78 protein-coding genes (2 of these 78 only partly in view) are annotated in these 55183 nt (G+C 35.7%); 70 read left to right on the plus strand and 8 right to left on the minus strand.

What is annotated here, in order from left to right; genetic code table 11:
* Nucleotides 1-2240 carry the 3' portion of a pyruvate carboxylase gene (gene pyc / locus CO726_RS02395; protein WP_099683176.1) on the plus strand. The gene continues 1207 nt to the left of window position 1, outside the view, so the window shows 2240 of its 3447 coding nt (coding positions 1208-3447); the start codon falls outside the window, past its left edge; the stop codon is at nt 2238-2240.
* Between the two features lie 81 nt (nt 2241-2321).
* Here pyc and ctaA read toward each other — a convergent pair whose 3' ends face one another.
* Nucleotides 2322-3257 (minus strand): heme A synthase, encoded by a 936-nt coding sequence (gene ctaA / locus CO726_RS02400; protein ID WP_098758203.1) that lies wholly within the window; start codon nt 3255-3257, stop codon nt 2322-2324.
* A gap of 497 nt (nt 3258-3754) precedes the next feature.
* Here ctaA and ctaB point away from each other — a divergent pair, with 497 nt between their 5' ends.
* From ctaB to CO726_RS02435, 7 genes are all read left to right on the plus strand, one after another.
* On the plus strand, nt 3755-4678 hold the full coding sequence (gene ctaB, locus CO726_RS02405; protein ID WP_098758204.1) for a protoheme IX farnesyltransferase: 924 nt from the start codon (nt 3755-3757) through the stop codon (nt 4676-4678).
* Nucleotides 4679-4771: 93 nt separating this feature from the next.
* Nucleotides 4772-5821, plus strand: coding sequence for a cytochrome c oxidase subunit II (gene coxB / locus CO726_RS02410; protein ID WP_098758205.1), 1050 nt, complete (start codon nt 4772-4774; stop codon nt 5819-5821).
* A gap of 60 nt (nt 5822-5881) precedes the next feature.
* Nucleotides 5882-7717, plus strand: a complete 1836-nt coding sequence (gene ctaD, locus CO726_RS02415; protein WP_169513008.1) for a cytochrome c oxidase subunit I — start codon at nt 5882-5884, stop codon at nt 7715-7717.
* Nucleotides 7717-8340, plus strand: coding sequence for a cytochrome c oxidase subunit III (ctaE, locus tag CO726_RS02420; protein WP_000557861.1), 624 nt, complete (start codon nt 7717-7719; stop codon nt 8338-8340). Before ctaD ends, ctaE begins: the two co-directional genes overlap by 1 nt.
* 3 nt (nt 8341-8343) lie before the next feature.
* On the plus strand, nt 8344-8676 hold the full coding sequence (ctaF, locus tag CO726_RS02425) for a cytochrome c oxidase subunit IVB (protein WP_000985699.1): 333 nt from the start codon (nt 8344-8346) through the stop codon (nt 8674-8676).
* Nucleotides 8677-8761: 85 nt separating this feature from the next.
* Nucleotides 8762-9667, plus strand: coding sequence for a cytochrome c oxidase assembly factor CtaG (ctaG, locus tag CO726_RS02430; protein ID WP_099683178.1), 906 nt, complete (start codon nt 8762-8764; stop codon nt 9665-9667).
* A 342-nt stretch (nt 9668-10009) separates the two neighbouring features.
* Complete coding sequence (locus CO726_RS02435) at nt 10010-11008, plus strand: formamidase (protein ID WP_099683179.1); 999 nt, start codon at nt 10010-10012, stop codon at nt 11006-11008.
* 46 nt (nt 11009-11054) lie between these two features.
* Here CO726_RS02435 and CO726_RS02440 read toward each other — a convergent pair whose 3' ends face one another.
* Nucleotides 11055-11420, minus strand: a complete 366-nt coding sequence (locus tag CO726_RS02440; protein ID WP_099683180.1) for a YugN family protein — start codon at nt 11418-11420, stop codon at nt 11055-11057.
* Between the two features lie 206 nt (nt 11421-11626).
* Between CO726_RS02440 and CO726_RS02445 the strand changes: the two genes are divergently transcribed.
* From CO726_RS02445 to CO726_RS02470, 6 genes are all read left to right on the plus strand, one after another.
* Nucleotides 11627-12661 carry a CAP domain-containing protein gene (locus CO726_RS02445; protein ID WP_099683181.1) on the plus strand — a complete coding sequence of 345 codons (1035 nt, stop codon included), beginning with the start codon at nt 11627-11629 and terminating at the stop codon, nt 12659-12661.
* A gap of 145 nt (nt 12662-12806) precedes the next feature.
* A complete protein-coding gene (locus CO726_RS02450) occupies nt 12807-13244 on the plus strand; it encodes a YlbD family protein (protein ID WP_098758211.1) in 438 nt (145 codons plus the stop codon).
* 11 nt (nt 13245-13255) lie between these two features.
* Nucleotides 13256-13501 (plus strand): YlbE-like family protein, encoded by a 246-nt coding sequence (locus tag CO726_RS02455; RefSeq protein WP_001200991.1) that lies wholly within the window; start codon nt 13256-13258, stop codon nt 13499-13501.
* A gap of 82 nt (nt 13502-13583) precedes the next feature.
* Entirely contained in the window at nt 13584-14156 is a 573-nt protein-coding gene (locus tag CO726_RS02460) for a histidine phosphatase family protein (RefSeq protein ID WP_136699332.1), read from the plus strand.
* Between the two features lie 116 nt (nt 14157-14272).
* Nucleotides 14273-14725 carry a YlbF/YmcA family competence regulator gene (locus CO726_RS02465; RefSeq protein WP_098199026.1) on the plus strand — a complete coding sequence of 151 codons (453 nt, stop codon included), beginning with the start codon at nt 14273-14275 and terminating at the stop codon, nt 14723-14725.
* A gap of 126 nt (nt 14726-14851) precedes the next feature.
* Complete coding sequence (locus CO726_RS02470) at nt 14852-15118, plus strand: YlbG family protein (protein WP_002080814.1); 267 nt, start codon at nt 14852-14854, stop codon at nt 15116-15118.
* A 55-nt stretch (nt 15119-15173) separates the two neighbouring features.
* On the opposite strand, the gene CO726_RS02475 is transcribed toward CO726_RS02470, so the two are convergent.
* Nucleotides 15174-15563 carry a DUF7147 family protein gene (locus CO726_RS02475; protein ID WP_000616011.1) on the minus strand — a complete coding sequence of 130 codons (390 nt, stop codon included), beginning with the start codon at nt 15561-15563 and terminating at the stop codon, nt 15174-15176.
* Nucleotides 15564-16149: 586 nt separating this feature from the next.
* On the opposite strand from CO726_RS02475, the gene rsmD reads away from it, so the two are divergent.
* Both rsmD and coaD read left to right on the plus strand, forming a co-directional pair.
* A complete protein-coding gene (gene rsmD, locus CO726_RS02480) occupies nt 16150-16716 on the plus strand; it encodes a 16S rRNA (guanine(966)-N(2))-methyltransferase RsmD (protein WP_099683183.1) in 567 nt (188 codons plus the stop codon).
* The gene (gene coaD / locus CO726_RS02485) at nt 16713-17204 is read left to right on the plus strand and encodes a pantetheine-phosphate adenylyltransferase (RefSeq protein WP_000200598.1); all 492 of its coding nucleotides are present in this window, start codon (nt 16713-16715) and stop codon (nt 17202-17204) included. The genes rsmD and coaD overlap by 4 nt, the downstream gene beginning before the upstream one ends.
* Here the strand turns inward: coaD and ylbJ are convergent.
* Nucleotides 17196-18425 carry a sporulation integral membrane protein YlbJ gene (gene ylbJ / locus CO726_RS02490; RefSeq protein ID WP_099683184.1) on the minus strand — a complete coding sequence of 410 codons (1230 nt, stop codon included), beginning with the start codon at nt 18423-18425 and terminating at the stop codon, nt 17196-17198. The genes coaD and ylbJ overlap by 9 nt on opposite strands.
* 113 nt (nt 18426-18538) lie before the next feature.
* Between ylbJ and CO726_RS02495 the strand changes: the two genes are divergently transcribed.
* Nucleotides 18539-19330: a patatin-like phospholipase family protein gene (locus CO726_RS02495; RefSeq protein ID WP_099683185.1), complete on the plus strand. Its 792-nt coding sequence runs from the start codon at nt 18539-18541 to the stop codon at nt 19328-19330.
* Nucleotides 19323-20348, plus strand: a complete 1026-nt coding sequence (locus tag CO726_RS02500) for a SepM family pheromone-processing serine protease (protein WP_099683186.1) — start codon at nt 19323-19325, stop codon at nt 20346-20348. The genes CO726_RS02495 and CO726_RS02500 overlap by 8 nt, the downstream gene beginning before the upstream one ends.
* A gap of 25 nt (nt 20349-20373) precedes the next feature.
* On the opposite strand, the gene CO726_RS02505 is transcribed toward CO726_RS02500, so the two are convergent.
* Both CO726_RS02505 and CO726_RS02510 read right to left on the minus strand, forming a co-directional pair.
* Nucleotides 20374-21615 (minus strand): nucleotidyltransferase, encoded by a 1242-nt coding sequence (locus CO726_RS02505; protein WP_169513009.1) that lies wholly within the window; start codon nt 21613-21615, stop codon nt 20374-20376.
* A 134-nt stretch (nt 21616-21749) separates the two neighbouring features.
* The gene (locus CO726_RS02510; RefSeq protein ID WP_099683188.1) at nt 21750-22880 is read right to left on the minus strand and encodes a site-specific integrase; all 1131 of its coding nucleotides are present in this window, start codon (nt 22878-22880) and stop codon (nt 21750-21752) included.
* Between the two features lie 161 nt (nt 22881-23041).
* On the opposite strand from CO726_RS02510, the gene CO726_RS31650 reads away from it, so the two are divergent.
* The 4 genes from CO726_RS31650 to CO726_RS31665 are packed head-to-tail and all read left to right on the plus strand — an operon-like array spanning nt 23042 to nt 23696.
* A complete protein-coding gene (locus CO726_RS31650; protein WP_169513005.1) occupies nt 23042-23191 on the plus strand; it encodes a hypothetical protein in 150 nt (49 codons plus the stop codon).
* A 21-nt stretch (nt 23192-23212) separates the two neighbouring features.
* Nucleotides 23213-23377, plus strand: a complete 165-nt coding sequence (locus CO726_RS31655) for a hypothetical protein (RefSeq protein ID WP_099683190.1) — start codon at nt 23213-23215, stop codon at nt 23375-23377.
* 2 nt (nt 23378-23379) lie between these two features.
* Complete coding sequence (locus CO726_RS31660) at nt 23380-23538, plus strand: hypothetical protein (RefSeq protein ID WP_099683191.1); 159 nt, start codon at nt 23380-23382, stop codon at nt 23536-23538.
* Entirely contained in the window at nt 23535-23696 is a 162-nt protein-coding gene (locus CO726_RS31665; protein WP_169513006.1) for a hypothetical protein, read from the plus strand. The genes CO726_RS31660 and CO726_RS31665 overlap by 4 nt, the downstream gene beginning before the upstream one ends.
* A 90-nt stretch (nt 23697-23786) precedes the next feature.
* Here CO726_RS31665 and CO726_RS02530 read toward each other — a convergent pair whose 3' ends face one another.
* A complete protein-coding gene (locus CO726_RS02530; protein ID WP_044821771.1) occupies nt 23787-24131 on the minus strand; it encodes a helix-turn-helix domain-containing protein in 345 nt (114 codons plus the stop codon).
* 437 nt (nt 24132-24568) lie between these two features.
* On the opposite strand from CO726_RS02530, the gene CO726_RS02535 reads away from it, so the two are divergent.
* Entirely contained in the window at nt 24569-25714 is a 1146-nt protein-coding gene (locus CO726_RS02535) for an AimR family lysis-lysogeny pheromone receptor (RefSeq protein WP_099683192.1), read from the plus strand.
* A gap of 278 nt (nt 25715-25992) precedes the next feature.
* Nucleotides 25993-26175, plus strand: coding sequence for a hypothetical protein (locus CO726_RS02545; RefSeq protein WP_000908628.1), 183 nt, complete (start codon nt 25993-25995; stop codon nt 26173-26175).
* Here the strand turns inward: CO726_RS02545 and CO726_RS02550 are convergent.
* Nucleotides 26172-26528 carry a helix-turn-helix domain-containing protein gene (locus tag CO726_RS02550; protein ID WP_001021266.1) on the minus strand — a complete coding sequence of 119 codons (357 nt, stop codon included), beginning with the start codon at nt 26526-26528 and terminating at the stop codon, nt 26172-26174. The two genes, CO726_RS02545 and CO726_RS02550, sit on opposite strands and share 4 nt — an antisense overlap.
* Nucleotides 26529-26696: 168 nt before the next feature.
* Here CO726_RS02550 and CO726_RS02555 point away from each other — a divergent pair, with 168 nt between their 5' ends.
* The 46 genes from CO726_RS02555 to CO726_RS02775 all read left to right on the plus strand — a co-directional run.
* Complete coding sequence (locus CO726_RS02555; RefSeq protein ID WP_000935436.1) at nt 26697-26891, plus strand: helix-turn-helix domain-containing protein; 195 nt, start codon at nt 26697-26699, stop codon at nt 26889-26891.
* Nucleotides 26892-26999: 108 nt separating this feature from the next.
* Nucleotides 27000-27200, plus strand: coding sequence for a helix-turn-helix domain-containing protein (locus tag CO726_RS02560; protein ID WP_000284333.1), 201 nt, complete (start codon nt 27000-27002; stop codon nt 27198-27200).
* A 56-nt stretch (nt 27201-27256) separates the two neighbouring features.
* Nucleotides 27257-27448 carry a hypothetical protein gene (locus CO726_RS02565; RefSeq protein ID WP_099683194.1) on the plus strand — a complete coding sequence of 64 codons (192 nt, stop codon included), beginning with the start codon at nt 27257-27259 and terminating at the stop codon, nt 27446-27448.
* A gap of 31 nt (nt 27449-27479) precedes the next feature.
* A complete protein-coding gene (locus CO726_RS02570) occupies nt 27480-28550 on the plus strand; it encodes a DnaD domain-containing protein (RefSeq protein WP_099683195.1) in 1071 nt (356 codons plus the stop codon).
* A 3-nt stretch (nt 28551-28553) separates the two neighbouring features.
* Nucleotides 28554-29039: a YpiB family protein gene (locus CO726_RS02575; RefSeq protein ID WP_099683196.1), complete on the plus strand. Its 486-nt coding sequence runs from the start codon at nt 28554-28556 to the stop codon at nt 29037-29039.
* Nucleotides 29040-29052: 13 nt separating this feature from the next.
* Nucleotides 29053-29331, plus strand: coding sequence for an AbrB/MazE/SpoVT family DNA-binding domain-containing protein (locus CO726_RS02580; RefSeq protein WP_099683197.1), 279 nt, complete (start codon nt 29053-29055; stop codon nt 29329-29331).
* Nucleotides 29324-29683 (plus strand): cell division protein SepF, encoded by a 360-nt coding sequence (locus CO726_RS02585; protein ID WP_099683198.1) that lies wholly within the window; start codon nt 29324-29326, stop codon nt 29681-29683. The genes CO726_RS02580 and CO726_RS02585 overlap by 8 nt, the downstream gene beginning before the upstream one ends.
* 18 nt (nt 29684-29701) lie before the next feature.
* Complete coding sequence (locus CO726_RS02590) at nt 29702-29866, plus strand: DUF3954 domain-containing protein (protein ID WP_099683199.1); 165 nt, start codon at nt 29702-29704, stop codon at nt 29864-29866.
* 25 nt (nt 29867-29891) lie between these two features.
* Complete coding sequence (locus CO726_RS02595; protein WP_099683200.1) at nt 29892-30365, plus strand: sugar ABC transporter substrate-binding protein; 474 nt, start codon at nt 29892-29894, stop codon at nt 30363-30365.
* A 26-nt stretch (nt 30366-30391) separates the two neighbouring features.
* Nucleotides 30392-30853 carry a nucleoside triphosphate pyrophosphohydrolase family protein gene (locus CO726_RS02600; RefSeq protein ID WP_099683201.1) on the plus strand — a complete coding sequence of 154 codons (462 nt, stop codon included), beginning with the start codon at nt 30392-30394 and terminating at the stop codon, nt 30851-30853.
* A 32-nt stretch (nt 30854-30885) separates the two neighbouring features.
* Nucleotides 30886-31128 carry a hypothetical protein gene (locus tag CO726_RS02605; protein WP_099683202.1) on the plus strand — a complete coding sequence of 81 codons (243 nt, stop codon included), beginning with the start codon at nt 30886-30888 and terminating at the stop codon, nt 31126-31128.
* 63 nt (nt 31129-31191) lie between these two features.
* Complete coding sequence (locus CO726_RS02610; protein ID WP_099683203.1) at nt 31192-31497, plus strand: hypothetical protein; 306 nt, start codon at nt 31192-31194, stop codon at nt 31495-31497.
* Between the two features lie 37 nt (nt 31498-31534).
* Nucleotides 31535-31918, plus strand: a complete 384-nt coding sequence (locus CO726_RS02615; protein WP_099683204.1) for a YopX family protein — start codon at nt 31535-31537, stop codon at nt 31916-31918.
* 27 nt (nt 31919-31945) lie between these two features.
* Entirely contained in the window at nt 31946-32350 is a 405-nt protein-coding gene (locus CO726_RS02620; protein WP_099683205.1) for a hypothetical protein, read from the plus strand.
* 47 nt (nt 32351-32397) lie between these two features.
* Nucleotides 32398-32853: a hypothetical protein gene (locus CO726_RS02625; RefSeq protein ID WP_000533094.1), complete on the plus strand. Its 456-nt coding sequence runs from the start codon at nt 32398-32400 to the stop codon at nt 32851-32853.
* A gap of 31 nt (nt 32854-32884) precedes the next feature.
* Nucleotides 32885-33058 (plus strand): hypothetical protein, encoded by a 174-nt coding sequence (locus CO726_RS31670; protein ID WP_169513007.1) that lies wholly within the window; start codon nt 32885-32887, stop codon nt 33056-33058.
* 193 nt (nt 33059-33251) lie between these two features.
* The gene (locus CO726_RS02630; protein ID WP_099683206.1) at nt 33252-33998 is read left to right on the plus strand and encodes a DNA-methyltransferase; all 747 of its coding nucleotides are present in this window, start codon (nt 33252-33254) and stop codon (nt 33996-33998) included.
* A gap of 37 nt (nt 33999-34035) precedes the next feature.
* Nucleotides 34036-34956 (plus strand): DNA cytosine methyltransferase, encoded by a 921-nt coding sequence (locus CO726_RS02635; protein ID WP_099683207.1) that lies wholly within the window; start codon nt 34036-34038, stop codon nt 34954-34956.
* Between the two features lie 32 nt (nt 34957-34988).
* Nucleotides 34989-35255, plus strand: a complete 267-nt coding sequence (locus CO726_RS02640; RefSeq protein WP_181950576.1) for a hypothetical protein — start codon at nt 34989-34991, stop codon at nt 35253-35255.
* 73 nt (nt 35256-35328) lie between these two features.
* On the plus strand, nt 35329-35691 hold the full coding sequence (locus CO726_RS02645) for a beta barrel domain-containing protein (protein ID WP_099683208.1): 363 nt from the start codon (nt 35329-35331) through the stop codon (nt 35689-35691).
* 42 nt (nt 35692-35733) lie between these two features.
* Nucleotides 35734-36114 (plus strand): hypothetical protein, encoded by a 381-nt coding sequence (locus CO726_RS02650; RefSeq protein WP_245916528.1) that lies wholly within the window; start codon nt 35734-35736, stop codon nt 36112-36114.
* 27 nt (nt 36115-36141) lie between these two features.
* Nucleotides 36142-36264, plus strand: a complete 123-nt coding sequence (locus CO726_RS02655; RefSeq protein WP_000645586.1) for a DUF3983 domain-containing protein — start codon at nt 36142-36144, stop codon at nt 36262-36264.
* Nucleotides 36265-36380: 116 nt separating this feature from the next.
* Nucleotides 36381-36551: a hypothetical protein gene (locus CO726_RS31675; RefSeq protein ID WP_016109818.1), complete on the plus strand. Its 171-nt coding sequence runs from the start codon at nt 36381-36383 to the stop codon at nt 36549-36551.
* Nucleotides 36552-36578: 27 nt separating this feature from the next.
* Nucleotides 36579-37061, plus strand: a complete 483-nt coding sequence (locus tag CO726_RS02665; RefSeq protein WP_099683210.1) for an ArpU family phage packaging/lysis transcriptional regulator — start codon at nt 36579-36581, stop codon at nt 37059-37061.
* Nucleotides 37061-37603 carry a site-specific integrase gene (locus tag CO726_RS02670; protein ID WP_099683211.1) on the plus strand — a complete coding sequence of 181 codons (543 nt, stop codon included), beginning with the start codon at nt 37061-37063 and terminating at the stop codon, nt 37601-37603. The genes CO726_RS02665 and CO726_RS02670 overlap by 1 nt, the downstream gene beginning before the upstream one ends.
* 240 nt (nt 37604-37843) lie before the next feature.
* Nucleotides 37844-38575, plus strand: coding sequence for a nucleotidyltransferase family protein (locus tag CO726_RS02675; RefSeq protein WP_099683212.1), 732 nt, complete (start codon nt 37844-37846; stop codon nt 38573-38575).
* Nucleotides 38576-38577: 2 nt separating this feature from the next.
* A complete protein-coding gene (locus tag CO726_RS02680; RefSeq protein ID WP_099683213.1) occupies nt 38578-39327 on the plus strand; it encodes a Panacea domain-containing protein in 750 nt (249 codons plus the stop codon).
* A gap of 453 nt (nt 39328-39780) precedes the next feature.
* Nucleotides 39781-40041 carry a hypothetical protein gene (locus CO726_RS02690; RefSeq protein ID WP_099683215.1) on the plus strand — a complete coding sequence of 87 codons (261 nt, stop codon included), beginning with the start codon at nt 39781-39783 and terminating at the stop codon, nt 40039-40041.
* A 139-nt stretch (nt 40042-40180) separates the two neighbouring features.
* A complete protein-coding gene (locus CO726_RS02695) occupies nt 40181-40393 on the plus strand; it encodes a hypothetical protein (protein ID WP_000778977.1) in 213 nt (70 codons plus the stop codon).
* Between the two features lie 132 nt (nt 40394-40525).
* A complete protein-coding gene (locus CO726_RS02700; protein WP_099683216.1) occupies nt 40526-40780 on the plus strand; it encodes a hypothetical protein in 255 nt (84 codons plus the stop codon).
* Nucleotides 40770-41147 carry an HNH endonuclease gene (locus CO726_RS02705; protein WP_099683217.1) on the plus strand — a complete coding sequence of 126 codons (378 nt, stop codon included), beginning with the start codon at nt 40770-40772 and terminating at the stop codon, nt 41145-41147. The genes CO726_RS02700 and CO726_RS02705 overlap by 11 nt, the downstream gene beginning before the upstream one ends.
* Before the next feature lie 128 nt (nt 41148-41275).
* On the plus strand, nt 41276-41779 hold the full coding sequence (locus CO726_RS02710) for a phage terminase small subunit P27 family (RefSeq protein WP_080990785.1): 504 nt from the start codon (nt 41276-41278) through the stop codon (nt 41777-41779).
* Nucleotide 41780: 1 nt separating this feature from the next.
* On the plus strand, nt 41781-43475 hold the full coding sequence (locus tag CO726_RS02715; RefSeq protein ID WP_099683218.1) for a terminase large subunit: 1695 nt from the start codon (nt 41781-41783) through the stop codon (nt 43473-43475).
* A gap of 188 nt (nt 43476-43663) precedes the next feature.
* A complete protein-coding gene (locus CO726_RS02720) occupies nt 43664-44917 on the plus strand; it encodes a phage portal protein (RefSeq protein ID WP_099683219.1) in 1254 nt (417 codons plus the stop codon).
* The gene (locus tag CO726_RS02725; protein ID WP_099683220.1) at nt 44904-45614 is read left to right on the plus strand and encodes a head maturation protease, ClpP-related; all 711 of its coding nucleotides are present in this window, start codon (nt 44904-44906) and stop codon (nt 45612-45614) included. The genes CO726_RS02720 and CO726_RS02725 overlap by 14 nt, the downstream gene beginning before the upstream one ends.
* 37 nt (nt 45615-45651) lie before the next feature.
* Nucleotides 45652-46824: a phage major capsid protein gene (locus CO726_RS02730; protein WP_099683221.1), complete on the plus strand. Its 1173-nt coding sequence runs from the start codon at nt 45652-45654 to the stop codon at nt 46822-46824.
* Between the two features lie 20 nt (nt 46825-46844).
* Nucleotides 46845-47132, plus strand: coding sequence for a head-tail connector protein (locus CO726_RS02735; protein WP_099683222.1), 288 nt, complete (start codon nt 46845-46847; stop codon nt 47130-47132).
* On the plus strand, nt 47119-47442 hold the full coding sequence (locus CO726_RS02740) for a phage head closure protein (RefSeq protein WP_099683223.1): 324 nt from the start codon (nt 47119-47121) through the stop codon (nt 47440-47442). Before CO726_RS02735 ends, CO726_RS02740 begins: the two co-directional genes overlap by 14 nt.
* Complete coding sequence (locus CO726_RS02745; protein ID WP_099683224.1) at nt 47435-47872, plus strand: HK97-gp10 family putative phage morphogenesis protein; 438 nt, start codon at nt 47435-47437, stop codon at nt 47870-47872. Before CO726_RS02740 ends, CO726_RS02745 begins: the two co-directional genes overlap by 8 nt.
* A complete protein-coding gene (gene gp17 / locus CO726_RS02750) occupies nt 47869-48228 on the plus strand; it encodes a tail completion protein gp17 (RefSeq protein WP_099683225.1) in 360 nt (119 codons plus the stop codon). The genes CO726_RS02745 and gp17 overlap by 4 nt, the downstream gene beginning before the upstream one ends.
* Complete coding sequence (locus tag CO726_RS02755; protein WP_099683226.1) at nt 48229-48837, plus strand: major tail protein; 609 nt, start codon at nt 48229-48231, stop codon at nt 48835-48837.
* 50 nt (nt 48838-48887) lie between these two features.
* The gene (gpG, locus tag CO726_RS02760) at nt 48888-49202 is read left to right on the plus strand and encodes a phage tail assembly chaperone G (protein ID WP_099683227.1); all 315 of its coding nucleotides are present in this window, start codon (nt 48888-48890) and stop codon (nt 49200-49202) included.
* Between the two features lie 29 nt (nt 49203-49231).
* Nucleotides 49232-49408 (plus strand): hypothetical protein, encoded by a 177-nt coding sequence (locus CO726_RS31680; RefSeq protein ID WP_000344045.1) that lies wholly within the window; start codon nt 49232-49234, stop codon nt 49406-49408.
* A gap of 15 nt (nt 49409-49423) precedes the next feature.
* Nucleotides 49424-53275 (plus strand): phage tail tape measure protein, encoded by a 3852-nt coding sequence (locus CO726_RS02765; RefSeq protein WP_099683228.1) that lies wholly within the window; start codon nt 49424-49426, stop codon nt 53273-53275.
* A gap of 14 nt (nt 53276-53289) precedes the next feature.
* Nucleotides 53290-54780, plus strand: a complete 1491-nt coding sequence (locus tag CO726_RS02770) for a distal tail protein Dit (protein WP_099683229.1) — start codon at nt 53290-53292, stop codon at nt 54778-54780.
* Nucleotides 54777-55183, plus strand: part of the annotated coding region (locus tag CO726_RS02775) for a phage tail spike protein (RefSeq protein ID WP_099683230.1) (this coding region is incomplete at its 3' end). 2278 nt of the annotated region lie beyond the right edge of the window; 407 of its 2685 annotated nt are in view. The genes CO726_RS02770 and CO726_RS02775, both read left to right, overlap by 4 nt.

A 55183-nucleotide genomic window follows, 5' to 3' on the forward strand; every position in this document is an offset into this window, starting at 1 on the left:
CATGGGCGCTTACTTTTGAACAAGCTGCTGCAAAAATGGAACGTAACTTAAAAGAATTCCGTATTCGTGGTATTAAAACAAATATTCCATTCCTAGAGAATGTAGTAAAACATAAAAACTTCTTATCAGGGGAATATGATACTTCATTTATTGATGCGTCACCTGAACTATTCTTGTTCCCGAAACGTAAAGACCGCGGAACGAAAATGTTAAATTACATTGGGACAGTAACAGTAAATGGCTTCCCAGGAGTAGGGAAAAAAGAGAAACCAATTTTCCCAGATGCTCGTATACCGAATGTATTACATTCAGAGCCGATTCAAAATGGAACGAAACAAATTTTGGATGAGCGTGGAGCAGATGGATTAGTAAAATGGGTACAAGATCAAAAACGTGTACTTTTAACGGATACAACATTCCGTGATGCGCATCAGTCATTACTTGCGACGCGTATTCGTACAAAAGATTTGCATCAAATTGCAGAGCCGACAGTGAGAATGTTACCGAACTTATTCTCAGCGGAAATGTGGGGCGGTGCAACGTTTGATGTTGCATATCGTTTCTTAAAAGAAGATCCATGGGAACGATTACTAGATCTTCGTGAAAAAATGCCAAACGTTTTATTCCAAATGTTACTTCGTTCTTCAAACGCAGTTGGTTATAAAAACTATCCCGATAATTTAATTCAAAAGTTTGTGGAATGTTCTGCTCAAGCTGGAATTGATGTGTTCCGTATTTTTGATAGCTTAAACTGGGTAGAAGGTATGAGAGTTGCAATTGATGCTGTACGAGATACTGGTAAAATTGCAGAAGCAACTATGTGCTACACAGGAGATATTCATGATCCGTTACGTAGTAAATATGATTTGAATTACTATAAAAACTTAGCAAAAGAGTTAGAAGCATCAGGTGCTCACATTTTAGGCATTAAAGATATGGCTGGCTTACTAAAACCGAATGCAGCATATGATTTAGTTTCAGCATTAAAAGAGACGGTATCGATTCCGATTCACTTGCACACACATGATACGAGTGGGAATGGTATATTAACGTATACGAAAGCGATTGAAGCAGGTGTTGATATTGTCGATGTAGCAGTAAGCTCTATGGCTGGTCAAACGTCACAACCAAGTGCGAACACGCTATACTATGCGTTAGGTGGAAACGAAAGACAGCCAGACGTTAATATAGATTCATTAGAAAAACTATCTCATTACTGGGAAGATGTACGTAAATACTATGCACCGTTTGAAAGTGGTATGAATGCTCCTCATACAGAGGTATATATGCACGAAATGCCAGGCGGACAATATAGCAATTTACAACAACAAGCGAAAGCGGTTGGTTTAGGAGATCGCTTCGATGAAGTAAAAGTAATGTACCGACGTGTGAATGACATGTTTGGTGACATCGTTAAAGTAACGCCATCATCTAAAGTTGTAGGTGATATGGCATTATTTATGGTTCAAAATCACTTAACAGAACAAGATGTTTTAGAGCGTGGGCATGCTATGGACTTCCCAGGATCTGTTGTTGAAATGTTCTCAGGAGATTTAGGACAACCATATGGTGGTTTCCCGAAAAAGTTACAAGAAATTATTTTAAAAGGGAAAGAACCATTAACAGTAAGACCGGGTGAATTATTAGAGCCGATAGATTTTGACGCGTTAAAAGAAGAGCTATTCCATAAACTTGGACGCGAAGTGACGATTTTTGATGTCGTTGCATATGCATTATATCCAAAAGTATTTATGGATTATGAAAAAGTTGCTGAGCTTTATGGAAATGTATCTGTGCTTGATACACCGACATTCTTCTATGGCATGAGACTTGGTGAAGAAATCGATGTGGAAATTGAACAAGGTAAAACGTTGATGGTTAAACTAGTATCAATTGGAGAGCCTCAGTCAGATGGAAATCGTGTTCTTTACTTGGAGTTTAACGGTCAACCACGTGAGATTGTTGTGAAAGACGAAAGTGTGAAAGCGACAGTTGCACAACGCGTGAAAGGAAACCGTGAAAATCCAAACCACATTAGCGCAACAATGCCAGGAACGGTTATTAAAGTAGTTGTAAAAGAAGGCGATGAAGTGAAAAAAGGCGATTCTATGGCAATTACAGAAGCGATGAAAATGGAAACGACAGTTCAAGCACCGTTCAATGGTAAAGTGAAAAAAGTATATGTTAACGATGGAGATGCAATTCAAACGGGTGACTTACTCATTGAATTAGATCACTAAAATAGAAAAGAGCTGTGTAAATACAGCTCTTTTTCCTTATTGCCAAAAAAATCCCTTGCCAATTCGGTAAGGGATTTTCATTTATTTTGTTTGTTTAGAAGTGGATGCAGCTTCTTTTGCATTCACTTTACTTCTTGTACCTAACATAACTAAATAGCATAGTACAGCAAACAAGCAAGAAATGAATAGTGAATGCAATAATGCCATTGCTAAACTAGCATTTGTAAATACGACTAAAATTCCTACTATAGCTTGAAGTGTAACAAGGATAAATGAAATGATCCATCCCCAGTATACGACAGGCTGCTGCTTGTAATGGCGAATAGCGAGAATCATCGCGTATAATATCCAAGCGAAAATTAACATCGCTGCAACTCTATGTCCCATTTGAACCCATTCATGTAGTTGAGTTGGCATAGGTCTATTTTTGCTACATAAAGGAAAGTCTGGACAGGCTAAGCTAGCTCGTTCGTGACGTACTAAAGCCCCTGTGTAGACGACAATATAACTGTAAATTGTTACACCATAAATATGAAATTTCATTTTTTTGTCCATAATAAGTGAACGTGCATCAAATTTTTGGTCAATTTCAAAGATAAGACACGTTAATAAAATGACAGAAGCAAATGAAATTAAGGAAATACCGAAATGGATAGCAAGTACAGCTGGCATTTGCCCCCAGACAACCGCTGCGGCTCCCATTAATGCTTGTGCAACTAAAAATACGAAGGATAAAATTGCTAACGTTTTTGTTTCGCGCACATGTTTATAATATTTCCAGGACAAAATACAAAGGAGAGTGACAAGAATTCCTGCTGATCCTGATGTAAGGCGATGACTTAGTTCAATAATAGTTTCCATTGATAAATTAGATGGAACAAATTCACCGTTACAAAGTGGCCATGATTTACCGCACCCTTGGCCAGAACCTGTTTTTGTAACTAAGGCGCCTCCTAATAAAACTATTAATAAATCAAGACTCGTAATGACTGCTAACCATTTAATAAAGCGTTGCAATCTCTTTCACCATCTTTCTGCTATGAAGTTATTGCGAAATATTTTCATTCCATTATGTATAGAATAAAACGCGCTAGTTCCTATGATATATAAAAAATAATAAAATAGCAAAGAAATGGCGGGGAAAGACAGGGGAGAGAAAATGGGTGTGGAAATAAGATGTATAAGGAAATTTTCGGGTGAAAAATAGGCTGTTTTGAAAAGAAATGGGGAGAATACGTGTTAAATATGACAAAAAAGTTTATTATAGAAGGTAACATCATGTTATGATATGGATAAGTAAGAATTAAGTTTTTTATATTCGACACAAAAAGTTCATGTTTTCTTCACAAAATGTTCGGGAAATATGATTTAATATATTGGAGTATGGGCGTAGATTAGTAGTAGAATGGGTTAACAATGTTTCTACTGTAATAATATTGCTATATAGAAGCGAAATATTTCATTCGAAATAGGCGCAAAAAGAAAGATGAAAGTTTTAAGAGGGGGTTAAAGTGATGAACCATGCAACAAGTGAGCTGCATGATGAGTCAGCTGTTACAAGTGTACCGGAAACAACTCGGCTACAAGATTTATCAGCGCTCGTTAAAATGGGGATTGTAAACTCAAATACACTTACTGTATTTACAGGATTTTGGTTGGCGTTGCACTTTAATAGACTAAGTGTGATGGATAATCTGGATAAGTTATTTTTTACAATCGTTGGTTCTGGATTAATTATGGCAGGGGTATGTTGTTTAAATAACTACATTGATCGAGACATCGACCCGTTAATGGAAAGAACAAAGAACCGTCCAACGGTTACTGGAAAGTATAAACCAGGATTTGCACTTACATTTGGACTAGTCATATTACTTCTTGGGTTTGTATTTTTATTATTAACAACACCAATGGCAGTGTTAATAGGATTTATTGGTGCTTTCACATATGTTGTCTTATATACTTTATGGACAAAGAGAAAGTATACATTAAATACTGTTGTGGGTAGTATATCAGGAGCAGTTCCACCTTTAATTGGATGGGCAGCAATCGATCCGTCTTTAGGTCATCCAATTGCTTGGATGTTATTTTTAATTATGTTTATTTGGCAAATCCCACATTTCCTCGCATTAGCGATGAAACGTGTTGATGAATACCGAAATGCAGGAATTCCAATGCTTCCTGTAGTTCATGGATTTGAAATTACGAAACGCCAAATTATGATTTGGACAGTATGTTTATTACCACTACCATTTTATATGAGTGGACTAGGGATAACATTTATGGTAATTGCAACATTGCTTAACATCGGATGGATCGTTTTAGGATTTTATGGCTTCCGTAAGCAAGATGACATCAAATGGTCCGTACAAATGTTTGTTTATTCCCTAAATTATTTAACAATCTTATTTGTATCAATGATTGTAGTTACATTCTTCTAAGACAACGACATAATTGGATTTCTTTACGTTGAGATTTACTTTACTTAACTATAAAGTACAATCTAATTCACAAAGAAAGTGGGGGTTGTTTGTATGAAGAAACAGTGGCGACTGCTTTCGTTCGTTTCACTGCTGGCTTTACTGTTAGGGGGATGCGGTAAAGCCTTTCAATCTACTTTAATTCCGCAAGGAGAAGTAGCAAAAATGCAATATGATTTGCTCTTACTAGCAAGTGCGATTATGGTAGGAGTAGTACTAGTAGTTACTATTATTTTCTTATATGTAATTGTGCGTTTCCGACAAAAGAAAGGTCAGGAAGATTATATTCCGGAGCAAGTTGAAGGGAATCACAAACTAGAAATAATATGGACAGTTATTCCGATTATTCTTTTGCTAATCTTAGCTGTTCCGACGGTTACATATACATTCAAACTTGCTGATGTAAGTGCGATGGAGAAAAAGAATATTGATAAAGATACTATCGTTGTTGATGTAACAGCGAATCTTTATTGGTGGGAATTTTCTTATAAATCAGAAAAAATAGTAACTTCTCAAGATTTAGTCATCCCCACAGGTAAGAAAGTGTATTTGAATTTGAAGGGTGCCGATATTAAACATTCATTTTGGGTTCCATCTTTAGCTGGGAAAATGGATACAAATACAGATAATGTAAACAAAATGTGGTTAAAGGCAGATAAATCGGGCACTTATAATGGTTTTTGTACAGAATTTTGCGGCCCATCACATTCTTTAATGCAATTCAAAGTGAAAGCTTTAGATGAAAGCGAGTACAAACAGTGGCTTGCTGATATGAAGAAGATTGATGGGAAGAAAGAAGTAGCTTCAACAAAGGCGCAAGAAGGCCAAGAAATATTTAATAAAAGCTGTATTGGTTGTCACGCAGTTGGATCTAATGATAGTAGACCACCTTCCGCTCGTATCGCACCGAACTTAGCAAACTTTGCTGATCGCGATATGGTTGCCGGTATTGCCGAAAACAATGAAGAGAACTTAAAAAAATGGCTGAAAGATCCTGAAAATATGAAACCAGGAAATAAAATGACTGGTAAATATGGCAACTTAACGGATGATCAAATTGATGCATTAAATGCATACTTACAAACGTTAAAAGTTGAAAAGTAAAGAGGGATTATTCGCGAAGGGGAGGTTGAAAACGTGAGTTCTGTAGCAAAAAAACAGGGGATGGGTGCTGTCATATGGGATTATTTAACGACAGTAGACCATAAAAAGATTGCCATTCTCTATTTAATTGCAGGTGGATTGTTTTTTGTAATAGGCGGAATAGAAGCTCTATTTATTCGCCTTCAATTAGCGATTCCTAACAATGCTTTTCTTGTTGGGGATGCTTATAATCAAGTATTAACGATGCACGGTACAACAATGATTTTCCTCGCAGCTATGCCACTCGTGTTTGCATTTATGAACGCCGCTGTACCACTTCAAATTGGTGCACGTGATGTAGCGTTCCCGTTTTTGAATTCACTTGGATTTTGGTTATTTTTCTTTGGTGGAGTATTTTTAAATTTAAGTTGGTTTTTAGGTGGAGCACCTGATGCAGGATGGACATCTTATGCATCTTTAGCGTTAGCTTCTAAAGGTCATGGTGTTGATTTTTATGTACTTGGCTTGCAAATCTCCGGTATTGGTACATTAATTGGAGGTATTAACTTCCTTGTAACCATTATCAATATGCGTGCGCCAGGGATGACATATATGCGTATGCCGATGTTTACATGGACGACATTTGTAACATCTTCGCTAATATTATTCGCTTTTCCGCCGTTAACTGTAGGATTAGGACTTTTAATGTTAGATCGTTTATTTGGAACAAGTTTCTTTAATCCGGCATTGGGTGGGAATACGATTATATGGGAGCATTTATTCTGGATTTTCGGTCATCCAGAAGTATACATTCTTATACTCCCAGCTTTCGGAATATTCTCAGAAATCTTCGCGACATTTTCGAAAAAACGATTATTTGGTTATTCGTCGATGGTGTTCGCGACAGTATTAATTGGATTCTTAGGATTTATGGTATGGGCGCATCATATGTTTACTGTTGGGCTTGGTCCAGTTGCAAATGCTATTTTCTCAGTTGCAACAATGGCGATTGCAGTACCGACTGGTATTAAAATATTCAACTGGCTCTTTACAATGTGGGGAGGAAGTATTCGTTTTACGACACCGATGATGTGGGCGGTAGCTTTCATTCCATCATTCGTAATGGGGGGAGTTACAGGTGTTATGCTAGCATCTGCACCAGCAGATTATCAATTTCATGATAACTATTTCGTAGTAGCTCACTTTCATTATGTAATCGTCGGTGGTGTTGTATTCGGTTTACTTGCAGGAGCTCATTATTATTGGCCACTGATGTTTAATAAAGTATTGAATGAAACGTTAGGAAAGATAACATTTTGGCTATTCTTTGTCGGTTTCCATTTAACGTTCTTCATACAGCATTTCCTTGGGTTAATTGGTATGCCACGTCGTTACTACACATATCTTGAAGGTCAAGGGTTGGAAATGGGGAATATGATTAGTTCTATTGGAGCGGTATTTATGGCTCTTGGAACGATTGTTCTTCTATTCAATGTAATTAAAACGACAGTTTCAAAAGAAAAGGCTGGTCGTGATCCATGGGATGCTCGTACATTAGAATGGACAATGCCAGCACCTACACCAGAATATAACTTTAAACAATTACCATTTGTTCGCGGGTTAGATCCGTTTTGGATTGAAAAACGTGAAGGGAATAAAGAGATGACAGCGGCGGAACCAGTTGGTGATATTCATATGCCGAATCCATCATTTTCACCATTTATCATTTCTTTAGGACTGTTTATAGCGGCATTCGGTGCAATGTATATGCAGGGTGGAAAAGATAAGTTTTGGTTATTAGTAGCAATTATCGGTTTAATCATTACATTTGGCGCAATGTTCCTACGTTCAGTAATTGATGATCATGGATATCATATTCACAAGGAAGATTTAGAAGATAAGGGGGGCAAGGCATAATGCATGTAGATGAAAAGTTAACAAATGAAACATTTCCAGCAGAGCCTGAAAAAGCAACCCTTGAGGGGAAAAATAAGTTTGTCGGTTTTTGGTTATTTCTTGGAGGCGAAACAGTATTGTTCGCTTCCTTATTTGGCACATATTTAGCGTTAAAGAATTCTACAAATGGTGGACCAACATCTCAAGAGATGTTCCAAATGCCACTCGTTTTCATTATGACGATGCTTTTATTAACGAGTAGTTTAACGAGCGTATATGCAATGTATCATATGAAAAACTTTAACTTTAAAAAAATGCAACTTTGGTTACTAGTAACAGTGCTGTTAGGTTTAGGGTTTTTAGGGTTTGAGATATATGAGTTTTATCATTATACGCATGAATTTAAGCATACTATGAGAAGTAGTGCATTTGGTTCCGCGTTTTATGCTCTTGTTGGTACACATGGACTCCACGTATTGTTTGGGTTATGTTGGATTTTAACATTAATCTTTAGAAATGCGAAGAGAGGCCTAAATTTATATAATGCACCGAAGTTTTATGTTGCATCGATTTATTGGCACTTTATTGACGTAGTTTGGGTGTTTATTTTCACTGTAGTATATTTGATGGGAATGGTGGGATAAACAATGGCGATAAAGCAAACGAATAATCCTAAAGTTGATCTTGTTTATCGGAAAAGAAAAAGTGCGGAGGAAATGAAGCATCAAGTTATTACATTTGCATTAATGATTTTTTTAACATTAGTTGCATTTGCAGCGGTAGCATATCCGAAAACTTTTAGTCCGACTTTTTCAGTACCATTTATTTTACTATTAGCGGTGGTACAAGTAATTTTTCAATTGTATTATTTTATGCATATGAGTCATAAAGGACATGAAGCGGCAAGTTTCTTTCTTTATTCTGGTCTGTTGATCGGATTAATTACAATTTTAGCTTTTATGACAATTGTGTGGATTTGAAAAGTGAAGAATAAGGGAGCTTGTGTTGACACAGCTCCCTCTTCATGTTATGTGAAAGGATAACCTTAAGAAGGTAGGTGTGAAAATGAGTAACTTGTGGATATTTGGTTTTCAAGCTCTATGGAGTCCAATCTTTTTATTATTTATGATTTCAATCCTTATTGGATACTTTTTAATTATTGGGCCATATAGAATGCGATTTGAACATGCGACAAAGGTAAGTAAGAAGCAAGTTTTTTACTTTACGACTGGGATTGTTCTTTTGTATTTTGTAAAGGGAGGGCCTATTGATTTAATTGGTCATATTATATTTAGTGCACATATGTTTGAAATGGCAGTTATGTATATTGCCGTTCCACCGTTATTGTTGCTTGGTATACCAGTTTGGTTATATCGTTATATTACTTCTTTTAAGTTCGTTCAAATTATATTAAAGATATTTGCTAAGCCACTTATTGCATTGTTTGTATTTAATGGCCTGTTTTCTTTTTATCATTTACCAGTTGTTTTCGACACAGTAAAACAAAGTCAAATTGCTCATCCTATTTGTCTCGTTATCTTGTTCTTTACGGCAATCATGATGTGGTGGCCGATGTTAAATCCATTACCAGAATATCAAACGTTAAGTGATATAAAGAAACTTGGTTATATGTTTGCTAACGGTATATTATTAACGCCAGCTTGCGCGTTAATCATTTTTGCGACTGCACCGTTATTTGCAACGTATACGGATCCGGCTGCTTGGATGAAGGCGATGGAACTATGTGTACCAGCGGGAACTTTATCGGATTTAAATATAACTGGACCAGAATTCTTACACTGGATGCCAGTCGTACAAGACCAACAAACAGGCGGCATCATTATGAAAATTGTCCAGGAAATAGTGTATGGTACAATTATCGGCTATGTATTCTTTCGATGGGCGCGTCGAGAGCGTGAAAAGGATAAAGAGCAGTTGCAACAATTGCCCCCGTATTTACAGACTAAGTAGAAAAAAGTGTATGGGAGATTCCATGCGCTTTTTTTCTTTTAAATTGTAGTTAACATGAAAATATTGAATTTTCTAACTTTTTATGTTAACTTAGTGTAGGCATGTACTAAAAGTGGATATAAAATTTACTACTAGCTTTAATACGTAATATTTCCATGTGTAGTGTAAGTTTTTTAGAGATTTACAAATTTATCCCGCTATTTGCGGGAGTCGGGCTGCCCGTAAAAGCCCGATTGGTGAAGGCTAATAATCAGTGTGGGACGGACAAAACCCCTACTGATTAAAGTTTCACTTTATATTGTTTTCTTTAATAAACATAAACTATTTTAAGGGGGAATTTAAATGGGTAGTAGTGGAAGTATGGTAAAACCAATTAGTGGTTTTTTAACAGCATTAATTCAATATCCAGTACCGATAGTAGAGTCACGTGCAGACATTGATAAACAAATTAAACAGATCATAAAAACAATTCATTCAACTAAAGCAGGGTATCCTGGATTAGAATTGATAGTATTTCCAGAATATAGTACACAAGGGCTTAATACAAAAAAATGGACTACAGAAGAGTTTTTATGTACAGTCCCTGGGCCAGAAACAAACTTATTTGCTGAGGCATGTAAAGAATCTAAAGTATATGGTGTTTTTTCTATAATGGAAAGAAATCCTGATGGTGGAGAACCGTATAATACAGCAATTATTATTGATCCACAAGGTGAAATGATTTTGAAGTATCGTAAGCTAAATCCTTGGGTGCCAGTCGAGCCTTGGAAAGCTGGAGATCTAGGCTTACCTGTCTGTGATGGACCTGGAGGAAGTAAATTAGCAGTTTGTATTTGTCATGATGGCATGTTCCCTGAAGTAGCCCGTGAAGCGGCTTATAAAGGTGCAAATGTCTTGATCCGTATTTCTGGATATAGCACACAAGTTAGTGAACAATGGATGTTAACCAATCGTTCAAATGCATGGCAAAATTTAATGTATACATTGTCGGTGAACTTAGCGGGTTATGACGGTGTATTTTATTACTTTGGTGAAGGACAAGTATGTAATTTTGATGGGACTACTTTAGTGCAGGGACATCGAAATCCTTGGGAGATTGTTACTGCTGAAGTATATCCAGAGCTAGCAGATCAGGCTAGATTAGGATGGGGGCTAGAAAATAATATATATAATCTAGGTTCACGAGGATATGTAGCAACTCCTGGTGGGGTGAAAGAAAACCCATATACGTTTGTAAAAGATTTAGCTGAAGGTAAATATAAGGTTCCTTGGGAAGATGAGATTAAAGTAAAAGATGGATCAATTTATGGGTATCCAGTAAAAAAAACGATTCATTCTTAGGACAGAGAAATAAAACAAGCGCATCATATTGATGCGCTTGTTTTTGTTAATCAATAACTTGAAATTCTTTTAACTCTTTTTCGATATTTTGTAGGAGTTGTTCACTTTTTTGAAGTACATTCGTTGGGAAAATTTCACCATCACCATATTCAACGCCGTGAGGATAATAATGTTTACCTAATAAGGGAGGAAGTAGCTTTATTTCAGCGTGTCTGCTACCGATGTCACCTTCAATAGCCAAACCTTGTACGCGCAAATAATAAACATCTTTTAATATTTCAAATTTATAATCGTATGTAACTCGTTCATAATCCCACTGTCCAGCAAGTACGAAATGGTTCTTCTCCATAATCTCGGTTAATAGTGTTAAATCAACGACTGCCCCATTAAATTTCGTATTTGTAAATTGCATATAATACCTCCTCTTTTCATGTTACATCATTATTTTTATAATAGTATGAATAATGAGAAAGTGCAATTCATATTGACAGAAAAGGGATAATCCAGACTTTTTTTGCGAAAATATGATATAGTGAAAAGAGTACGGTACACACAAAAAAGGAAAGAAGAGGATTTGTGTATATCTCAATTTTATGTTTTGTGCAGGAGGTATATCGATTGAAGAAATTATTGCGTATCGTAATAATTACATTTTTAATTTTAGCTGTTGATTTATACGGGAAATTACTCGTTTCACAATATATATTAACCCCATCTCAATCAAAGCAAGAAAATAAAATTGTGAAAAAGAAAAAACAAGTAAATGAAGACTCTTCAAATATAGTTTTAAATATGATTGGTGGGGACCCTGAAAATTTATTAGCAAAATGGGGGGAACCTTCTCGAATAGAGCCATCTGCTTACGGATATGAATGGTGGGTATACAATCAAGATTTAGCTCAGTATGTTCAATTTGGGGTTGCTGAACGTAAAGTTGTAACGGCTTATGTTGCTGGTGACGAAGTTAAGGTGCCACCTTATTATATAAATGAAAAGTATGAAGACGTGTATAAAAAGAATCCACTCTCTCATGAGATTTCGTTAAAAAGAGGGAAGAATAGTTATCAATTTGAGTTATCTGATACGGAAGTGATAGAACAACCGTTAATACCTGTAGAAGATGGCTGGGCACAATTATATTTTGATCATTTTACACATGAGCTTGTTGGTGTTCGTTATATGGATGACGAAACGTTATTACGTCAAAGACCGTATCAGCTTGTTTATTCAGGTGAATTACTGGCAGAACAACCATTGACTCCAGATAAAATGAAACAAATAGAGAATGGAAATATGCAACAAATTTTTGATTTAACAAATATTGTTCGAAGTCGTCATAATTTACCGTTGTTAACTTGGGATCAACAAACAGCGGATGTGGCAATCGGTCATAGTAAAGATATGAAGGATAATAATTACTTTTCACATGATTCACCTACATTAGGTACGTTAGGAGATCGTTTGCAGCGAGGGAAAGTAGGATTTCAACTTGCTGGTGAGAACATAGCGGCGCAACATAGTGATGGAATTGCGGCGTTGCAAGGTTGGTTAAATAGCGAGGGGCATAGAAAGAATTTATTGAATGAACAATTTACAGGATTAGGTGTTGGAGTATACGATAAGTTTTATACGCAAAACTTTATTCGGAAATAAAGTGAAACTGTAAATTGTGGATGGGAATCTTACGCTATGCAAATAGTAGGATAAAAAGGTGCATGAATCGTCTAAAAATAGGCGAACCATGCGCCTTTTTTTTCTTACTATATAGTAGGTAGATATACATGAAGAGGTGAGGATTATGCCAACAACAAAAGGATCGTTACATCCATCGGTTCAACAGTTTAAAGAGTTTGTAAACCATCACCCTAAAATGGTTCATGAAGTTCGAAGTGGTCATAAAACTTGGCAACAGTTTTATGAGGAATGGTACTTACTTGGTGAAGAAGATCCGATATGGGCAACTTTTAGACCTGATGGAGCGCCTGCTTTTTCTTCGGTAAAAGAAAATAAAAAAGAAAAAGATAATCGAACTGAAGAGGAAAAAACTGCCGATGTGATGGGACAAATGCTTTCTTTCTTTAAAAAGATAGATGTAGAACAAATGCAACATCATTTAGCCAATGTGACGAGTGCTATTGGTAGTGTGCAACAAGTTTTTCAGCAATTTCAAGGAAAACGCACGCAGCAAGAAGAGAGTACTTCCGAAAATAATCCATTTTTCTTTCAGAAGGATTAGGGGGGAAGCGGATGAGAGCAGAAATTATGGAATTTATAAAGGCTGATGAGGATTTATCTCGCTATATTAGGGAGCAACCGTACTGGTATAGAAAACTAACGCGAAACCCTGAAGAAAAAGAGGCATTTGAGTTAGCGGCTATGCAACATTTTAAAAAAACGATACCAGATAAAGTTGAGAAATTTCAAAATCAATTGGCGGTTGCTTCCATTATGATCGATATGTTTCAGTATATGAAGCAGCAAAATACAACATAATTGGAAGGGAAAACTATGTCCGTCATGCGGAACTTTTGATACAATAGAAGCGGATTATTTAAAAAGGAGTTGCAGCATGAGCATGACGGAAATTTGTTTAGTACGACATGGACAAACTGATTGGAATTTTCAAGAGATTATTCAGGGACGTGAAGATATTCCACTTAATGAAGTAGGGAAGATGCAAGCGAGCCAAAGTGCGGCTGCTTTGCAAGCGGAAGCATGGGATATAATTATAAGTAGCCCATTAATTAGAGCGCAAGAAACAGCTAAGGAAATTGCAGGGGCTACTGGGTTACAATCGATTTTATTAGATGAACGATTTGTTGAACGTAATTTTGGTGAAGCTTCTGGGAAGCCGGTTGCGACTGTTAGGGAGTTAATTGCTGAAGGTAAAGTAGAAGGTATGGAGCAAGATGAAGAGATTGTAGCTCGTTGTTTTGCTGCTGTAAAAGATGTTGCGGCAACTCATTCTGGCAAACGTATTATCATTGTAGCCCATTCGCATGCGATAAAAGCAATTTTACATGCAATTGCGCCGGAAGATATTTCGTTTAAAACACCGTTAAAAAACGCGTGTATTAGTTATGTGAACGAAAATAGTGGGAAGTGGGATGTTCTTAAATATAATATTGCGGAACATATTAATGTATAAATATGTGCTGACATTATATAAAAAATAGTTAGAATGATATCTTTCTGTTTAGTGAGACACTTGAATTAGTAGTTCTATTCTAAATGTGGTATGATGAATACTCGGAGGTGTCTCTCATGATTGTAGCGACGCTGGAAAGCGTATTAATATTAGATAAGGCAGAGCAGCTTGCAAAAGCGATCATCTGTTCAGATATAGCAGAAGATTATCGTAAGTGTTATAAAGAATTGCATGAAGATATGGAAGTTCAGACGTTAATTCAGCAATTTACAGCGATGAAAGAACGATATGAGGAAGTGCAACGTTTCGGTAAATACCATCCTGACTATACTTTCGTTTCGACGAAAATGAGGGAATTAAAGCGTTCTGTAGACTTACATGATAAGATTGCAGCTTTCAAACGAGTAGAAATGGCTTTGCAAAAGTTGTTAGATGAAGTTAGTGTAGCAATCGGTTCTGAGGTGTCTTCTTCCATCAAAGTTCCAACAGGAAATCCATTTTTCGATGCTGGTGGCTGTGGTGGCGGTTGTGGTACCGGCGGAGGTTGTGGCTGTAAAAAAACGGGGTAAATCACCCCGTTTTTTAGAAGATAGAAGAAAACGTATATAGAGTTTGTCCTGTAATGTCATAAATTTCTGATTGGTTTTCATAAAATATAAAATATATGTTTTTAAAAGGAGAAGATGGAGAAGATTATGTTCGGGCAACGACAAAGTATGATTGTTTATTTACATTCATTGAAACATGCCAAGATTTTAAGGAAATATGGTAACATACATTACATATCAAAACGCTTAAAGTATGCAGTAGTATATTGTGATATGGAGCAAATTGAGCATATGATGCAAAAGTTGAACAAACTTCCTTTTGTAAAAAAGATAGAACAGTCGTACCGCCCGTATTTAAAAACGGAATTTGAAAATTCACGTCCTGATCGGGCAAAAGAATACGATTATAGCTAATAGAAAAAATCCCCTGCTAATTTTAGCGGGGGATTTTTTTACTTGAAATAACAATTTATTTCATTGGAGGAATGAAATTATTCATTCGTAAAATACCAATTAAATGATTGAAAAATAGTTCTTTTTCTGGGAAAGTTGTGGATGGTTTTACTGTAAAGGTAGTTACTTTTTTTCCTAGTTGTTCTGCCGTTTCTTCAAATAAAATGACGCGTTTACTTTTTTTATTTTCTAGTACAGGAATGCCTTCACGACATATGTATAATGGTTGAAAATCACCAGTAGTAGTTGGTTTTAATATTACAACAAGTGAGCACACTTTTTTTTCATTTTTAATTGTTTCAAATTGTAACATATGTGTTATACGTTCTTGATTTGCTTTGGCAATTTCAAGTAATTCATATAAATCAGAGTAGCCTTCTCCGAGTTCTATAAAGCGTTGAATCATATTTTTTCCTCCTCTTTCTTTTACTGTACCATCTCACTTTTTAAATGAAAAGTAGACAAAGAAAAAAAACCCTGCAAAGCAGGGCCCTTCTTATACTAGCATGTACTAGTAAGAAGGCAAAGGGAGAGGAGAAACCGGAGGAAGAACTTATGGGGAAACGTAAGTCTTCTCCGCGGTTGGCAACAACATCGAAGGTGATGTTGTTATAATTATTTATGTCCAATCTAAATGAAGATATACATGATGAAATTAAATTTTATGTTGGGCTTTTTATTTTTCTTTTTTTTATTTTATGATAGGATAAAAAAGATAAAGTGGAACTTTAATCGGTGGGGTATTCTCTGCTGATTATTAGCCTTCACCAATCGGGCGTTAACGCGGGATAAAGTGAAACGAATATACATAATGGGTTTGTGTTAGCGAATGGTGAGATGAATACATAAAAATGCAGAGCGGTTGTTTTAAGCTAAGTTCTCCTAGTGTTCGTTGAAAGATGAATGGAACAGTATAGTTTGGTAGCGGTTACTGAATGGAGAAGGGTTTTCTATAATTGCTCGTTAGATTGAAATAAAGGTAGTGACAACAGATGAGAGTAGTTTCAGGAAAATGTAAAGGGCATCCACTTAAAGCGGTGCCAGGTAATACAACACGTCCAACGACAGATAAAGTAAAAGAATCAATTTTTAATATGATAGGCCCTTATTTTGATGGCGGTATCGCTCTTGATTTATTTGGCGGTAGTGGTGGTCTTGGAATCGAAGCGATAAGTAGAGGGATTGATAAAGCAATTTTTGTTGATCGAGATAATAAAGCGATAAAAGTCATTCATCAAAATTTAGAAAGTTGCAGAATACAGGAACAAGCTGAAGTGTATCGAAATGATGCAGAGCGTGCGATCAAAGCACTCATAAAGCGTGAAATGTCATTCGACCTTATACTAATAGATCCTCCATATAAAGATCAAAAAATTGTATCTTTAATTAGTGTGATGGATCAACATGGATTGCTACATAGAGATGGATTAATTATGTCAGAGCATGGTAATGATGTAGTTTTACCTGATTCTATAGGGGATCTTGTAAAAGTGAGAGCTGAAAATTATGGGATTACAGCAATATCGATTTATAAGTATGAAGGTGAGGAGACAGAATGACAAGTATAGCTATTTCTTCGGGAAGTTTTGATCCAATTACCCTTGGGCATCTGGATATTATTAAAAGGGGAGCGAAAGTATTTGACGAGGTATACGTAGTAGTTTTAAACAACTCGTCAAAAAAACCGTTCTTTTCAGTTGAAGAGCGCTTAGATTTAATTCGTGAAGCAACAAAGGATATCCCAAATGTAAAAGTAGATTCCCATAGTGGACTACTAGTGGAGTATGCGAAAATGCGTAATGCAAACGCGATTTTACGTGGGTTGCGAGCGGTTTCTGATTTTGAGTATGAGATGCAAATTACTTCTATGAATCGAAAATTAGATGAAAACATTGAAACCTTCTTTATTATGACAAACAACCAATATTCATTTTTAAGCTCGAGCATTGTGAAAGAAGTTGCGAGATATGGAGGAAGCGTAGTAGATCTTGTACCTCCTGTTGTAGAACGTGCTTTAAAAGAAAAGTTTCAAACCCCGTTAAAGTGAACGGGGTTTTTCTTTGTTGCTACGAAAAAATAATAAGATAATATATACATATAAACAAAATAATGTAAATATCGGTCCGTAGTGTACAAAAGATGTCCAAATTTCATGCAGTATAGAAGAATGATTCGATAAAAAGACGGGGATATCTTTTTGCATAGGTGAAAAAGAGCTTACTTTTTCATAAAATGGTTTCCAAAATATAAAAGTAAAAATAGGAGCAAGAATACTTTGGATAATTCGTGCGAAAAAATAGGGCTTAAATCGGATGTCTGTTTCAGCTAATATACTAGCAACTTGTGCCTGAATAGAAAGGCCGCTAAATGCTAAAATAAAGCTTGTTACCATAGCTTGCTGCAGAAGGGGCGTTTCATTTATTTGACTAATCATTTGGCTTCCGAGTGTCATTTCAAAAATGCCAGATAATATCGGAATACTAAATTCAGTAGTTAGTTGGAAGAATGATAAAATATGTTGCATAATAAAAGAGAGGGCTGCTGTAATATGAAATACAGTAATCATTTTATTTAAAACAGAGAATAAAATAATAAATCCACCAATCATAAGTAACGTTTGAATAGAAGAAACGATAGCGTCCCCAAGTAATTTTCCTATTGGTCTTTTTTCTTGCATACGTGTCTCATGTAGGATTGAAAAAGGGTTTTGAAAAGGGCGTTTTTTAGTAGTATGTTTATCATGCGTGGAAATGTTGTTATTGCCGTAAAAACGCATCAGTAACCCGACGGCAAAGTTACTTAAATAATGTGCAGCGGCTAATACGATTCCTAATTTCGGATTATTGAAAAAACCGATAGAAACAGCTCCAAAAATAAAAAGTGGATTAGATGAGTTTGTAAAAGATACGAGGCGCTCTGCTTCGATTTGTGTTAGTTGATTACTTTTACGCAGTCTAGCGCTTAATTTGGCGCCAGCAGGGAATCCTGAAGCCATTCCCATCGCCCAAACGAATCCGCCTATCCCTGGAACGCGGAAAAGTGGTCGCATGAGTGGTTCTAATATAACGCCTATAAATTTTACAACACCAATACTAATTAGAAGTTCCGCAATGATGAAAAACGGTAAAAGTGAAGGGAATACAACTTCCCACCATATATTTAACCCTCGAATGGAAGCTTGCAAAGCAGCTTGGGGGTGGAGTACAAGAGAAAAGGTTAAAAATAGTGTTGATATGGTAAGAAAAGCAGTTTTCCATTTTTCATACATGTAAGTAAATCCCCCTTTGTCCCAAAAAACGTTCATTTCAGTATACGTGGATACGTAGTGAATTTAGACCATAAGTATGAAAAAGGAATGAAAAAAATTAAAGGGTGAGAAAAATGAAAGAACCGAAAATCGGATTAGCCCTTGGATCTGGGGGCGCAAAAGGGTTTGCTCATATTGGTGTTATAAAAGTTTTAAGAGAAAATGGTATACCGATTCATATGATTGCAGGAAGTAGTATGGGGGCTTTAGTAGGTACATTTTATGCAGCGAGCTCAAACGTTGAAAGACTGTATAAACTGGCAAATGTTTTTAAGAGGAAATATTATTTAGATTTTACGGTTCCGAAAATGGGATTTATTGCTGGAAAACGTGTCAAAGATATGATTAAAATGTTTACATATAATAAAAAAATAGAAGAGTTAGATATCCCGACGGCTGTTGTGGCTACTGACATCTTGAAGGGGGAAAAAGTAGTTTTTACAAGTGGTCCTGTTGCAGAGGCGGTGAGAGCTAGCATATCTGTACCTGGAGTATTTGTACCAGAGAAAATAGATGGACGGTTATTGGTGGATGGCGGAGTAATTGATCGCATTCCAGTATCGGTTGTGAAAGAGTTAGGTGCCGATATTGTCATTGCTGTTGATGTATCCCCGATTAAAGTGAATGGAGAAGTTACGTCTATTTATGATGTAATTATGCAGAGTATTGAAATTATGCAACATGAGCTTGTGATGAATCGACAAATTGCATCTGATTTAATGATGCGACCAGCTGTAGAACAATTTAGTTCGCGTGCTTTTACAAACATTGAAGACATTATTCGAGTTGGAGAGGTAGAAGCGGAAAAACATGTTGCAAATATTTATTTATTAATTGAGCAGTGGAAGGAGAAACATAATGTTTAAGCGTTTTCGGTTTATATATGCAATTTTAATAGGAGTTATATTGGCGATGTTACTTGTTTACGTACGTTTACCGTATTATGTAACAAAACCAGGAATGGCTGCCAAATTAGAGCCTTACGTTCAAGTTGAAGGGGGAACAAAAGAATCTGGTGATTTTATGCTTGTTACGGTTTCGATGGGACCAGCAAATATGGTGAATTTAATAGCGGCACAGTTTAATAAATATACACATATTTCGAAAGCGGAAGAAATATTGCAAAAAGGTGAGAGTGATGAAGAATATCAATTTCGCCAAAATTATGCGATGAAAGATTCGCAAAATGCAGCAATCTATAATGCTTATAAACGTGCAAACCGTACTGTTTCTTTTGAAAATAAAGGTGTATTGGTTGCTGGTGTTGCGAAAGGGATGCCGTCAGAAGGAAAGCTTAAACTTGGAGATGTCATCATAGCTGTCGATGGAAAAATATTTGAAAAGACGGAGCAATTTATTGAATATATGACAGGGAAAAAAGAAGGAGATACAGTAAATATTGAGTACAAACGAGATGGAAAACAGTTAAAAGAAAATTTAAATGTTAAGACCATTCCGAATGGAAATGGGCGTGTTGGTATAGGTGTTTCTATCGTTACGGAAAGAGAATTAGTGGTAGATCCGAAAGTGAAAATTGATTCTCATGAAATAGGTGGACCATCGGCAGGCCTAATGTTCACATTAGAAATATATAATCAACTTGTAGAAGATGATTTAACAAAAGGACATGAAATAGCTGGAACAGGTACGATTAATGAAAAGGGAGAAATTGGCCCGATTGGTGGTATTCAGCAAAAAGTGGTCGCTGCAAGTGATGCTGGTGCTGAAGTGTTCTTTGCACCAAATGAAAAAGGTGCGGAGAAATCGAATTATAAAGATGCACTTGAGGCTGCGAAAGATATTAAAACAAAAATGAAAGTTGTGCCAGTTGATACGCTGGATGACGCATTAATGTATTTGGAAAAAATGGGTAAGAAAAAATAAACCTCTCTGAAAAAGAGAGGTTTTTTTATAGAAATTTTGCAGTTGTTTCATCATAACGAATTGGATGATGCGTTGCATCTTGTTTTAGTAGTTGTGTTCGTAATGGTTCTTGCATGATGGAGAAATATACAGAATTGGCTTTTCTCTCTATGTGTAAAGTAGGATGGTCAAATGTTTTTGTATGGGTAAGGATTGGAAGCTCTATGTTTTTCTTGTTTTTTGAAAGGTAAGTTTGTCCTTTTTGTGACATGCCTAGTAGACGAATGTATGGTGCATGATGCTCTATATTTGCGCTATGTATTTCTTCTTTTGTTGTATTTGTTAAAATGTGTGTACAAGCTCTTTGTAATCTAGTCCACGTATAACGCTTCGTTTTTAATGCTTCCATGAATGAATGGAAGGAGGAACTGGTTTGTATTTTTGATAAAATACGATGCTCTAAACCTTCCTCTATTTCATATATATGTCGTAAGTCCTCTGGAGACATTGTCATGAGTTTGTATTTGAAAAATGAAAAGTATTGTTCCCAATTATGTAATGTCCTGTAGTTTTGTTTGTAGCTTGCTAAAAGAGAAGCAGTCGCTTTTGGGATAAAGGGCTCAATTTCTGTCAAGGAACTATTTTCGCTAAAAAGTTGTTTGCGAATACTTGTTGCACTTGCAATATGTTGGTCGTTAAATGTTTCATCATGATAATGAGATGCGAATCTTTTTATCGTTTGTGCTTGTATAGAACTATTTTGCGTCAGAATTGCTTTCATGTATTGGAAGCCTAAAATGTTATTTGGTTGTGACATGTCTATGTTTTTTTCAGAAGGTAAAATGTGTAGGAAAGCTTCAGATGTAGCTTTTGCGTAACTACTACCTGCGTTCATAAATTGCTGTACAAAACGATTAAAAGTCTCTTCTTCATTTTGTTGCACAGAGATGGTGTTATAAAAATTTTCGATTTGTCCATCTTCACTACCGAAACAAATTTCAGAAACGTGCAGGGCGTTTAAAATAGAAATAGCGCCATTTGCAAAGGTTTCAGCCTTTTGTGTTGAAAAGGCATATGGAAGCTCTACAACAAGGTCTACACCGCATGCTAAGGCCATTTTGGTGCGATACCATTTGGATATGAGTGCCGGCTCACCACGCTGCAAAAAAGGGCCACTCATAACAGCGATTGTAATATCAGATTGTGTTAACTTTTTTGTTTGTTGCACATGATAATCATGACCGTTATGAAAAGGGTTATATTCAACAACAATACCACTGGCTTTTATGGGAATCTCTCCTTTCGATGTAGCATCTTTTTGGAAAACGTGATACTCTATATATTATTTACTATGATGACTTCATTATAGTGTAAAGAAAAAACTTACACTATAAATGCATTATACCACTTATATTGCGGGGTTTAATCCTCTTGTTTTTCTTCACTGACCACTTTTTGACCACTTCGACCACTTTTCAGTACATTTCCTAGCATTTCAGTTACCTCAATTTGACGTTCTTCATAAACATCAGTATAAATATTTAAAGTTGTAGAAACATTTGTGTGACCAAGTAATTTTGAAACAACCTTTGCATTTGCGCCAGAATCGATTAAAATAGTTGTAAACGTTCTTCGGATATCGTGGAATCTAATATACGGTACGTCAATTGCTTCGCACAAAGCTTTCATTTGGTAGCGTATCGTATATGGATGCACGATTTTTTTATTTCTTGTACAAATTAATAGGTCGAAAGAATTATCTTTTTTATGACTTTGATATTCTAACAGCTCTCCCATTAATTCTTCAGTCATTGGAATCATTCGATTAGATGCTTCGGTTTTTGTTTCACCTAGTTCATACTTACCATCCACAAGCGTTAATGTTCTTTGTACATGAATGGCCTTGCTTTCGAAATTAATATCCTTCCACTGTAAAGCTAATACCTCGCCGATGCGCATACCTGTATGCAAAGCTAAAACGAATGCAATATAATAGCTTCCTTGTATTTTTGCATACTCCATAAACTTCATCGCTTCTTCAACTGTCCAACTAGCCTGCGCTTTCTTTTTAACTTTTGGCCGCTTTGCTTTCTTAGCAGGATTAGAGTTAATCATTTCTAACTCTACGCCTTTATCGAGGATTTGTTTTAACATAACATCAACGGATGAAATGTATTTCGTTGTTAGACCATCTTTAAGTAGCTTCTGATGAAAATTATGCACGGTCAGAGGTTTTATATCTGATAACCTCTTCTCGCCGAATTCAGGCATTACACGTGAGCGTAGAATGCGTTTGTATTGATACAATGTTGATGGTCTACATGATGATTCTTTCTCTTGCATCCAGATTTCTACGAGCTGAGAAAAGCGAATATCACTATTCTCATAATCTCCATTTGCTAAATCATTTGTTACCCTAGCCACTTCTTCTTGAGCAGCTTTCTTTGTTTTAAAACCACCTTTAGTGATTTGTTTCCGTTTACCTGTGATAGGGTCTTTGCCGACATCCATAGTAAAAGACCACTTCTCACCACGTTTACGAAAGTATGCCATGATTTTTCACCTCGTCATAGTCGTTTTCTAGATACAAGCTGTGATATGTGGTAGTGGTATAAGAAATGATAGCATGTAAGCCTAATTTCTGTAAAAGGAAATTTACAGATATAAAAGAAGTGAGCTACAATATTTGTATATTAAATAAAGGAGGGGAAAATATGGAGGAATTGACAAAGGACCCTGGTGGTCACAGAGTAGATGATCCTGGTGTAGGTTGGCATAACGAACCAGGCGGTGGCGGTTGGAAATATGACGAAGATCCAGGAACAGGGTGGAAACCAATTTATGGTCCGGGGACAGGTGTATAAAAGAAAGGGGAGAGTGAGATTATGAAAAGCTACATAAAAGACCCAGGAGGTTCAAAGGTAATTTCTGATCCAGGAGGAGCAGGTGGAAGTCCATTAGTACTTGATCCAGGTAATGGGGGCGCAGGATTAAAAATAGAACCAGGTGGTGGAGGTTTAAAAAATAATACTGATCCAGGAGGATGGTAATTATGTTATTACACTCTAAAGAATCACAGAAACCTGGTACAGGATGGAAGTTATACGATCCGGGGACAGGAGTGGGTATTTTCGATCCAGGATCAGGCGGGGGATATACAACTGATCCAGGTGGTGGATGGCGAAAAGAACAGGGAGGTTTAAGAAAATGAAAATAGATAACTTTGATCCAGGCGGTTTAGGTGGAAGTCAATTGAGGTATGACCCAAATCTGTGTGGAGGGGATTGGAAAGATCCAGGTGGCGGAATGGGTATGTATGATCCTGGGGCAGGTGGAGGATACATAAAAGATCCAGGCACAGGAATATAAAAAAAGAGAGCTAAGTGCTCTCTTTTTTTGTTGATAAAAATTTGTTAATTTTTATCGTTGTGATTGGAAATGTTTTCTACTACAATCGACTCATAACAGCTCGTTATGAGTTTTAAGGAACTTTGCATATAAAACGAGTTGTTTACAGAATTGCTCTCGTTGAGATTCATCCAGGCCTGCGAAAACCGTTTGAATTTCATCGAGGGCATTTGCTATGTTCTTTTCATGTGGTGTGCTCGTTCTACCCATTAACGCATCAACAGAAACACCTAAATATGTTGCAATGCGATCGAGAGTGTCGAGGTCAGGTTGATTATAGTTAATTTCTAAATTGCCAACTTGACTACGACTTAACTGCACTTTTTCACCGAACTCTGATTGAGTAAGGGAACGACTTGATCTAAACTTTTTTAAATTTTCTCCAAATGTATTCATAGTTTTAGTATAAATACATGAGAATTTTTAGACTATACATGTCACTAAATTTGTCTTTATAATAGTAAATATCACGTAAATTGACATTCGAACAAAAAACATATAGAACAAACGTTCTTTTGGTGGTAAAATATTCTTAATGAAAAATAGAATTTTTGAAAAAAACTTTCTCAACATGATTTGACCATAATCAGGACGAACATTCTAAATCTTATGATAAACTGAATTTAGCGAAAGAAGGAATAAAAAAAGACCCACGGTGTTATAGATGTGAGGCCACACAGCTATAACATTTAACCCTAGCCTAGATAGGGAAAGTTTCCATGAGTCAGTACATAGTATAGCATACTTCATAAGTGTAAAGAAAATTATGATTCATTTTCCTATTGAGAAAAAAGGGATATGTTTTGGGTTCTGATTTGGGAGGGAATTTTAGAATGAAGAGCTTTATCAAGAACTTACAGGAGCATATCAATTATCTTAAGTTGGATGTTGGTACATTAGCTAAAAAAGCAGAGATTGATAGAACTAATCTTAATAGGATTTTAAATGGGAAAATTAAAGAAATGAAGTTGGAGTCATTCTTATTAATTGCTCCCGACTTGTATCCAAATTGGAAGGAACGTAGAAAGAAAATTAGAGAATTTATATTGCTTTGCCAGAGTGATTTAAACATAAAAAAGGCACTGTCTTACTGCCAAACAGTCGGTGAGTATCAATTAATGAAAAAATTAATTAAAAAACATATTAGCAGCGATAAAAAAGGGAAAATAAACAAATATCTACATTTGTATGATTTATATAATCAAAGAAATTTGAACAAATTAGAAGGAGAAGAATTGCAAAGGAAATTAGATGAATTACCATACTCTAAAAATGTAGACTATCAAATAATAGTAGACATGTTACATGGGTTTGCGCTGTATGATAGTAGTAATTTCATGGCTATGGTCCCGTATTCTAAAAAGATCGATCAAAACTTACCATTAGTAGAGAATGCATTTATAAAAAAACATTTGGATTTGCAACATGATGATCGTAAGTCTCATATTAATTTGTTTAGTAATAAAATAAAAGAATGCAGGGACATTTGTAATAGTATAATAAAATCCGCTCCGGAAGATTCAGTTATAAAGGCTAAATCGTTGAGTTGCTTAGGGGAGTCTTTTATACTTGAAAATCCTTTTCAAGCGGAAACGTACTTTTTGGAAAGCCTAAAATTAATAAAAAGCTTAGGTATTACTACTTATAGTAGAATGTATCGTGCAGTTCATAGCACATTAGCTTTTTTGCGAATTGAGTATGGAATAAATGTAGATAAAATAGATTGGGATTTTGTAGGAGAAGCGGAAAAAGCTTTCTTTGATGCTAAATTTGGTTCAGGAGTTAAAGCTAGAGCTTATTTTGAAGACTTAAAAAAACAAGGAAAAACTTTGTCCGCATTTAAATTATATTATTTATTTTTTGTAGATAGAAATGATATAATGGTTCTCAAAGAGGCTTTAGAAAAATTCGCTAATAATGGGAATGTATTCTATTCAAATTTGGTAACACGTCTTTTAATTAAAGAGGGAGTGAAGTAGGTTGAAAAAAGTTATTCTTACAATGATATGTGTTTTAGGACTACTAGGAGTAGTTGAACAAAACAAATATACTTCACAAGCACATTCAAGTAAAGTAGAAACTACATATCTAATGGTTGATCCAGGAACTCATTAGAAATTTATAAATTATTTTTCAAGACGCTACTACTAAGTAGCGTCTTGAGTGCTTTTTAAGGGGTATGCATTTTTGAAAAACGTTACAAAAATGCACAGTTTGTTAAAAAAATCACATAATTATTGGGATGGAGGAGTTCGTATTGTTAATAAGTGGCGAAGAAAAAATAAAATCCATGATTAAATATTTATTAGGGGATAAAGTCTCAGAAAATGACACTCTTCATGCTTTGAAAGAAATACATAAACAAGGATTCATTACTGATAATGAATTAAGTGAAGTCATGCAGCAAATGGAACCAAAAAAAGGACTAGCCTCATGCTAATCCTTTTTTTCTTGTTTTAACATTCTTTGGATAGCTACTTCTAAAAGCGCTTTGACGCTTTCGATTTCCTCAGGAGACAGCTTTCTTCCATCCCAATGCAATTCATCACTTTCAAATATTTCTTTTATATTATTGCTACTTTTAATGGAATTATCGCTTTTCCCGAATAAGTAATCAATGGGAACATTGAAGAAATCAGCTAATTTTTCAATGTTCTCACGTGAGGGGATTTTTGTCCCTTTTTCATATTTGGAAATAGTTTGCTTGCTCACACCAATATTTTCGCCTATTTTTTCTTGTGTTAGTTTTCGTTCTTTTCTTAACTCGAATATTCTCTCCCCTATGATATTCATCTATAACATCCTTTCGCGCTACTTGTAAAAAAGTATCTAGTTTAAATGTAACAATGAGTAGCCCTAATGGCAACGTAAAAATAAAAAATAAATTTTTGAAAATAAAAAGTTGCCTTTAGGGCTACTTTTGGTTATACTAAGTTTAGAAGTTGAAGGTGGTGACTTAAAATGCTAAATACACAACGAATTAAATCTCTAAGACAAAAAAATGGTTATTCTTTAGAATACGTTTCAAAGGCTTTAGGTCTGAAATTCAAACGTTCTTATCATAACGTTGAAAAAGGAGAATCAGGATTATCAGTAGAGAAACTAAAAAAACTTTCGGAACTTTATGGTGTATCGATCAGTGATCTAATAAAGTGAGAGAGATTTTTTTTACAACTTAAGTCGCCTTTAAGGCTACAATCGAGACGACGTTATAAGATAGTGTATCCATATTTAAACTTAAAAAAATGATTGGAGTGAAAAAACATGTACCAAATTAAACAACTACCATTTTCACTGAAAGCGGAGGATGTACAGGAATTCTTAAATATTTCTCGATCAGCCGCATACGCACTTATGAAGAGAAAGGACTTCCCAACAATTGTAATTGGAAAAAGCAAACGCGTTAAAGCGGAAGACTTTCTTAAATGGGTAGAAGCACAAAAGGTGGGAACAAATGCTAGTTAAAATAGAATTTCAGGTTTTTAACAAAATTACCGTTTGATAAATAAGGAGGTGATCTAGTGGAAGATACAACATCATTAGTAGCATTCGCAATGTTTATCGCATTTAGTGTGTTGCTACTCTACATTACTTATGAACCGATAAAAAGATGGGCTTGGAGTGACGTAAAACAAAATAAAAAGACCCACGGCAATGGGTCCTTTCAAAAAAAACAAGTTGCTATAAGTATACCACGGAAAACAGGGAAATAGCACATTGGTTTTATGAAAAGGAGTGAAGGCTATGAACAACAAGGTATTACAAATAGGTCAAATAAATTTCCGTGGCAATGTTATAGATCATGGATGGTTTAAAACACTCACGTTAGATAATGGCAAACCTAATATTGTTGCAATTACTATCTTAGGGGAATTCGTTTATTGGTATAAACCTACTGAAGTAAGAAGTGAAGAGTCTAGTCAAGTTCAATACAAGCAAAAGTTCAAGGCAGACATGCTCCAAAAAAGTTATCAACAATTAGCCGATTCATTTGGATTTACAAAAAGGCAAGTAAAAGAAGCGTGTGATTTTTTAAAAGAACGTGGTCTTATAAAAATTGAATTTAGGACGATTGTTGTTAACGGGACAAGGTGCAATAACGTTATGTATGTCGAACCTATACCTGAAATGATTCAAAAAATATCCGTTATGTATTGGGGGAATGACACCCCTCCTACTTTAAAACGTAATAGGGCTGTTACATCAGAGAGTAAGAGGGTCTTACGTTCTAAAGGAACACCCTCTTACAACGAAACGGAAGAGCCTCTTACATTAGAACGTAAGACAAATACAGAGATTACTACAAATATTACTACAGAGATTACTACAAATATAAATGATGATGATAATGCCGCTTCAACTCAGAAATTAATTGATCAAGAATTTAAAATCAGTTACAACTTTTTACTTAAAAAGGGTATTCCGTTAAGTGAAATTGCAATACAAGAATTAGGTGAGTTTTGCGATAGATTCGGTAATGAATTAATTACTCACGCTGTTAATAAAGCAATTGATGAAAATGTACCAAAGTGGAGATATATCCGTAGTATTTTAAGTAGTTGGGAAAAGGCAAAAGTAAAAACATTAGATGATGTTGCTGTTTTAGATACTCGATTTGAAATGAGTAAGCAAAATAAAAAGCGTACTGGCAAAGGCTTTGTTAACCGAACTGAAACTGTACCAGATTGGCTTCATCAGCAGGATAAGCCTGAACCAATGCCACAACCGCAGCAAACTCCAAGCGATGATATCGAAGAAAACAAGAAACGTCTTGATGAGATTTTAAACAAATATAAAAATACTAAGGGGGAGTAAGGTATGAAAAAAGTTCCGGTTGATAAAAAGCGAGCTCTCATAGATTTCCTGTTAAGGAACGTCTTATCAAAAGGTGATGAAGGTTATCGCCTTTTATATACATTCAATAAATATGACCATTTCGCAGAGCGAGTTCAATTTGTAGAAGATGCTAAGGCGTATGCATATGCAATTAAAGTTTCAGAAGAATCTTTAGGGGATAACGAGTTCTTATTTTTTAAACGTGATGAAATTGTTATGAGTAGTTTCAGTGCATTTGAACATTTTGACGAGAATAGAGAGGACACAATTTACATTCAAATAAATTTCACAGGAAAATACAGCAATAAATTGTATCTGGAAGTAGTTGAAAATGATGACTGTACATTAACGCCATATCTTAATGAAGAAGATTATGTTGAAATTGATCGATTGCTTAAATACCAACTTATAGATTATGCACTTGATACAAAAAATGAAGAAATGTTTCGTGAACTAGTTTCAAATTAAGGGGGAGTTAATAATGAAGAACACAGGTGTAGCAAGAAAAGTGGATGAGCTAGGGCGTGTAGTAATTCCGGTAGAGTTACGCAGAACTTTGGGGATAGCTGAAGGAACAGCACTAGAATTTCATGTTGAGAGTGAAAACATTGTTTTAAGAAAACAAGAAAAGTCATGCTTAGTAACAGGTAAGGTTTCTGAATCAAACATGGAATTGTTGGATGGTCGAATGTTTTTGAGCAAGGAAGGGGCAACTGAATTGCTGGACATTCTTGAAAAGAGTGTGAAGGTACATGCCTAAACAGCTAAATATTTTTGAAGTTGAGCCATCCATTTGTGAATTCGATGTAATGAAAGCAAATGTGAAAAGAGGAACTGGACGCACTACATATGCAGATGTACGCGTTCATGTTCCAAAGAATGCAAAGTGTACGGATGAGTTACCACGCACAACAAAACAAGATGATCGCTATGACATCTTCGAACAATATGTAATGGCAATTTGGAGATTTCAACGAGCTGTAGATAAGTTTTTTAGTTGGGATACAGCGGAAGAGTTGTGTAAGGCGGCAAGGGATAAAAAAGAAATAATTCCAGTGCGGGTTTATTTAGGAAGTGGCTTTAAACCTGATGTTGTCGAGTACATGCGGTAGTAAAAGGGAGAGGGACATATGAAAAAAGAGATTGATGTTACAAATAATAAACTTCTTGTGGTAAATGATGGTGAAGTCCTTTCATTCAATCCACCAGAAAGTGGTTTTGGTGAACAAGTTGTAATTTGGGTAAATGGTAAGGTTGGTCATGTTAAAACTACTTCTAATGAAAAGATAAATTAACTAGTTTTTAAAGGGAGTGTTTGAAATGTCGGCTTTTAAAGTGCATATCGCTTTAGAAGAAGTGGATTTCTTATGGGATCAAAGAGAGGTGTTCCAATTCCGGGAGCTTTGGAAAAATAATCACACTCTTTTAGAGATTTCTAAAAAACTTAAAAGAAAGCAAATTGAAGTAGCAGCACTTATTATAGATCAAGTTGACAAATTTAAAATCCATAATCGGAAAATGGGTTTAGGGAAAATCGGTGAAAAGAGTATTCGGAATAAAAAGAAAAAAGAAATACCGCCATACGTGTATATCGCTTTGGAAGAAGTGAATTTCATTTGGAAGGAGGAAGATATAAAGCGTTTTAAGGATTTATGGAAAAAACGATTTAACGTTGAAGATATAGCAAACAGGCTTGGAAGACATCAAATAGAAATAGCGGCATTAATACTTGATCAGTTTGGTTTAGAGTACATGCTAAATAGTTTGATAAAAACAGAAAAACGGGTTTCTTAATTAAATTGTTGAAGGAGCGAATAAAAATGAAAGCAATGAAAAACGGTGTTATGGAAGTAACTAAATTAATCAACAAATCAAAGGAAGGACAATCTTTAATGAACAACAATCAAATTTGTGAATTAGATCAATATCAAGAAGCGGCACTACGTACATGGAATACAAATCAGGATTTTGGTGGACGTGTTTTAAATGCAGCATTAGGACTTTCTGGAGAATCTGGTGAGGTTGCGGATATTGTAAAAAAAGCTATTTTCCATGGTCATGGATTTGATCCGGCCCATTGTCCAGGAGAAGAAGAAGGGAATACGCATAAAATCGCTTTAGAGTTGGGAGACATCTTGTACTACATTTCAATCATGTCTCACGAAATGGGATATACCCTAGAAGATATCGCTGAAATGAATATCGCTAAATTAGCTAAAAGATATCCGGATGGATTTAGTCGGGAAGCAAGTCAAGCACGTGTGGATGTAAATCAAGAATAGATTTGTACTTTAACAACCAAGGGGGATTTAATATGGATCAAGATAAGGAACGCCGTATTGGCGTATTGACTGAAATGTTAAAAGATAAAATTGAAAGCATTGAGAAACGAAACGCTACACATGTTTATGATGAAGTTAATGAAGCGTTTGGTAAACATATGGCTTTTATTTTATCAAAAGAGGAATTTAGTCATTTTACTGTTGCCGATTTAAAGCCAGTTTCAGATGTATTAGTTGATTTTCAAAATAGATATTCTAAGAGATGCGAAGTGTAGAAGGTGATTCGGAAAATAAAGTTATACAATTTGAATTTTATTAAAAAGTGGAGGGGAATAGATATGATGAAGGTTTTTAAAATGAATGATTGTGATTGGGTTTGTGCTGAAACGGAAGAGCAAGCAAAAGAGTTTTACAAAAATGAGTGCGGATTTGAAGATGATGAAGTCAATGAGTATTTCGAAGGAGAGGTAAGTTTAAATACCATGATGCATGTAGATGCAGATGACTTGCCAGAAGAAGAACTTACTAAATGTCAGCAGATGACTAAGTACGGCGATACATTGTTGATCTTAAAACCATTCAAATGGGTAATTGAACATGAAAACATTACAAGTCCTTGTGTTATAGCTTCAACAGAATACTAAACAAAAGCGTTATTTTAATCGAAAAGGGGAATGCGACATGTGCGAGGTCAAGTATCGTTTATTTGGGAAAGAACTTCAAATTATGTATAGCTGGGAAGAAATTTTAGATTTCCATAGTTTAAGAGATACTTTGAAACATGGTGGAAATGAGGATAGATATTATTCCTCATTGATGCAATATACAGGAGAAAAAGATGTATACGGAAATGATATTTACGAAGGTGATATTGTATATCAAGAATTTTATGACCGTATATCAGAAAAACATGGATTTACAGGAGTAGTTAAGCAAAGGGAAGGTGCTTGGTGGATTTGTAATGGAATAGATCATGCTGAGTTGTTGTGGAGTGAATTAAACCTAAATCATATAAAGGGGAATATCTACGAGAATACAGAGCTGTTAGAAAGTTGGACAAAATAGTTATTGAATAAGAAAAGGGGAATGGAAATGTCTTTTAAATATACATTATTAATTTCGCAGTACTATCATTCACGTCATATGTTCATTGTAAATCATAAAGAAGATTTCCTTGAACAGGCTAAAAAATGTACAACAGGGCTAATTGAATATAAGAGAGATAAGGATAATAATCGTGAAATTGATTTGGGAGATTTAGTCTACTTTAAAGATGGTGTTATTCGTCGAAGATACAATGTCAATGATCAAGGGGATATCTACTTTATTCAAGGTGACTCTATACAGAGTTTGATGAAAGAAATTTCACATTATGAAGAGATGTCAATAAAAGAAAGTCGAGGATACATTAAGAAAGCAATACTCAATAATATCGCTGAGCACCATCGATTATCGGAAATCACTAAAATAGTAGAGAAGTATTTTGAGGTAGCTTAATTTAAAACAAAATTCTTATTTGGTAAGTAGGAGGTGAATATGGCAGTATGGGTCGCTTAATTACTTCTATAAAACAAACAACTAAATTATTCCGAGCACCTCAACGGATTGGGGAAATCACAGAGTACAAAGGGAAACCTTATTTAATAATTGGCATCGAGAATTTTCAAATCATAGGAAATCAAATTTCTATATGGTACACAGTGCAGGATATGGAGAATCATAACTTTATTTCGAAGCAGGCGGCGTACCCTGAATATGGTTTGGAAGAAGCTTATGTTCAGGGTAAATATGATGCCGATTTTGAACATGTCCAATTAGGAAGGACGTTTGAATGTGAAGGAGAAAGATATAAGATTTTAGAGTATACGGATATTGTATTAAAAGGAACTGATATAGAAGTTTCGTTTATGGCGAGTAAAGTGCTTCCTGTAGATCGTAAGACAGTGAAGTCAAGATACTTAAATGAGAAAAAGAAAAAACTAGCTATAGAAATTCTATAAAATCGTTATTTGAAAGAAAGGAAGAATAGAAATGAAGGTTTATGGAACAACAATAGTTACCTATAGCGTGGATATCAATGTGAAAAGTATACATCCACAGGATATTAGCATAAAGGAATCAAATGAGCTAATAAAAAAAGCGATTGAAGATAAATATGGAGTACATGTTAAAAGTGATATTTGCGTAGAGGGATTTAGACCTTAATAAAAACGCTATTTGGTAGCAAATAGTTGAGCCAACGTATGGACTAAATACATCTTGAGGTGGGGGTCTTACTGCCCGTGAATGCGTGGGTAAAGGTTGTTTTTCCTGCACCAGTTAGTCCTCTTAATCCAATAACTTTAACTTTTATAGGTAGGAGACTGTATCCGGTCATGCAAGGAAGCGAGGAGGGCACATGATAAATCAAATTCACAACATAGATTGTTTGGAAGGAATGAGGTTACTGCAGAGTAAATCGATAGACATGATTTTATGTGATCTACCGTATGGAGTAACACAAAATAAGTGGGATGTGGTCATTCCTTTCAATGAGATGTGGAAACAATACGAGCGGATTATAAAAGATAACGGAGCTATCGTTTTAACGGCTACACAGCCATTTGCAGCGCAATTAATTGCAAGTAACCCTAAACTATTTAAATACGATTTAATTTGGAAGAAAAACAAAAGTACGGGATTTTTAAATGCTAAGAAAATGCCTTTACGAAACCATGAATATATTTTAGTTTTTTATAAAAAGTTACCTACGTATAATCCGCAGAAAACAACAGGACATAAGCCAGTTAATCAATACACTAAGCATTCGGCAGACGGAACGAATTATGGAAATACTAAATCGGTAAGCGGTGGTGGACAAACAGATCGTTATCCAAATTCTATTATTGATATTCCGGTTGTAAATAATGATTCAAAAGAACGGATTCATCCAACACAAAAGCCAGTTGAGTTATTCGAATGGTTAATCAAGAGTTATACAAATGAAGATGATATTGTTCTTGATAATTGCATTGGTTCGGGAACAACTGCAGTATCTGCTATAAATACAAATCGTAATTTTATAGGTTTTGAGATTTCAGAAGAATATTGTGCTGCAGCTAATGAACGGATTAATAATCTACAGCAAGTTTTACAAGTTATTTAGACAAAAACTTCATTTTAGTAGAAAGCGAGGTGGTGATATGAGTCTTACTTTTATAGATTTATTCGCAGGACTGGGTGGTTTTAGGTTAGGTATGGAACAAGCAGGACATAAATGTCTTGGGTATGTAGAATGGGACAAGTTTGCTAGGAAAAGTTATGAAGTAATTCATGATACCGGAGAGGAGTGGACATGGAATGACATTTCAACAATTGACTATAGAAACATTCCTAAATCCGACTGTTGGACTTTCGGATTCCCGTGTCAAGATATCTCAATTGGAGGGAAAACACAAGGATTTGATGGGAAAAGATCCTCTCTATTCTTTGCAGTTACTAAATTATTACGCCAAACAAAAGAATGGAGTCCCGAAAGATTACCTAAAAAATTATTCATTGAAAACGTTAAAAATTTTCTCTCAGTTAACGGAGGATGGGACTTTCTCAAAGCCCAAATTGAATTGGGCGAAATCGGGTATGACTGTGAATGGGAATTACTCAATTCTAGAGAGTTCGGAGTTCCCCAAAGCAGAGATCGAGTATTTATTATCGGACATCTTAGAGGACACAGCAGACGAGAAGTATTTCCTATCAGAAGAACTATTGCAGCAACTCCGCCACCAAGAACAGGAGGATTTAAAATAATTAATAACACTGTTCAAGGCTATGATTATGCTGGAGAAAATGATGTGATTAATTTCGCTTTCCCTGGATCAAACACAAGGCGCGGCCGGGTAGGACGTGGATATTTTCAAACGATAGATACCCAATGTTCACAAGCTGTTCTAGATAAAGGAAGATGGCGGCAAATTACACCACGAGAAGCGTTTCGTATACAAGGATTCCCTGATTGGGCGTTCGATAAAGCGAGAGAAGTAAACAGTGATGTGCAGCTGTTTAAACAAGCAGGAAACTCAGTGACTGTTCCAGTCATTTATGAAATAGCAAAGAGATTAGTATAAAAATTTCATTTTGTAGTAAAGTAGGTGATCCGGTGGGGTATACGTTCATATTTTTACTAGGTTGGATTATTGGTCTAGTTACGGGATTGGTAGAAAAAGTGAATAGCAAAATAAACGCGAATGAGAAACGAAAAGATATTATCAAAGCTAATTACCATGAATATAGCGAACTAGCAAAAGAACGGCAAAAGATACGTGAAGAAAATGAGTTTTTAAAAGATGATATTCAAATAAGGGACGAGCGTATTGAGGGACTTGAAAGAGAGTTATACGAATTAAGAGCAGCCAGCAAAAGCTAACTGCTCAGGTAAGAAATGGGTTGTCTACAGTGTTGACGGAATATTGAGTTTTATTCAGGGGAGGAAGAGGAAAATGGCTAAAATCAAAATAGTAGAAGGTCAGGAAATATTCGTTACTAATTTAGGTGGTTGGTACTCAAAACCTAAAGCTAATTTAGAAAAATGGATTGTTGTTAAAGCAAATGGTACAAGTTTTTATGCTAATCCAGAAGGTGTAGAAGATAGATCTCCGTATAAATTCAGCCAAAAAGATTTTCTTCATAGAAGTGGTTTTGCTGATGATTATAAAGCGTATCTTACGGAAAACGAATATTGGGAAATGATTGAACGTAGTAAAGAAAGAGTCCAATTAAGAAAAGAATTAAAAGACACGGTCGATAAGATGTCACTGATAGAACTACGTAAATTAAAAGAAGTACTATTTTCAACAAAATAATCCTTTTACAGATAAGGAGAGATTGAACTGGAAACATTCGATATGGGATTAAAAAGTAATTGGAGAGCATTTAAAGAATTTGTGGAGAATAAACAAAAAGATTATTTAACTAAGTATTACTTTGTATATGAAGAATGTGACTGTGGTGATACGTCTTACGTTTTCGTACAACATAACGAGTTGGACGAGTGGTTAGAGAAAATGTTTTGGAAATGGATGCGTTATGATACTGATGATTTAACAAATTCAATGAATGATATAAAAGTTTGGAAACTAATATCTGAGGATGAATTTAAAAAATGTAGCCCACTTTATAAAGGGTCAAGAAAAACATCTATTGTTATTAATGGTGAAGTGTATTATAGAAAACTAATAAAAATCAACGTAGAGCCGTCCGTAATTGTGTCAACTGATATTTATTAATATATTTATTGAAGCGAGGTTGGGAGAATGAAAGCTTTGAAGAAAAGAAAAATTAGAAAAGCAATTGCTCGTCGCACAAAAGAAGTGGAGAAGTATCAAGTTAATAAAGCTTGGAGAAACATCTTTGTACAAGCTGGTATTTTAAAGTGAAGAGAAACCAAATATAGTCCGGCTAGAAAACTAGAGGACACCAATTTTTAGAACAGTAATTAAAGCTGTTTTAGGAATAGGTGTCCTTTTTATTTTGAAAAGGGAGATGGGGAAATATGAAAGCATTAAAAGACCAATTACGTGAGTGGAAAAAGCAATCGAATCAAACAAAAAAGAAAACCAAGAAGAAACGAAAAGAGAAGTTAAGCACTCGTGACATTGAAGGTTTAATGGGAATTCATGGTCCACGTTATGAACGTAGACGCGGTGCTTTAAGACAAAAATAATTAAAAAAATAAAAGGAGTGGTCTTACATGACTAAACAATTATCTTTCTTGCCAAAAATCGATAGAGTAGCAACGCAGAAAAAATTAGAAGGTGTTCTTGAAAGCGTACGTTTATATAGACAGTTTGGAATGATGCGTGAAGAAATGAAAGTCACTCCTTCTTATGAACTTAGATATCACGGCCCTACAAATGATGTAGGCAAACCATTAGAAGATGTAGCGATGGCTAATATACAACAAAGTAAGCGAGAAGAGTGGGTTAAGCAAACGTCATTTCGCATTGACCAATTCCTTAGTCGTTTGGGTAATGGACGTGCAGGAAAGGATCAAAGAAACATCATCATTAAGCGTTATTTAGAAGATGAAGATGTATGTGACTATATGGTATATAACGAAATTGGCATGAGTGAGCGTACTTATCGACGTGTTAAGGCTAGAGTATTTTATAAACTTGCTTTTGCTCTTAGATTAGAAGTTTATGAAACTGAAGAAACTGGAGGTAATGAATAATGAATTTTGTTCAGCCGATACGTGATCCAGAACAAATACAGCAGTTGAAAGACTATTTTAAGGAAAAGAGCTTACGTAATTATATTCTCTTCATTATGGGAATCAATACAGGCCTGAGAATATCGGATATTTTGAAACTGAAGGTAGGAGATGTCAAAGGTAGTCATATATCCATGAGAGAAAAGAAAACAGGGAAACAGAAACGAATACAAATTACTGCAGCACTGAAAAGAGAACTTAAATGGTTTATTGAAGAAAGAGAAGATCATGAGTACTTATTGCAAAGTAGACAAGGTAGGAATCGTCCAATTGGTCGTAGCATGGCATATAAGATATTAAGTGGCGCAGCGGAAGAGTTCGGATTAGATGAAATAGGCACACATACGCTTAGAAAGACGTACGGGTATCATATGTACATGCAAACGAAAAACATAGCATTACTCATGGAGATATTCAATCACTCGTCAGAGAAGGTCACATTACGTTATATAGGGGTAAATCAAGATGCAATGGATAAAGCAATGACTAGGTTTAAAATCTAAGCATTGCTTTTTCTTTTTAAAACTATACAGTTACTCATAAATTTCGTACTGTGTAACTCAAAAGGGAAAGTTTAATTAGGTCAATGATAGCAAGGGATTCAGTGAAGGGGTCAGTTACACACAATATAAGATATGGGTAACTGGTATACTGAATAAATGGAATGAAATTCATTTTTCTGGTATTATATATGAAAGGGGAGTTTAAATTTCTTTATGATTTGTTAGGAGAAGGGGTAAGAATTGGAAAGCTTACAATTAAAAAGTTTACAAGAAACTAAACCATATTGTTATTATAATGAGATACAACAGATTATCATTGAAATTTGTCATTTTCATAATGAATTCTCGGCAGCGTGGATAAAAAAGAATCAGTCAAGCGAATTAGAATTTCTAAACTTTAATAAGAAACAAGTTAGACAAGTGACTGATATTATTGAAGAAAGAGAAGTATTCTTTCTGAAGGATAAATTTAATAGTCTTATAAAAAGCTATATGAATGAATTAAAGCCTTTAACAATAGATTTCGAGATGGAATATAAATATGAAAAGTTTGATTTTCGGTCTCGTGGAAAACAATTTGATTCGATAATGAACAAATTAAAATATTACAGAGTTGGAAAACAAGGGAATGGAGTTTTTGGAGCTTTTAATCTCAATAAATGCTTAAACGATCTTTTCGGTATTCGAATAGTGATTGAAGATTTTGACCATAATTGTAAGAGGTTTTATCAATTATGTGAAGAGTTGAGAACTAAACATAGAATACGTATAATGGATTCGTCAAAGCATGGTTATAAAGCGACTCACATATATTTTCATGGGGAAAGTAATCAGTATTTTCCTTGGGAGTTACAAATATGGAATGCAAATGATTGTAAATCAAATGACATTTCACATGGAATACATAAACGCGCATATACTGAATGGGCATCAATTTATAAGAATTCAAAAGAAATTGAGGGAGGTGCTTAATTATGGCTTTTCACTTTATCGCAGTTATGAGTCACTATTCGCACGGGGGACGAATTGCATGGCATTATTCTGCCGAAACTCGACTTGATAAAGAATTCATCCAAAGCTTCTTTAGTCGAGTAGAAAGAAAATGTGGAGAAGTACAATTAGGTATCCACAAATTATCGACAGAGTCTACTAGTTGGGATTCTGTAGTACAAAAGGATTCTTTCTTTAAAGATGTATATAGAACTCAGGATATCGATACTTTTATTGGGATGGTTATTCAGGATCAGGAATTAAGTCCTACAGATGTTTCGAAATTTATACTATCAATTTTGCCATCTTCACATCTTAAATTACAAAAATTGCTTTATTTTTCATATGCAGAATTCTTGTTACAAACAGGCGTTAAATTATTTAAAGAGCCATTAGTAGCTTTTAAATATGGTCCTGTAGTTGAAAGTGTTTTTCACAAGTATAAAGTTCATGGCTCTACAGTAATTGATTCTAAAGAAGATGAGACAATTTGCTATTCAACAGAATCATTAGCAATTACACCTTCTATTATGAAAGTGGCATCTTCAGAACATGGTGATGCGGCAATGGCGTGTATTTTAAAAGTATTAGAAAAGTATGGTGGATATAGCGCGGGAGATTTAGTTGATAAGACACATCAAGCAGGAGGTCCTTGGGATAGAGTGTTTAAGCCGGGGGCTAATTGTGAAATTACTGATGATTTAATTATACAATATCATCAGGCGATTCATTAATTTTGGAAGCATCCTTTCGAGGGTGCTTTTTTTTATTGCTTATTTTTGAGGGAAATAAGTGGCAGAGTCGTGACCGCTTTTTGGCAGGGAATGTGCCGGTTGTTTTGGAATAAACGTGATATATTTGTATTGTGAGAAGTGGCGGAAAACACAACTCACTATGTTGTTTCTAATTTTCTAAACGGCTTCATTATGCGGCACATAAAATCCGAAACCAGCAGATGGTACTGATTGAATGTTACCGTTAATAAGGAGAGCTTTTGCTCTTCTTTGAGCTAACAACATCCTAGGTAGATGGAATGAGGGAAACCTGATAAGTTTGCTGATAGTGTCTGTCGTGGTTGTTAGCTGAAAGAAGAATAAAACTTCACATACCGTAATTTAATTGTAAATAAATAATTGTTCTTAAAGCATCCATTCTGGTGCTTTTTTTATTTTGGAGGAGGATGAAGGATGAGTGAACAAAAGAGCGCATTATCAGTGAAGGTAGAAGTTGATACAAAAGAAGCGAAAGAGAACGTTAAGGAATTGACTGCTGCAGTTCATGAATGTGTGGAAGCATTCGAGAAGTTGGAAAAGGTTATGGGTAGATTTATTAACAAGAACGATTCAATTGAAATAGAAGTTCCTGTTCTTTTAAATGGAAAGCAAATAGCTGAAGGTGTTACGAGAATTACAGAAACAGAAAAAGAAATAGCTTTAAGAACATGTTAAGGAAAAATAAGGAGGAAACAAAAATGAAAACAAATTTAGTTACTACTATTAGCAAGGATGGTAAAACTTCAGTCGTGGATCAGAATGCGGAACGAATTTTAATCAAAGCGGAAAAGATTACTATTGTAGGTGAGAATAAATGAAACTAACTAAACAAGAACAAGCGGTTATAATCAGCACATTCATTTCGATGTTAGGAACAGACCTTGTAAATGAGCGTATCGATAAACAAAAATTAGAAAGTGTGCTTCCTATCTTTAATGAGATGGAAGATAACACAACACCAAAGCAAAGAAGAGAAGCAATGGTTAGTTTGCTCGATAAAACAATAGACGAATTTTTAAAACAATAGCCATAAAAAAGGAAAAGCAACTCGCATGGGGGCGAATCGCTTTTCCTGATGGCAATGTTAATTTCATTATAGCAATTTGTATTTATTTGTAAATATATAATCGGAATATTCTTTCAAAGGAAGTGAAGATAGATGCAAGTCTACTGTTCTAACTGTAATGAAAATTACGAGATGCAACCACAAGTAGAGCAACTTTCTAATCGTATTGAGAAGTGTTTCTTCACATGTCCTCATTGTGGCCATCAACATGTTGCTGCATATGTGAACGATAAGGTTCGTAAGTATCAAGCTGACATTGCAAAGTGTCATGAACGGATTAATAAAAAGAATCTGGCCATCGAGGATGAAATGAAACGGTTGAGAAAGAGGATGGAAGGTGCCAAGTAAACCATTCAAGCCGTGCAAGTCATTAGGTTGCAATGAACTGACACGGGATAAGTATTGTGCTAAACATATCGAAAAGGAAAAAGAAACCGTAAGATATTACGACAAACATATTCGAAACAAAAGCTCACGTTCATTCTACAATTCAAGATTGTGGAAGGATATGCGTGAGCTTATTTATCGTAGAGATCATGGACTATGTGTTCAATGTAGAAGCAAGGACACCATTAAGATAGGTGATGTAGTCGATCATATCATTCCTATTCGTGTTGATTGGTCGAAACGATTAGAGCCATCCAATTTACAAACGCTTTGTCATGCTTGCCATAACAAGAAAACAAAAGAAGATGAGAAGAAAAACAAAAAATAATTCGAAAGAAAAAATTCATAAACACCCCCCACTATGAAAAAGCAAAAGGCGAATCACTGGAGACCGCCGCCTAGCTTTCCGTGCAAAAAGTTCGTTTTATTCTATAAAAGGGGGTTCAGCCGAGGGAGGTGGTTCGCATAGGAAGGAAAGCAAAGCCGATTCATTTGCATTTATTAGAAGGTAATACAAATCGATTGACAAAAGATGAAATTGAACAGCGATTAAAAGCAGAAAAACAATTACAAGCAAAAAAGGACAAGGTAAAGCCACCAACGTGGTTAGATTCAGTTGCTAAGAAAGAATTTAGACGGATTGCTGGTGAATTACTAGAGCTAGATGTTATTACAAACATAGATGTGAATGCATTAGCAACGTATTGCGATGCTTACTCTGACTATGTTGAATGCACCAAAATTATACGAGAAGAAGGACTTCTTGTTGAATATACCAATAAGGCAGCTGAAACCAATAAAGTTCCACATCCACTACTTACAAAGAAGAAGCAATTGCATGAACAAATGAAGGCTTTGGCTGTTGAGTTTGGTCTTACACCAAGTGCAAGAGCGAAAATTGTCATTCCAAATATAAAACAAGGTCCGAAAACAAATGTAGAAAAGGAGTTTGACGTATAACATGATCAGACAATGGATGTTGGACTACTGTGATGATGTACTGAATGATGAAGTTGTTGCTTGTCAGAAGCATAAACAGGCTTGTAAACGATTTTTAAGAGATATTGAACGTGAAGGTTCTGAAGATTTCCCATATGTTTTTAAGGAAGAGAAAGCACTTCGTTTCCTAAAGTGGATGTCTCTTTTTAAACATACAAAAGGAAAATTAGCAGGTCAGAGAATTGAACCGCATTCGATACAAATTTTTGTATTCAGCAATATTTATGGATGGGTTCATCGTAATACAGGATTAAGGCGATTTAAAAAGGCATATTGGCAAGTTGGACGTAAAAATGCAAAGTCTCAATCTTTAGCGTGTGTAGGCTCTTATGAAGCAATGGCATTTGGTGAAAATATGTCAGAAGTATACATTGGAGCCACGAAAACGGAACAAAGTAAAATTGTTTGGAATGAAATTAAAGCACAAATGAATGGGTGTGAAGATTTAAAAGGAAAGTTCAATATTGCATATGGGAAAATTGAACATCTTAAAACCGATTCTTTTATTTCAGCGCTATCAAAAGATGCTGGGAAATCTGGTGATGGACTAAATGTTCAGTGCGGAATTATTGATGAATATCATGCACATCCTACTTCTGAAATTTATGATGTTCTAGTTTCAGGTTCGGGTGCTCGTCCGAATCCACTCATGATGATTATAACGACAGCTGGTTTTAATTTGAGCCACCCTTGTTATCGTGTGGAGTATCAATATGTTTCTAAGATTTTGGACCCTAATATTGATATTGAAAATGAAGAATATTTTGTCATGGTTAATGAATTAGATAAAGATGATGAGATTACAAATGCAGAAGTGTGGGAGAAAGCAAATCCAATTCTATGTAGTTATGAAGAAGGACGTACTTTCTTAAAAGGGGAACTTCAATCAGCCCTTGATGTACCTGAGAAAATGCGTAATTATCTCACGAAAAACATGAATAGATGGGTGGATATGAAAGAAAATGGATACATGGATATGCAAAAATGGAAAGATTGCAAAGAAACTGTGGAATTATCCGAATTAAAAGGGTTGGAATGCACAGTTGGTGTCGATTTATCAGCAAAAATTGACTTAACAAGTGTAGATTTTGAATTTAAAAAGGATGATACGTATATTGTAATTAGTCATAGTTTTATGCCGGAAGATACTTTGTATGAGAAAAGAAAAACAGATAAAGTTCCGTATGATCTTTGGATACAGCAAAGGTGGATTACAACAACACCTGGTGCGGTAGTTGATTATGAATATATAAAAAAACATATTAAGACCATGGAAAAAGAGAATAAATTCAAAATAAAAGAAATATGTGCTGACCCTTGGAATGCAACGCAATTCATGCAAGACATGGAAGCAGAAGGGTATACAGTGGTGGAAATACGTCAAGGAATGGCAACTTTATCAGGCCCTACAAAGGATTTTCGTGAACAAGTTTATCAGAAAAAAGTCATCCATAATAACAATCCTGTATTAAATTGGGCTGTTAGTAATGCTATAACAAAACAGGATGCTAACGAAAACATTATGTTGGATAAATCAAAAGCAACAGAAAGAATTGATCCAATTGCAGCCGTTATTAACTCGCATGTTCGATGTATGCTCAATTCTGGTGAGATGGACTTAAATTCCTATATTTTAAGTCAAGATTTCTCATTTTAGGAGGAATCATATGAGATTCTTGTTATTTTTTATAAGTATTTTAGAAGATATTTTATTAATTTCGGGGTTGTCCATTATTGTAGGGACGACTTTTTTTGTTAATCCGATTTATGGATGGTATCTGTTAGGGATTATTCTCATAATGCTGGGGGTGGTAATGATCAGAAGATAGAAGGGAGGTGAAACATTTGATTTTTCGGCAATTATTTAGAAATCAGGATACGACCGATTTAAAAAATCCTTCTCCTTGGTTTAAAAGTTTATTTGGATATCAAGCCGCAAGTGGGGAAAAGGTAACAGTTGAATCATCTTTAGGTGTCCCAACGGTTTATCGGTGTATTAACATCCTTGCAAATAGTGTTGCAATGCTTCCTTTTCAAACGTTTAAAAAGACAGCAAAAGGAAGAGAACGGGATAAGGCACATCAAGTGTCTTTTGTTCTAGAAAGAAGACCAAATCCTTATCAAAGCCCATTCAAATTCAAACATTTAATTGAAACACACCGTAATACATGGGGAAATGCCTACATTAATATTCATTGGGGTGTGGATGGCAGACCAAAGGAATTATGGGCATTGAATCCAGCTGTAACAACTCCAACTGTGGATCTAAAGACTAATAAGTTATGGTATTTCACTAGTCTTCCAGATGGTACACCTGTAAAAATACCTGATGATGACATAATTCATCTTACTACATTGTCTACTGACGGTTTAAAGGGGAAACCACCTATTCAGATTGCAAGAGAATCTATAGGCAGCTCACAAGCAGCGCAAAAATTTAAAGGTAAATTCTTTACAAATGGAGCGGCACATAGTGGGATATTAAAAACCCAACAAGCACTTGGAAAAGAAGCGAAGGATGTACTTCGTGATGCTTGGGAAGAAGCAAATACAGGGTTAAATAATGCTCAAAGAATAGCAATTTTAGATGCTGGACTAGAATTTGAAAAGGTTGGGATGCCTTTAAAAGATGCTCAATTTATTGAAGGTATGAAATTCGATAAAGGTGAGATTGCAAATATCTTTAATATTCCTTTGCACATGATTAATGAATTAGATCGTGCTACTTTCTCCAATATTGAACAACAAGCGCTGGATTTTATTCAAAATACATTGAGTCCAATTCTTATTCAATATGAGGAAGAGTTTTCTTATAAAGCATTTTCATTTAACGAGCAAAAACGATATTACTTAAAGTTTAATCTAACAAGTTTATTACGTGCTGATTCAAAATCAAGAGCAGAATTCTACAAAATTATGCTAGATGCTGGTGCTTTCTCAATCAATAAAGTGCTAGAACTAGAGGATATGGATGGGATTGGGGACTACGGTGATAAACATCGTGTTGATTTAAACCATGTATCTATTGAAATTGCAGATGAATATCAATTAGCGAAAGCTAATGGAGGGACGCTACAGAAGGGAGGTGAGGACGATTAAAGACGTATTTACTATTAAAAATCAAACGGAATCATCAGCAGATCTATTTATCTATGGTGATATTGTAAATAATACTGGTTGGAAGTGGGATGATTCAGATGTTATGCCGGATGATGTGAAGAATATTTTAGGACAGCTAGATGATAAAAGTAACTTAAATATCTATGTAAATAGCGGTGGTGGTTCTGTATTCGCTGGTTTAGCTATTTATAATATGCTGAAGCGCAATAAAGCGCAAAAAACTGTTTATGTGGACGGTGTTGCAGCATCTATTGCTTCTGTTATTGCTTTAGCTGGTGATCGTGTTGTTGTTCCTTCTAATGCTTTTTTAATGATTCATAAACCATGGACTGTTAGTAGAGGAAATGCAAATGTCCTTCGTAAAATGGCAGAGGACTTGGATAACCTTGAGTCTGGAATTATGAATGTATACAAGGAAAACTTGAAAGAAGGCATCGAGATTGAAGTAATTCAACAATTAGTAGATGCTGAGACTTGGTTAAGTGGAGAAGAAGCTGAAAAATACTTCAATATTGAAGTTGTGGAAGCAAAAGAAGTTGCAGCGTGTATGAGTGATTACTTTGATAAATATCAAAAAACACCTAATAAAGTAGTAGCAAAAGTTCCTTCTATTCCAAGGAAGGATAATAATGAACAATTAAAAATTCAAAATGCACTAGACCTGTTAGAACTATAGGTCTATTTTTTGTGCCAATATAAGGAGGAAATACCGAATGGATAAACGCGAACAAGAATTACGTCAAAAAGTTGCTGACTTAAAAGCGAAAGCAGAAGAGTTTAATAATAGCGGTAAATATGAAGAGGCAAAGGCAAAAATCGAGGAAGCAAGAAACGCAAAAAATGAATTAGATAATTATTTAGCAATGAAGCAAATTCAAGTTCCTGAGCCTGTAAACTCACAAGCAGGAGTATTATCTCCAGCACCAGTTAAAAATGAAGATCCATCATACAAAGACGTATTTATGAAAGCTATTCGTGGTCAAAGTTTAAGTCATGAAGAAGCAAGTGTTATGCAGGAATATAAAGCGGCTTTATCTGAGAATACAGGTAAAGATGGCGGTTATATTGTTCCGGAAGATATTACTACAACTATTAATCAGTTAAAACAAACGGTTGATAGCTTAGAACAATATGTAAATGTACAACCTGTCACAACAAATAAAGGGGCTCGCACATTAGAAAAGCGTGCGGCATCAACACCATTTGCTCCATTATCTGAGTATGGTAAGCCGAATGCAATGCAAGAAATTGCTTCTCCTGAATTTGATCGTTTATCTTATGCTATCGAAGATTATGCAGGATTCTTGCCAGTACCAAATGATTTATTAGATGATACAGATCAAGCTTTAGAAGAATATTTACGCCAATGGATCGCTAAGAAATCTATTGCTACTCGTAACTATCTAATTTTACAAGAACTCAACAAATTGACAAAGGTTGATTTTAAGGATTATAAAGGCATTAAAACAGCGTTAAATGTTACATTAGATCCGGCATTTGCAGCTGGAGCTAATATTTTCACTAACCAAGATGGATTCAATTATTTAGATCAATTAGAAGATAAAAATGGTCGTCCACTTCTTCAACCGGACCCAACAAATCCAACACGTAGTTTGTTGTCAGGAAAACCGGTTATTATTTTGTCCAATAAGACAATTGCTACAGATAAAGATGGGAAAGCACCATTCATTGTTGGTAATTTAAAAGAAGCCATTATTCTTTGGGATAGAAAACAATTATCTATCGATATGACTACAGAAGGTGGAAACGCTTGGAGAACAAACACTTCTGAATTCAGAGCAATCGAGCGTGAAGATGTTACGCCATGGGATACAGAAGCAGTTGTGTATGGACAAATTATTGTTACGCCTAAAACAGGAGCTTAATAAGGTAGGGGGTGTCCTTCTTGGTACTAACATTAGAGGAAGCGAAGAAGTATCTTCGTGTGGATGGTGATGAGGAGGACGACCTCATTACATCTTTCGTAATAGCAGCTGAAATATATATTAAAAATGCTACAAGTAAAAATGTGGACTTAAAAAGCGAGCTTGCTAAATTAGCGGCTCGTATTTTAATTGCTCATTGGCACGAAAACCGTGAAGCTGTTGGGAAAGCTGAACAATTAGAATTTAGTTTGCAGTCAATATTAGTTCAATTGCAATATTGTGGTGGTGATTCAAGTGAATCCAGGTAAATTAGATAAACGTCTTACGTTCCAAGTAATAGATGAGGATGCAAAGAGCCCAGACGGTGATCCAATAGAAGGTTATAAGGATCCTTTTACTGTATGGGGCTCTTTTACTTTCTTAAAGGGAAGAAAATACTTTGAAGCAGCGGCAGCTAATAGCGAAATCCAAGGCGAAACAGAAATTCGATATCGTGCTGATGTGAACGCTGATATGAAGATTAAGTATAAGAACGTAATTTATGACATTATTTCAGTTATTCCAACTGAAAAACACACGTTATCAATCATGTGGAAGCGTGGTGGAATGAATGGCTGATGGTGTTGATTTTTTAGGTTTTGATCGCTTGATATCTGAATTAGAGCAAATGGGGCTACGTGGGGAGAAGATTGAAGATAGAGCTCTCGCAGCAGGTGGTGAGCAAATTCGAAAAGCGATTGCAGAAAGAAGTGAACCAAGGAGTTCAAGTCCTAAGAAGTCATCAAAAAGTGAACCTTGGCGTACTGGTCAACATTTGCTTGATAATATACGGGTTACAAAGGCACGAATGGAAAATGGTGTGAAAACAATCAAGATTGGAATAGATAAAGCGGACCGTTCTCCATATTTCTATGGGAAGTTTTTAGAGTGGGGTACATCTAAAATGCCAGCACATCCATTTATAGAACCTGGTTTTAATGCTTCTAAAGCGGATGCGGTACGCGCTATGACAAACATCTTGAAGAATGAAATGGGGCTGGATTTATGATAAATTTACGCCCTGAAATTGTGCAAGCTCTTGAAAATAATCAGGAGCTTGTTTCTTTATTAGGTGGAAAACGTGTGTATTATCGTAAAGCCAAAAATGCTGAAGAGTTTCCACGTATTACGTTTTTCGAATTAGACAATAGGCCGGATGGATTTGCAGATAATGATGAAAGCGAAAGTGAAATCACATTTCAAATCGATATTTGGTCAAAAGGCAGTACAACAGCAATCCATCAAAAAGTGAATGAAATTATGAAAAGAGTGGGTTTCGCACGTTATGCGGTTGCCGATTTATATGAAGAGGATACACAAATTTTTCATTACGCGATGCGATTCGCGAAAGGAGTGGAGTTATAGATGGCTGGAGAAGTTATTAAAATTAGTTCGACTGTCGGTGTAGATAGCCTAGTTTATGCGGAGTCATTAAAAGATGATGCAACAGGTGTTGATTACAGTACGGTTAAAAAAATGGAAGGTGCAGTAAAGGTTAAAACATCTAAAAAAGTAGCTACCGAGATTATGTGGAGCGACAATAAAAAATCGGAAATTGCTGAGTCTGATGGTGAGGTTGAAGTTGAAATAGAAGTTCGAGGCCTGTCATTATCAACAAAGGCGGACATTGAAGGATTTCCAGAAGTAACAGATGGTGTATTAGATGAAAAACGAGTGGGAGAAAAGCCATATTTAGCAATTGGATGGCGCTTTTTAAAAGCTAACGGAAAATACCGATATGTTTGGTTATTAAAAGGGAAACTTTCTCAGGAAGAGGAAGAAGCTGAAACTAAAAAAGATAAGCCAAACTTCCAAACAACGAAATTAAAAGGTTCATTCATCGAACGTGATTTTGATGATAGAACTAAATTTACAGCGGATGAAGATGAACCTACGTTTACAAAAGCTATTGGAGATAATTGGTTTAAAAAGGTATATGAGAAACCTGTGGTTCAACCACCAGCAGGAAAGTAAGGGGGAGCAAAAGCTCTCTCTTTTTTTATTAAATTTAGGAGGGAAAAACTATGAAATTAACTTTAATGATTAATAAAGAAAAACAAACTTTTAATATGCCAGAATTTATTCCAGCCCGCCTTATTCGTCAGGCTCCTGAACTTGCTGAAATCCCAAATAATCCTGGCCCAGAAGATATGGATAAAATGGTTCAATTTGTGGTGAAAGTTTATGATGGTCAATTTACATTAGATCAGTATTGGGATGGTGTTGATGCTCGTAAATTCTTATCGACAACTTCAGATGTAATTAACGCAATTATAAATGAAACAGTGGAAGCAGCAGGGGGTAGTACTGGATCTGGAGAAGAAAACCCAAACGCGTAGAGGGAGGAGGGCTAACGTTCAGTGAGTTTATGGACGAGCTCTACCTCTCTTTATTACGTCAAGGGTATAAACATCATCATATCGATAATGAAATGGATATTTGGCATTATTTAAAGCTAAATCAAAAGAATCGTGAACAAGGTGATTCAAATAGGGAAAATGCAAGCTCTAATGAAATAGAAGTTCCGGCAGAAAACATTATTTAATGAGGGGGTGAGACTATGGCAAATGAAATGAATAATTTGGTCGTTAGGCTTTCCCTTGATAATGTAAACTTCCGACAAGGTATCGCGAATTCAGGACGTGCAGTCAGAACATTACAGAACGAATTAAAATCTGTAAGTACAGGTATGGGTGGTTTTGCTAACGCTAGTCAACAAACGCAAGCGAAAATGAATACACTCAGTAGGCTCATTGATGCGCAAAAAGAGAAAGTTAAAGCATTACGACAAGCCTATGATCAGAATAAGGCTAAATTAGGTGAAAATGATGCAGCAACCCAGCGATATGCTGCACAAGTTAATAAAGCTGTTGCGGATTTAAATAGATTTGAGAATGAACTTAAACAAGTGAATCGTCAGGCACAACAAACAGCACTAAATAAATTAAATAATTCATTGAAATCTTTACAAGCTGAATTCCAAGCGGTTACAACAGGGATGCATGGGTACACCAATGCTACTGAACAAACTCGAGCAAAAATTGATGTGCTATCTCGTATGGTAGATAAGCAAAAGGAGAAAATTAGGGAGCTTCAGTCAGCTTACAATCGCGCTAAAACAGAAGAAGGAGAAGCGAGTCAATCAGCGCAACGTTACGCAGAACAAATTCATAGAGCCACTGCTGAATTAAATCGATTTGAACAAGGATTACGTCAGTCAAATCATGAACTCGAGCAACAAGGAAATCGACTACTGAATTTCGGGAATCGTATGGAAACGTTGGGCAATCATTTGCAAAACGCAGGAAGTCAAATCGGTATTGTTTTTGGTGGAATGACGTATGCAATAGGGCGTGGTTTAAAGTCGGCAATTACAGAATCAATGAACTTTGAACAACAAATGGCCAATGTTAAGGCTGTATCTGGTTCTACTGGGGAAGAGATGAAGAAATTAAGTGAACTAGCTATCAACATGGGGGAAACAACGAAATACTCCAGTGTTCAAGCTGGTCAAGGGATCGAAGAATTAATTAAAGCTGGTGTTAGTTTAACGGATATTATTAATGGTGGATTAGAGGGAGCTCTTAATTTAGCGACAGCCGGTGAATTAGAGTTAGGAGAAGCGGCAGAGATTGCCTCTACTGCTCTAAATGCATTTAAAGCTGATCACCTTTCAGTTGCGGATGCAGCTAATATTCTATCAGGTGCGGCAAACGCATCGGCAACAGATGTACGTGAATTAAAATATGGTTTAGCGGCATCATCAGCAGTAGCAGCAGGGGCTGGAATGACGTTTAAAGATACAGCTACGACTCTTGCAGTGTTTGCTCAAAATGGTCTAAAGGGATCGGATGCAGGAACGTCTTTAAAAACAATGCTAATGCGTTTGAACCCTTCAACGAAAGAAGCATATAACAAAATGAGAGATTTAGGACTTATTACTTATAATGCGCAGGCTGGTTTTGATTTCTTAGTTAAAAACGGTATTCAACCAGCTTCCAGAAATGTAGGGGATATAGAAGTAGCTTTAGAACAATATGTAATGAAAACAGAAGGTGTAACGAAATGGAATGATAAATGTGATACAACATTTCGTGAATTAGCAACAAGTTCGGCATTCTTATCATCAAAATTCTACGATCAACAGGGGCATATTCAAAGTTTAGAAAACATTTCAGGTACACTTCATGAATCGATGAAAGATTTAACAGACCAACAACGAAGTATGGCTCTAGAAACATTATTTGGTTCCGATGCTGTACGTGGTGCGACTATCTTGTTTAAAGAAGGCGCCAAAGGTGTCAATGAGATGTGGGATTCCATGTCTAAAGTTACAGCAGCTGATGTTGCAGCCACCAAGATTGATACGTTAAAGGGACGTCTTACATTATTAGATTCAGCATTTTCTACAATGAAAAAAACAATTGGTGATGCACTAGCTCCTGTGGTTAGTGTTTTTGTTGCTGGTCTACAAAAGCTTGTAGATGGATTCAACTCTTTACCTGCTCCTGTACAAAAAGCAATAGCAATTACAGGTGGTATTGTTCTTGCTTTAACAGCTGTGGCTACAGCAATAGGTGTGGTTTTAGCAGCTTTTGGAATGATTGCTTCAGGAATTGGTTCTTTATCTCTTGCATTAGCATCAGTCGGTGGAATTGCTGGAATTGCGGCTGGAGCAGTTGGATTTTTAGGAAGTGCACTTGCCGTTTTAACAGGCCCAATTGGTCTAGTAGCAGCCGCTCTTATCGGGACTGGAGTTGTTGCATATAAAGCATATCAAAAAGCAACAGAAGACAGTATCGCTTCAGTAGATCGCTTTGCTACAAATACAGAAGGGAAAGTAAGTTCCTCCACAAAGAAAGTCCTTGGTGAGTATTTCAAGTTGTCTGATGGCATTAGACAAAAGTTAACTGAGATTAGATTGAATCATGAAGTAATAACAGAAGAACAGTCGCAGAAGTTGATTGGTCAATATGACAAATTAGCTAATACAATCATTGAAAAAACCAACGCAAGACAACAAAAAGAAATTGAAGGACTTAAAAAGTTCTTTGCTGATTCATATGTATTAACCGCTGAAGAAGAGAACAAACGAATCGAACAGTTAAATCAGCACTATGAACAAGAGAAGCTAAAAACACAAGAAAAAGAAAATAAAATTAAAGAAATTCTACAAACAGCCGCTAGGGAAAATAGAGAATTAACAACATCCGAACGCATCTCGTTACAAGCATTACAGGATGAAATGGACAGGGTTGCTGTTGAGCATATGTCTAAAAATCAAATGGAGCAAAAGGTTATTCTTGAAAATATGCGTGTGCAGGCTAGTGAAATTTCAGCTAGACAGGCAGCAGAAGTTGTAGAGAATAGCGCCAAAGCAAGGGATAAGGTTATTGAAGATGCGAAAAAGACTCGTGATGAAAAAATTGCAGAGGCAATTCGTCAGCGCGATGAAAATAAAACCATTACTGCTGATGAAGCGAACGCAATCATTGCCGAAGCGAAACGTCAGTATGATAGTACAGTTTCTACAGCAAGAGATAAACATAAGGAAATTGTGAGTGAAGCAAAAGCCCAAGCGGGTGAACATGCAAATCAAGTAGATTGGGAGACCGGACAAGTAAAATCGAAATATCAAGTTATGAAAGATGATGTTGTCCGAAAAATGAAAGAAATGTGGTCAGATGTTACTAACAAATATGAAGATATGAAAACCTCTGCAAGCAACAAGGTAGAAGAAATAAAAAATACAGTTTCAAGGAAATTTGAAGAAAAGAAAAAAGCTGTCGTTGATAAAATGAAGGAAATAAAGAGCGACATTGAAGAAAAATGGAATACAGTTGAAAAGTTTTTCAGTTCTATCAATTTACGTTCCATTGGTAAGTCAATTATAGAGGGACTTGGAAAAGGAATAGATGATGCTTCAGGAGGTCTATTTAGCAAGGCTGCTGGAATTGCAAACGATATTAAAAATACCATTTCTGGAGCACTAGAGATTAACAGTCCATCTAAAGTGATGATTCCAGTTGGTAGCGCGGTTCCAGAAGGTGTTGGAGTTGGTATGGATAAAGGGAAACGGTTTGTTGTGGATGCTGCAAAAAATGTAGTCGGAACTGTTAAGAAACAAATGGGGAATATGCCATCTGTTTTCGATTTTGGATTCCAAACGAATCAATATAGTATCCCACGTAATACATTTAGCGATTTCAACAGATATGCGCAACCGCAATTATCCAATAACAATTCACCTACGGCAAAAACAATGTTTCCAAATAAATCGGGTGGAGAACAAGAACTGAAATTAACTGTAAATATGACCAATGTTTTAGATGGAAAAGAGCTTGCAAACGGAAGTTACACCTATACTACAAAGCTTCAAGATCGTGAACAAAAAAGAAGAGCGGAATTTTAAGGGTGGTGAGCACGTTGGGAAAACTTAGTTTTACTTTTAATAATATTAGAAAAGATTATATTCAAATGCTAGTTGGAAGAAAGCGCCCTTCATGGGCTCCAGTAAAAAGAAGATTAGTAAGATTCCCTCATCGTGCAGGGGCTCTTTTACTTCATACAGAAACGGAGGAGCGTCGTATTGACGTTCCTCTTGTCATTAAAGCGGAAAAAGATATGGCAGATTTACAAAAGGTAAAAGAAGATTTAGCGGATTGGTTATATACAGAGCAACCCGCTGAGCTTGTTTTTGATGATGAATTAGACAGAACATATATAGCATTGATTGATGGGGCTGTAGACTTAGATGAAATAGTCAATAGAGGCAAGGGCATCATTACTTTTGTTTGTCCAATGCCATATAAATTAGGGAAAACAAATACTCACAAGTTTACTCAAGAGTGGTCTACTGAAACAACGTCCTATTTCACTAATAAGGGAAGTGTGGAAGCTCCAGCGTTAATTGAAATGACTGTAAAAAAACCAAGTACCTTTTTAGATGTATGGTTTGGAGAGTATCCGCATAATCGTGATTATTTCAGAATAGGATACCCTTTGACCGTGGAAGAAACCACAGTACAAGAACGAGAAAGGGTCATGTGGGATGAAATGGCTACTCCTATAGGATGGACACCTGTTACTGGACAATTCGAGGAGATGAAAGGGACAGGTAGTTTTAAGTCAAAAGATGGTCATGCACTATATTGTGAAGATTACGGAAAAGAGACAGGATTCTACGGCGCGATAGCCAAGAAAAACATTCCGGGTGGCCCATTACAAGATTTCGAAATGGAGGCATGGATGACTTTAAAGTCCAAGAACATTGGTGAAATGGGACGTGTTGAAGTTCTTCTTTTAGATGAGACGAGTAGTCTGGTGGCCCGCATCAATATGAATGATCTATATGCGACTGCTGAAATTACGAGAGCGCATATGAAAATTGGAAATAATGGAACACCCAATAGTATACGGAAATTAGTTGACACTAGTGGAGGGTATTCGACTACATTTAATCAATTTCGAGGGCGTTTACGTATCGCTAGGCGGGGTAAGGAGTGGTCTGTCTATGTCGCTAAATTTATAGATGGTACAGAAACAGATGGCGCTTCACTTGTAGAACGTTGGATAGATGAAACAGGAAATCCGATGACAGAACGTAAAATTGCACAAGTTATGATTGCGATTTGTAAGTGGGATAATCACCAGCCTATTAACGAAATGCAAATTGATGATTTAAAGATTTGGAAGGTAAACAAAGTTCCATCTAATACAAAACCATATATTTTCGATACTGGAGATAAAATTGTTATCGATACGGAAAAAAGTCTTGTCACAATCAATGGGAAGAATGCAATCAATATAAAAGAAATCTTTAGTAATTTTCCTATCATAATACGTGGTGACAATCGTATCGATATTATGCCGCCAGATGTAAATGCAACTGTAAGCTATAGGGAGAGATACAGATGAGAACACCAAGTGGGATTTTACATGTTGTGGATTTTAAAACAGATCAAATTGTTGCAGCCATCCAGCCGCAGGACTATTGGGATGACAAGCGGCATTGGGAACTTAAAAATAATGTTGATATGTTGGATTTCACTGCTTTTGACGGAACAGATTATTCAGCTACATTACAACAACAAAATCTTGTTTTAAAAGAAGTTCGCGACGGAAGGATTGTCCCATATGTTATTACAGAGATTGAGAACAATTCTGATAAACGATCTATTACCACATATGCTTCAGGGGCTTGGGTTCAAATTGCTAAATCAGGAGTTATAAAACCACAACGAATAGAGAGTAAGACGGTTAATGAGTTTATTGATATAGCACTCTTAGGTATGAAGTGGCAACGCGGAATTACTGAATA

The sequence above is a fragment of the Bacillus fungorum genome (genome assembly GCF_002746455.1).
Lineage (GTDB): Bacteria > Bacillota > Bacilli > Bacillales > Bacillaceae_G > Bacillus_A > Bacillus_A fungorum.

Excerpts from the sequence above, each read along its gene's own strand:
- ctaB (WP_098758204.1), top strand. The coding sequence starts at position 3,755 with ATGAACCATGCAACAAGTGAGCTGCATGATGAGTCAGCTGTTACAAGT.
- coxB (WP_098758205.1), top strand. The coding sequence starts at position 4,772 with ATGAAGAAACAGTGGCGACTGCTTTCGTTCGTTTCACTGCTGGCTTTA.
- ctaD (WP_169513008.1), top strand. The coding sequence starts at position 5,882 with ATGGGTGCTGTCATATGGGATTATTTAACGACAGTAGACCATAAAAAG.
- ctaE (WP_000557861.1), top strand. The coding sequence starts at position 7,717 with ATGCATGTAGATGAAAAGTTAACAAATGAAACATTTCCAGCAGAGCCT.
- ctaF (WP_000985699.1), top strand. The coding sequence starts at position 8,344 with ATGGCGATAAAGCAAACGAATAATCCTAAAGTTGATCTTGTTTATCGG.
- ctaG (WP_099683178.1), top strand. The coding sequence starts at position 8,762 with ATGAGTAACTTGTGGATATTTGGTTTTCAAGCTCTATGGAGTCCAATC.
- CO726_RS02435 (WP_099683179.1), top strand. The coding sequence starts at position 10,010 with ATGGGTAGTAGTGGAAGTATGGTAAAACCAATTAGTGGTTTTTTAACA.
- CO726_RS02440 (WP_099683180.1), bottom strand. The coding sequence starts at position 11,420 with ATGCAATTTACAAATACGAAATTTAATGGGGCAGTCGTTGATTTAACA.
- CO726_RS02450 (WP_098758211.1), top strand. The coding sequence starts at position 12,807 with ATGCCAACAACAAAAGGATCGTTACATCCATCGGTTCAACAGTTTAAA.
- CO726_RS02455 (WP_001200991.1), top strand. The coding sequence starts at position 13,256 with ATGAGAGCAGAAATTATGGAATTTATAAAGGCTGATGAGGATTTATCT.
- CO726_RS02460 (WP_136699332.1), top strand. The coding sequence starts at position 13,584 with ATGACGGAAATTTGTTTAGTACGACATGGACAAACTGATTGGAATTTT.
- CO726_RS02465 (WP_098199026.1), top strand. The coding sequence starts at position 14,273 with ATGATTGTAGCGACGCTGGAAAGCGTATTAATATTAGATAAGGCAGAG.
- CO726_RS02470 (WP_002080814.1), top strand. The coding sequence starts at position 14,852 with ATGTTCGGGCAACGACAAAGTATGATTGTTTATTTACATTCATTGAAA.
- CO726_RS02475 (WP_000616011.1), bottom strand. The coding sequence starts at position 15,563 with ATGATTCAACGCTTTATAGAACTCGGAGAAGGCTACTCTGATTTATAT.
- rsmD (WP_099683183.1), top strand. The coding sequence starts at position 16,150 with ATGAGAGTAGTTTCAGGAAAATGTAAAGGGCATCCACTTAAAGCGGTG.
- coaD (WP_000200598.1), top strand. The coding sequence starts at position 16,713 with ATGACAAGTATAGCTATTTCTTCGGGAAGTTTTGATCCAATTACCCTT.
- ylbJ (WP_099683184.1), bottom strand. The coding sequence starts at position 18,425 with ATGTATGAAAAATGGAAAACTGCTTTTCTTACCATATCAACACTATTT.
- CO726_RS02495 (WP_099683185.1), top strand. The coding sequence starts at position 18,539 with ATGAAAGAACCGAAAATCGGATTAGCCCTTGGATCTGGGGGCGCAAAA.
- CO726_RS02500 (WP_099683186.1), top strand. The coding sequence starts at position 19,323 with ATGTTTAAGCGTTTTCGGTTTATATATGCAATTTTAATAGGAGTTATA.
- CO726_RS02510 (WP_099683188.1), bottom strand. The coding sequence starts at position 22,880 with ATGGCATACTTTCGTAAACGTGGTGAGAAGTGGTCTTTTACTATGGAT.
- CO726_RS31650 (WP_169513005.1), top strand. The coding sequence starts at position 23,042 with ATGGAGGAATTGACAAAGGACCCTGGTGGTCACAGAGTAGATGATCCT.
- CO726_RS31655 (WP_099683190.1), top strand. The coding sequence starts at position 23,213 with ATGAAAAGCTACATAAAAGACCCAGGAGGTTCAAAGGTAATTTCTGAT.
- CO726_RS31660 (WP_099683191.1), top strand. The coding sequence starts at position 23,380 with ATGTTATTACACTCTAAAGAATCACAGAAACCTGGTACAGGATGGAAG.
- CO726_RS31665 (WP_169513006.1), top strand. The coding sequence starts at position 23,535 with ATGAAAATAGATAACTTTGATCCAGGCGGTTTAGGTGGAAGTCAATTG.
- CO726_RS02530 (WP_044821771.1), bottom strand. The coding sequence starts at position 24,131 with ATGAATACATTTGGAGAAAATTTAAAAAAGTTTAGATCAAGTCGTTCC.
- CO726_RS02535 (WP_099683192.1), top strand. The coding sequence starts at position 24,569 with ATGAAGAGCTTTATCAAGAACTTACAGGAGCATATCAATTATCTTAAG.
- CO726_RS02550 (WP_001021266.1), bottom strand. The coding sequence starts at position 26,528 with ATGAATATCATAGGGGAGAGAATATTCGAGTTAAGAAAAGAACGAAAA.
- CO726_RS02555 (WP_000935436.1), top strand. The coding sequence starts at position 26,697 with ATGCTAAATACACAACGAATTAAATCTCTAAGACAAAAAAATGGTTAT.
- CO726_RS02560 (WP_000284333.1), top strand. The coding sequence starts at position 27,000 with ATGTACCAAATTAAACAACTACCATTTTCACTGAAAGCGGAGGATGTA.
- CO726_RS02570 (WP_099683195.1), top strand. The coding sequence starts at position 27,480 with ATGAACAACAAGGTATTACAAATAGGTCAAATAAATTTCCGTGGCAAT.
- CO726_RS02575 (WP_099683196.1), top strand. The coding sequence starts at position 28,554 with ATGAAAAAAGTTCCGGTTGATAAAAAGCGAGCTCTCATAGATTTCCTG.
- CO726_RS02580 (WP_099683197.1), top strand. The coding sequence starts at position 29,053 with ATGAAGAACACAGGTGTAGCAAGAAAAGTGGATGAGCTAGGGCGTGTA.
- CO726_RS02585 (WP_099683198.1), top strand. The coding sequence starts at position 29,324 with ATGCCTAAACAGCTAAATATTTTTGAAGTTGAGCCATCCATTTGTGAA.
- CO726_RS02590 (WP_099683199.1), top strand. The coding sequence starts at position 29,702 with ATGAAAAAAGAGATTGATGTTACAAATAATAAACTTCTTGTGGTAAAT.
- CO726_RS02595 (WP_099683200.1), top strand. The coding sequence starts at position 29,892 with ATGTCGGCTTTTAAAGTGCATATCGCTTTAGAAGAAGTGGATTTCTTA.
- CO726_RS02600 (WP_099683201.1), top strand. The coding sequence starts at position 30,392 with ATGAAAGCAATGAAAAACGGTGTTATGGAAGTAACTAAATTAATCAAC.
- CO726_RS02605 (WP_099683202.1), top strand. The coding sequence starts at position 30,886 with ATGGATCAAGATAAGGAACGCCGTATTGGCGTATTGACTGAAATGTTA.
- CO726_RS02610 (WP_099683203.1), top strand. The coding sequence starts at position 31,192 with ATGATGAAGGTTTTTAAAATGAATGATTGTGATTGGGTTTGTGCTGAA.
- CO726_RS02615 (WP_099683204.1), top strand. The coding sequence starts at position 31,535 with ATGTGCGAGGTCAAGTATCGTTTATTTGGGAAAGAACTTCAAATTATG.
- CO726_RS02620 (WP_099683205.1), top strand. The coding sequence starts at position 31,946 with ATGTCTTTTAAATATACATTATTAATTTCGCAGTACTATCATTCACGT.
- CO726_RS02625 (WP_000533094.1), top strand. The coding sequence starts at position 32,398 with ATGGGTCGCTTAATTACTTCTATAAAACAAACAACTAAATTATTCCGA.
- CO726_RS31670 (WP_169513007.1), top strand. The coding sequence starts at position 32,885 with ATGAAGGTTTATGGAACAACAATAGTTACCTATAGCGTGGATATCAAT.
- CO726_RS02630 (WP_099683206.1), top strand. The coding sequence starts at position 33,252 with ATGATAAATCAAATTCACAACATAGATTGTTTGGAAGGAATGAGGTTA.
- CO726_RS02635 (WP_099683207.1), top strand. The coding sequence starts at position 34,036 with ATGAGTCTTACTTTTATAGATTTATTCGCAGGACTGGGTGGTTTTAGG.
- CO726_RS02645 (WP_099683208.1), top strand. The coding sequence starts at position 35,329 with ATGGCTAAAATCAAAATAGTAGAAGGTCAGGAAATATTCGTTACTAAT.
- CO726_RS02650 (WP_245916528.1), top strand. The coding sequence starts at position 35,734 with ATGGGATTAAAAAGTAATTGGAGAGCATTTAAAGAATTTGTGGAGAAT.
- CO726_RS02655 (WP_000645586.1), top strand. The coding sequence starts at position 36,142 with ATGAAAGCTTTGAAGAAAAGAAAAATTAGAAAAGCAATTGCTCGTCGC.
- CO726_RS31675 (WP_016109818.1), top strand. The coding sequence starts at position 36,381 with ATGAAAGCATTAAAAGACCAATTACGTGAGTGGAAAAAGCAATCGAAT.
- CO726_RS02665 (WP_099683210.1), top strand. The coding sequence starts at position 36,579 with ATGACTAAACAATTATCTTTCTTGCCAAAAATCGATAGAGTAGCAACG.
- CO726_RS02670 (WP_099683211.1), top strand. The coding sequence starts at position 37,061 with ATGAATTTTGTTCAGCCGATACGTGATCCAGAACAAATACAGCAGTTG.
- CO726_RS02680 (WP_099683213.1), top strand. The coding sequence starts at position 38,578 with ATGGCTTTTCACTTTATCGCAGTTATGAGTCACTATTCGCACGGGGGA.
- CO726_RS02690 (WP_099683215.1), top strand. The coding sequence starts at position 39,781 with ATGAGTGAACAAAAGAGCGCATTATCAGTGAAGGTAGAAGTTGATACA.
- CO726_RS02695 (WP_000778977.1), top strand. The coding sequence starts at position 40,181 with ATGAAACTAACTAAACAAGAACAAGCGGTTATAATCAGCACATTCATT.
- CO726_RS02700 (WP_099683216.1), top strand. The coding sequence starts at position 40,526 with ATGCAAGTCTACTGTTCTAACTGTAATGAAAATTACGAGATGCAACCA.
- CO726_RS02715 (WP_099683218.1), top strand. The coding sequence starts at position 41,781 with ATGATCAGACAATGGATGTTGGACTACTGTGATGATGTACTGAATGAT.
- CO726_RS02730 (WP_099683221.1), top strand. The coding sequence starts at position 45,652 with ATGGATAAACGCGAACAAGAATTACGTCAAAAAGTTGCTGACTTAAAA.
- CO726_RS02745 (WP_099683224.1), top strand. The coding sequence starts at position 47,435 with ATGGCTGATGGTGTTGATTTTTTAGGTTTTGATCGCTTGATATCTGAA.
- gp17 (WP_099683225.1), top strand. The coding sequence starts at position 47,869 with ATGATAAATTTACGCCCTGAAATTGTGCAAGCTCTTGAAAATAATCAG.
- CO726_RS02755 (WP_099683226.1), top strand. The coding sequence starts at position 48,229 with ATGGCTGGAGAAGTTATTAAAATTAGTTCGACTGTCGGTGTAGATAGC.
- gpG (WP_099683227.1), top strand. The coding sequence starts at position 48,888 with ATGAAATTAACTTTAATGATTAATAAAGAAAAACAAACTTTTAATATG.
- CO726_RS31680 (WP_000344045.1), top strand. The coding sequence starts at position 49,232 with ATGGACGAGCTCTACCTCTCTTTATTACGTCAAGGGTATAAACATCAT.
- CO726_RS02765 (WP_099683228.1), top strand. The coding sequence starts at position 49,424 with ATGGCAAATGAAATGAATAATTTGGTCGTTAGGCTTTCCCTTGATAAT.